54 protein-coding genes (1 of these 54 cut by a window edge) are annotated in these 56,853 nt (G+C 61.9%); 23 read left to right on the top strand and 31 right to left on the bottom strand.

Translation table 11 applies throughout. The features are described from left to right. Positions 1–99 precede the first annotated feature (99 nt). Positions 100–555: a Cd(II)/Pb(II)-responsive transcriptional regulator gene (gene cadR / locus KUV86_RS02640; RefSeq protein WP_222483485.1), complete on the top strand. Its 456-nt coding sequence runs from the start codon at positions 100–102 to the stop codon at positions 553–555. Between the two features lie 109 nt (positions 556–664). Here cadR and msrA read toward each other — a convergent pair whose 3' ends face one another. The 11 genes from msrA to KUV86_RS02695 form a co-directional block, all read right to left on the bottom strand. Next, positions 665–1,174: a peptide-methionine (S)-S-oxide reductase MsrA gene (gene msrA, locus KUV86_RS02645; RefSeq protein WP_206939938.1), complete on the bottom strand. Its 510-nt coding sequence runs from the start codon at positions 1,172–1,174 to the stop codon at positions 665–667. Between the two features lie 2 nt (positions 1,175–1,176). Beyond that, the gene (gene msrB / locus KUV86_RS02650; RefSeq protein WP_206939936.1) at positions 1,177–1,623 is read right to left on the bottom strand and encodes a peptide-methionine (R)-S-oxide reductase MsrB; all 447 of its coding nucleotides are present in this window, start codon (positions 1,621–1,623) and stop codon (positions 1,177–1,179) included. A 143-nt stretch (positions 1,624–1,766) separates the two neighbouring features. Continuing rightward, positions 1,767–2,924 (bottom strand): beta-aspartyl-peptidase, encoded by a 1,158-nt coding sequence (gene iadA / locus KUV86_RS02655; RefSeq protein WP_222483486.1) that lies wholly within the window; start codon positions 2,922–2,924, stop codon positions 1,767–1,769. A gap of 110 nt (positions 2,925–3,034) precedes the next feature. Continuing rightward, positions 3,035–3,817 carry a transporter substrate-binding domain-containing protein gene (locus tag KUV86_RS02660; protein WP_374107034.1) on the bottom strand — a complete coding sequence of 261 codons (783 nt, stop codon included), beginning with the start codon at positions 3,815–3,817 and terminating at the stop codon, positions 3,035–3,037. A gap of 376 nt (positions 3,818–4,193) precedes the next feature. Further along, entirely contained in the window at positions 4,194–4,961 is a 768-nt protein-coding gene (locus KUV86_RS02665) for a transporter substrate-binding domain-containing protein (protein ID WP_374107035.1), read from the bottom strand. A 196-nt stretch (positions 4,962–5,157) separates the two neighbouring features. Next, positions 5,158–5,889: an ABC transporter permease gene (locus KUV86_RS02670; RefSeq protein WP_206939931.1), complete on the bottom strand. Its 732-nt coding sequence runs from the start codon at positions 5,887–5,889 to the stop codon at positions 5,158–5,160. Continuing rightward, positions 5,889–6,593 (bottom strand): ABC transporter permease, encoded by a 705-nt coding sequence (locus tag KUV86_RS02675; RefSeq protein ID WP_206939930.1) that lies wholly within the window; start codon positions 6,591–6,593, stop codon positions 5,889–5,891. The genes KUV86_RS02670 and KUV86_RS02675 overlap by 1 nt, the downstream gene beginning before the upstream one ends. A gap of 18 nt (positions 6,594–6,611) precedes the next feature. Beyond that, positions 6,612–7,382, bottom strand: coding sequence for an ABC transporter ATP-binding protein (locus tag KUV86_RS02680; protein ID WP_206939928.1), 771 nt, complete (start codon positions 7,380–7,382; stop codon positions 6,612–6,614). A gap of 222 nt (positions 7,383–7,604) precedes the next feature. Then, positions 7,605–8,597 (bottom strand): succinylglutamate desuccinylase, encoded by a 993-nt coding sequence (locus KUV86_RS02685; RefSeq protein ID WP_222483487.1) that lies wholly within the window; start codon positions 8,595–8,597, stop codon positions 7,605–7,607. A 693-nt stretch (positions 8,598–9,290) separates the two neighbouring features. Further along, positions 9,291–10,310: an SMP-30/gluconolactonase/LRE family protein gene (locus tag KUV86_RS02690; protein WP_222483488.1), complete on the bottom strand. Its 1,020-nt coding sequence runs from the start codon at positions 10,308–10,310 to the stop codon at positions 9,291–9,293. A gap of 118 nt (positions 10,311–10,428) precedes the next feature. Beyond that, positions 10,429–10,998: a lipocalin family protein gene (locus KUV86_RS02695; RefSeq protein ID WP_222483489.1), complete on the bottom strand. Its 570-nt coding sequence runs from the start codon at positions 10,996–10,998 to the stop codon at positions 10,429–10,431. A gap of 201 nt (positions 10,999–11,199) precedes the next feature. On the opposite strand from KUV86_RS02695, the gene KUV86_RS02700 reads away from it, so the two are divergent. Continuing rightward, positions 11,200–12,120, top strand: a complete 921-nt coding sequence (locus KUV86_RS02700) for a class I SAM-dependent methyltransferase (RefSeq protein ID WP_222483490.1) — start codon at positions 11,200–11,202, stop codon at positions 12,118–12,120. 29 nt (positions 12,121–12,149) lie between these two features. Here the strand turns inward: KUV86_RS02700 and KUV86_RS02705 are convergent, their stop codons facing one another. Next, positions 12,150–13,226: a tartrate dehydrogenase gene (locus KUV86_RS02705; protein WP_222483491.1), complete on the bottom strand. Its 1,077-nt coding sequence runs from the start codon at positions 13,224–13,226 to the stop codon at positions 12,150–12,152. A 208-nt stretch (positions 13,227–13,434) separates the two neighbouring features. On the opposite strand from KUV86_RS02705, the gene KUV86_RS02710 reads away from it, so the two are divergent. Continuing rightward, on the top strand, positions 13,435–14,340 hold the full coding sequence (locus KUV86_RS02710) for a LysR family transcriptional regulator (protein WP_206939919.1): 906 nt from the start codon (positions 13,435–13,437) through the stop codon (positions 14,338–14,340). Positions 14,341–14,369: 29 nt separating this feature from the next. Here the strand turns inward: KUV86_RS02710 and KUV86_RS02715 are convergent, their stop codons facing one another. Beyond that, the gene (locus KUV86_RS02715; protein ID WP_206939917.1) at positions 14,370–15,566 is read right to left on the bottom strand and encodes a TauD/TfdA family dioxygenase; all 1,197 of its coding nucleotides are present in this window, start codon (positions 15,564–15,566) and stop codon (positions 14,370–14,372) included. A 165-nt stretch (positions 15,567–15,731) separates the two neighbouring features. On the opposite strand from KUV86_RS02715, the gene KUV86_RS02720 reads away from it, so the two are divergent. The 3 genes from KUV86_RS02720 to KUV86_RS02730 all read left to right on the top strand — a co-directional run bounded on the left by KUV86_RS02720 (position 15,732) and on the right by KUV86_RS02730 (position 19,349). Beyond that, complete coding sequence (locus KUV86_RS02720) at positions 15,732–16,631, top strand: LysR substrate-binding domain-containing protein (protein ID WP_206939912.1); 900 nt, start codon at positions 15,732–15,734, stop codon at positions 16,629–16,631. A gap of 176 nt (positions 16,632–16,807) precedes the next feature. After that, positions 16,808–18,145 (top strand): glycosyltransferase, encoded by a 1,338-nt coding sequence (locus KUV86_RS02725; RefSeq protein WP_222237170.1) that lies wholly within the window; start codon positions 16,808–16,810, stop codon positions 18,143–18,145. Positions 18,146–18,251: 106 nt separating this feature from the next. Then, positions 18,252–19,349, top strand: a complete 1,098-nt coding sequence (locus KUV86_RS02730) for a sensor domain-containing diguanylate cyclase (RefSeq protein ID WP_206939910.1) — start codon at positions 18,252–18,254, stop codon at positions 19,347–19,349. Between the two features lie 234 nt (positions 19,350–19,583). Here KUV86_RS02730 and KUV86_RS02735 read toward each other — a convergent pair whose 3' ends face one another. From KUV86_RS02735 to glcD, 11 genes are all read right to left on the bottom strand, one after another. Beyond that, positions 19,584–20,279, bottom strand: a complete 696-nt coding sequence (locus KUV86_RS02735; RefSeq protein ID WP_222483492.1) for a TVP38/TMEM64 family protein — start codon at positions 20,277–20,279, stop codon at positions 19,584–19,586. Then, positions 20,276–21,118 carry a zinc-dependent peptidase gene (locus KUV86_RS02740; protein WP_222161704.1) on the bottom strand — a complete coding sequence of 281 codons (843 nt, stop codon included), beginning with the start codon at positions 21,116–21,118 and terminating at the stop codon, positions 20,276–20,278. The genes KUV86_RS02735 and KUV86_RS02740 overlap by 4 nt, the downstream gene beginning before the upstream one ends. Further along, a complete protein-coding gene (locus KUV86_RS02745) occupies positions 21,118–22,692 on the bottom strand; it encodes a bifunctional GNAT family N-acetyltransferase/carbon-nitrogen hydrolase family protein (protein ID WP_206939905.1) in 1,575 nt (524 codons plus the stop codon). The genes KUV86_RS02740 and KUV86_RS02745 overlap by 1 nt, the downstream gene beginning before the upstream one ends. A 477-nt stretch (positions 22,693–23,169) precedes the next feature. Further along, positions 23,170–23,532, bottom strand: a complete 363-nt coding sequence (locus KUV86_RS02750) for a hypothetical protein (RefSeq protein ID WP_222483493.1) — start codon at positions 23,530–23,532, stop codon at positions 23,170–23,172. 482 nt (positions 23,533–24,014) lie between these two features. After that, positions 24,015–24,329, bottom strand: coding sequence for a hypothetical protein (locus KUV86_RS02755; protein WP_222483494.1), 315 nt, complete (start codon positions 24,327–24,329; stop codon positions 24,015–24,017). Between the two features lie 157 nt (positions 24,330–24,486). Continuing rightward, a complete protein-coding gene (locus tag KUV86_RS02760; protein WP_222161707.1) occupies positions 24,487–25,383 on the bottom strand; it encodes a DMT family transporter in 897 nt (298 codons plus the stop codon). A gap of 92 nt (positions 25,384–25,475) precedes the next feature. After that, on the bottom strand, positions 25,476–25,877 hold the full coding sequence (locus KUV86_RS02765; RefSeq protein ID WP_206939898.1) for a heme-binding protein: 402 nt from the start codon (positions 25,875–25,877) through the stop codon (positions 25,476–25,478). Positions 25,878–25,933: 56 nt separating this feature from the next. After that, complete coding sequence (locus KUV86_RS02770) at positions 25,934–26,071, bottom strand: hypothetical protein (protein WP_222483495.1); 138 nt, start codon at positions 26,069–26,071, stop codon at positions 25,934–25,936. Between the two features lie 20 nt (positions 26,072–26,091). Then, complete coding sequence (glcF, locus tag KUV86_RS02775) at positions 26,092–27,321, bottom strand: glycolate oxidase subunit GlcF (RefSeq protein WP_222483496.1); 1,230 nt, start codon at positions 27,319–27,321, stop codon at positions 26,092–26,094. Between the two features lie 98 nt (positions 27,322–27,419). Beyond that, positions 27,420–28,505: a glycolate oxidase subunit GlcE gene (glcE, locus tag KUV86_RS02780; RefSeq protein ID WP_222483497.1), complete on the bottom strand. Its 1,086-nt coding sequence runs from the start codon at positions 28,503–28,505 to the stop codon at positions 27,420–27,422. Between the two features lie 107 nt (positions 28,506–28,612). Further along, on the bottom strand, positions 28,613–30,112 hold the full coding sequence (gene glcD / locus KUV86_RS02785) for a glycolate oxidase subunit GlcD (RefSeq protein ID WP_222483498.1): 1,500 nt from the start codon (positions 30,110–30,112) through the stop codon (positions 28,613–28,615). A gap of 212 nt (positions 30,113–30,324) precedes the next feature. On the opposite strand from glcD, the gene glcC reads away from it, so the two are divergent. Next, entirely contained in the window at positions 30,325–31,098 is a 774-nt protein-coding gene (gene glcC, locus KUV86_RS02790; RefSeq protein WP_206939891.1) for a transcriptional regulator GlcC, read from the top strand. Between the two features lie 339 nt (positions 31,099–31,437). Here glcC and KUV86_RS02795 read toward each other — a convergent pair whose 3' ends face one another. Then, positions 31,438–32,097, bottom strand: a complete 660-nt coding sequence (locus KUV86_RS02795) for a GntR family transcriptional regulator (RefSeq protein ID WP_206939889.1) — start codon at positions 32,095–32,097, stop codon at positions 31,438–31,440. Positions 32,098–32,290: 193 nt separating this feature from the next. Here KUV86_RS02795 and KUV86_RS02800 point away from each other — a divergent pair, with 193 nt between their 5' ends. From KUV86_RS02800 to KUV86_RS02845, 10 genes are all read left to right on the top strand, one after another. Next, positions 32,291–32,767, top strand: coding sequence for a GlcG/HbpS family heme-binding protein (locus KUV86_RS02800; RefSeq protein WP_222161712.1), 477 nt, complete (start codon positions 32,291–32,293; stop codon positions 32,765–32,767). Between the two features lie 539 nt (positions 32,768–33,306). Next, complete coding sequence (locus KUV86_RS02805) at positions 33,307–34,281, top strand: TRAP transporter substrate-binding protein (RefSeq protein WP_206939885.1); 975 nt, start codon at positions 33,307–33,309, stop codon at positions 34,279–34,281. Between the two features lie 63 nt (positions 34,282–34,344). Continuing rightward, a complete protein-coding gene (locus tag KUV86_RS02810) occupies positions 34,345–34,926 on the top strand; it encodes a TRAP transporter small permease (protein WP_206939883.1) in 582 nt (193 codons plus the stop codon). Continuing rightward, positions 34,923–36,209 (top strand): TRAP transporter large permease, encoded by a 1,287-nt coding sequence (locus KUV86_RS02815; RefSeq protein ID WP_206939881.1) that lies wholly within the window; start codon positions 34,923–34,925, stop codon positions 36,207–36,209. Before KUV86_RS02810 ends, KUV86_RS02815 begins: the two co-directional genes overlap by 4 nt. A 28-nt stretch (positions 36,210–36,237) precedes the next feature. Next, positions 36,238–37,032, top strand: a complete 795-nt coding sequence (locus KUV86_RS02820; RefSeq protein WP_222483499.1) for an enoyl-CoA hydratase/isomerase family protein — start codon at positions 36,238–36,240, stop codon at positions 37,030–37,032. Positions 37,033–37,056: 24 nt separating this feature from the next. Further along, positions 37,057–38,244, top strand: a complete 1,188-nt coding sequence (locus KUV86_RS02825) for a CaiB/BaiF CoA transferase family protein (protein ID WP_206939877.1) — start codon at positions 37,057–37,059, stop codon at positions 38,242–38,244. A 175-nt stretch (positions 38,245–38,419) separates the two neighbouring features. After that, positions 38,420–39,643, top strand: a complete 1,224-nt coding sequence (locus KUV86_RS02830; protein ID WP_222483500.1) for a pyridoxal-phosphate-dependent aminotransferase family protein — start codon at positions 38,420–38,422, stop codon at positions 39,641–39,643. Between the two features lie 65 nt (positions 39,644–39,708). Beyond that, positions 39,709–42,723 carry an FAD-binding and (Fe-S)-binding domain-containing protein gene (locus tag KUV86_RS02835; RefSeq protein WP_222483501.1) on the top strand — a complete coding sequence of 1,005 codons (3,015 nt, stop codon included), beginning with the start codon at positions 39,709–39,711 and terminating at the stop codon, positions 42,721–42,723. An 87-nt stretch (positions 42,724–42,810) separates the two neighbouring features. After that, positions 42,811–43,839, top strand: coding sequence for a low-specificity L-threonine aldolase (gene ltaE / locus KUV86_RS02840; RefSeq protein ID WP_222483502.1), 1,029 nt, complete (start codon positions 42,811–42,813; stop codon positions 43,837–43,839). A gap of 88 nt (positions 43,840–43,927) precedes the next feature. Further along, a complete protein-coding gene (locus KUV86_RS02845; protein WP_206939869.1) occupies positions 43,928–44,452 on the top strand; it encodes a gamma carbonic anhydrase family protein in 525 nt (174 codons plus the stop codon). A 155-nt stretch (positions 44,453–44,607) separates the two neighbouring features. Here KUV86_RS02845 and KUV86_RS02850 read toward each other — a convergent pair whose 3' ends face one another. Both KUV86_RS02850 and KUV86_RS02855 read right to left on the bottom strand, forming a co-directional pair. Next, the gene (locus tag KUV86_RS02850; RefSeq protein WP_222237179.1) at positions 44,608–44,760 is read right to left on the bottom strand and encodes a hypothetical protein; all 153 of its coding nucleotides are present in this window, start codon (positions 44,758–44,760) and stop codon (positions 44,608–44,610) included. A 499-nt stretch (positions 44,761–45,259) separates the two neighbouring features. After that, positions 45,260–46,963, bottom strand: coding sequence for an L-lactate permease (locus KUV86_RS02855; RefSeq protein ID WP_206939865.1), 1,704 nt, complete (start codon positions 46,961–46,963; stop codon positions 45,260–45,262). Between the two features lie 356 nt (positions 46,964–47,319). Here KUV86_RS02855 and KUV86_RS02860 point away from each other — a divergent pair, with 356 nt between their 5' ends. From KUV86_RS02860 to KUV86_RS19890, 3 genes are all read left to right on the top strand, one after another. Then, a complete protein-coding gene (locus KUV86_RS02860) occupies positions 47,320–48,033 on the top strand; it encodes a glutathione S-transferase N-terminal domain-containing protein (RefSeq protein ID WP_206939863.1) in 714 nt (237 codons plus the stop codon). A gap of 634 nt (positions 48,034–48,667) precedes the next feature. Continuing rightward, positions 48,668–49,030 (top strand): hypothetical protein, encoded by a 363-nt coding sequence (locus tag KUV86_RS02865; RefSeq protein ID WP_222483503.1) that lies wholly within the window; start codon positions 48,668–48,670, stop codon positions 49,028–49,030. Further along, positions 49,027–49,155, top strand: coding sequence for a hypothetical protein (locus KUV86_RS19890; RefSeq protein ID WP_261397525.1), 129 nt, complete (start codon positions 49,027–49,029; stop codon positions 49,153–49,155). The genes KUV86_RS02865 and KUV86_RS19890 overlap by 4 nt, the downstream gene beginning before the upstream one ends. Before the next feature lie 265 nt (positions 49,156–49,420). Here the strand turns inward: KUV86_RS19890 and uraD are convergent, their stop codons facing one another. Continuing rightward, a complete protein-coding gene (gene uraD, locus KUV86_RS02870) occupies positions 49,421–49,939 on the bottom strand; it encodes a 2-oxo-4-hydroxy-4-carboxy-5-ureidoimidazoline decarboxylase (protein ID WP_222483504.1) in 519 nt (172 codons plus the stop codon). 291 nt (positions 49,940–50,230) lie between these two features. Between uraD and uraH the strand changes: the two genes are divergently transcribed. From uraH to KUV86_RS02885, 3 genes are all read left to right on the top strand, one after another. Further along, positions 50,231–50,584, top strand: coding sequence for a hydroxyisourate hydrolase (gene uraH / locus KUV86_RS02875; RefSeq protein WP_222237456.1), 354 nt, complete (start codon positions 50,231–50,233; stop codon positions 50,582–50,584). Between the two features lie 212 nt (positions 50,585–50,796). Continuing rightward, on the top strand, positions 50,797–52,035 hold the full coding sequence (locus KUV86_RS02880) for a urate hydroxylase PuuD (RefSeq protein WP_222483505.1): 1,239 nt from the start codon (positions 50,797–50,799) through the stop codon (positions 52,033–52,035). 103 nt (positions 52,036–52,138) lie between these two features. Beyond that, positions 52,139–52,873, top strand: coding sequence for a GntR family transcriptional regulator (locus tag KUV86_RS02885; RefSeq protein ID WP_222483506.1), 735 nt, complete (start codon positions 52,139–52,141; stop codon positions 52,871–52,873). Positions 52,874–53,066: 193 nt separating this feature from the next. Here KUV86_RS02885 and KUV86_RS02890 read toward each other — a convergent pair whose 3' ends face one another. From KUV86_RS02890 to KUV86_RS02900, 3 genes are all read right to left on the bottom strand, one after another. After that, on the bottom strand, positions 53,067–54,674 hold the full coding sequence (locus KUV86_RS02890; RefSeq protein WP_222483507.1) for an inorganic phosphate transporter: 1,608 nt from the start codon (positions 54,672–54,674) through the stop codon (positions 53,067–53,069). 253 nt (positions 54,675–54,927) lie between these two features. Next, positions 54,928–56,382: an NCS1 family nucleobase:cation symporter-1 gene (locus tag KUV86_RS02895; RefSeq protein ID WP_222237186.1), complete on the bottom strand. Its 1,455-nt coding sequence runs from the start codon at positions 56,380–56,382 to the stop codon at positions 54,928–54,930. A gap of 104 nt (positions 56,383–56,486) precedes the next feature. Then, positions 56,487–56,853: the end of an NCS1 family transporter gene (locus KUV86_RS02900; protein ID WP_222483508.1), read on the bottom strand. It continues 995 nt past the right edge of the window; 367 of the gene's 1,362 nt are visible here — the last part of the coding sequence; the start codon falls outside the window, past its right edge; its stop codon occupies positions 56,487–56,489.

The following is a 56,853-nucleotide window of genomic DNA, read 5'->3' on the forward strand; positions in this document are numbered from 1 at the left end:
ACGTCCAGCATGGGCGGCGAAGGCATGGCGCAAGCTTCGATGACATGCCAAGAGCGTCGGTGACATGCCAAGAACGTCGAGAGAATGGGGAGGCCGTAGATGAAGATAGGAGAACTGGCCCGTCGTAGTGGGGTGAAGGTAGAAACGCTGCGCTACTACGAGCGCGAAGGGTTGCTGCCCGAGCCCGAGCGCAGTGACGGCAACTATCGCGTGTATCGTGATGCCCACGCCGAGCGGCTGGATTTCATTCGCCACTGCCGCGCGCTGGACATGACCCTGGACGAAATCCGCGCGCTGCTGGTCTGCCAGGATCACCCCGAGCATCCCTGTGAAGATGCCGATGCGTTGATCGAGGCACACCTTGGCCATGTGGAGCAGAGAATTGCCCAGCTGTCCCGATTGAAGGCGGAGCTCGAGCGGCTCAGGCAGCGCTGCGCGGGGCATGGCACGGCGGGAGAGTGCGGCATTCTCAACGAACTGGCGCAGCCGGTAGGGGACGTGAGTGGTGGAGGGGACGCCGGGGTTCATGTGGGCGGTGCGCATCCCCGGCGTTGAACCCCGTGAGAAACGACGACACCGCCCAGAAGGGCGGTGTCGCAGTTCGCATACCAACGGCAGGATATCGCGTGCTTAGCGCGCGATTGCCGCCTGCCTGGTGGCAACCTCAGGCCTCTTCCGTGCGCTTGGGCAGGACCCAATCCGGGCGCGGGAAGTGGCAGGTATAGCCGTTGGGAAGACGTTCCAGGTAATCCTGGTGCTCCGGCTCGGCTTCCCAGAAGTCGCCTACAGGCTCCACTTCGGTCACCACCTTGCCCGGCCACAGCCCCGAGGCATCGACATCGGCAATGGTGTTCAGCGCCTCTGCCTTCTGGTCCTCGTCCACGTAGTAGATGGCTGACCGGTAGGACATGCCACGATCGTTACCCTGACGGTTGACCGTCGTCGGATCATGAATCTGGAAGAAGTACTCCAGCAGTCGACGATAGCTGATCACCGCCGGGTCAAACATGATCTCGATGCCCTCGGCATGGGTGCCATGGTGGCGATAGGTGGCGTTTTCCACGTCGCCACCGGTGTAGCCGACACGTGTACTTTCGACGCCTGGCAGCTTGCGGATCAGATCCTGCATGCCCCAGAAGCAACCTCCTGCCAGAACTGCGCGTTGTAGTGCCATGTTCAGATCTCCTCCACTTGATCCAGGTACTCGCCGTAGCCTTCGGCTTCCATGTCATCGCGGTGGATGAACCTGAGCGACGCCGAGTTGATGCAATAACGCATGCCACCCTTGTCTCTAGGGCCGTCTGGAAAGACATGACCCAGGTGGCTGTCGCCATGGCTGGAGCGCACCTCGGTACGGATCATGCCATGGGACGAGTCCACCAGTTCATTGACGTAGGCAGGCGCAATGGGCTTGGTGAAACTTGGCCATCCGCAGCCGGACTCATACTTGTCCGACGACGCGAACAGGGGTTCGCCGGAGACAATGTCCACGTAGATGCCCGGTTCATGATGATGCAGATACTCGCCGGTGCCAGGGCGCTCGGTACCGCTCTCCTGGGTGACCCGGTACTGTTCACGATTGAGACGGGCAATGGCCTCGGGTGACTTGTCGTAGGTTTTCATAGGCTCTCCTCGTGGATGGGGGAGACACGGGCTTGGCACATCGATTTGTCAGCCATCGCACGATTACTCAACGGTCGTTGCGCTGGCCGCCCAAGCTCGTGGGACAGCCTTCAGTCTGTGATCCGCCAATAATCCTTACACGACTAACGATCGGTGTCACGTCGATGCACGCATCGTCCCAGCGCCCAGACCTCGTCAATTGCCCAGGCGTCGTCAGCAAGAACCAGCAGGTCCGCATCCTGCCCCACCGTGAGGCGTCCCTTGCGGGCAAGGCCCAGGGCGTCCGCACTGTGGCTGCTGGCGAAGCCTAGTGCGTTCTCCAGCGCGATGCCGTGGTCGTTGACACATTCGCCCACGACCTCGAACAGGCTGTCGAGGCGTCCCGCCTTGAGGCCCATGAAGCGGCCATGGTCATCGAAGCGCGGCAGAGAAGCGTTGGCGTCTGACGAGAGCGTCACGCGCGAGGGCTCGACACGCGCCTTGAGCGCCCGCGCGACCGCTTCCGAGGCGGGGACTTCGCCCTCGGCGAGCAGCTCCGGGGTGGTGCTGGTCGTGAGGTCGATGCGGCCGCCGTCACGGGCGAAACGCAGCCCGTCTTCGAACAGGGTCGCGGTGCGGTTGATATGGGTGGGCATGAACTGAGCGATAGGCAGTGCCGTGGTGCGTGCCACCTCGCGCAGGATCTCGAGTCCCCCTGCGGCGTCGCCGGTGTGGATGAACACAATGCCGGACTTGCCCGCCAGCATGCCCGCAGTGCGGCTATCCGATGCCAGCCGGGCCAGCTCCTGAACGGACGGTTGGGAACCACGGTGGTCGCTGATGGCGACCTCTCCCACACCGATGTATTCAGGAATATACAGAATGTCCTGGGCGACGGAGCCGGTCAGGGTGACCGGGGGAAGCTGGTAGGACCCGGTATAGGCGTAGCAACTCAGTCCCCCGGCGGCGAGCTCGCGCACCTTGCCGAGCAGGTTGGCCGGGGTGCGGGTCAGGGCGTCGGTCCCCAGGGCGCCGATCAGGGTGGTGACGCCGGAGCTCACGGCGTCCTCGAGACGCAGCTCCGGGGTGCGGGTGCCAAAGCCGCCCTCGCCGCCGCCGCCGGTCATATGGACTAGCGGATCCACCAGGCCAGGAATCACTCGCCGCCCCTCCAGGTCCTGGACCGAGAGACCGGGCAAGTGAATGTCCGGGCTATCCTGCGGGTCGAGTATGGCGGCGATGCGTTGGTCGGCGATCAGCAGATGCTTGAGGCCAAGCGGAGCTGGGGCATACAGCCGCGCATTCTTGAGAAGGGTCAGCATGGCGGTTCCTGCGGGTCGGTCGAGGCTGGGATGTGGCTGGCGCAACGCCAGCCAGCGTTCGGCACTCCAGGCCGGGCGGCGTTCACCGCCCGGATCTGGTAGGGGCATGGCTACAGTTTAATGTCGTAGCTGAAGTACTCGCTCATGATCTCGTCGTAGGTCCCATTGGCCTTGAGCTCTGCCAGCGCTTGATTGAAGCGCTCGGCGAGGTCGCGATCACGCTTGCGGAAGGCAACGCCGACGCCTTGTCCGAAGTAGGTGTCGGGCTCCTTGATGAAGTCGCTGATGCGCACAAAATCGCTTGCCTCGGTATCGATCTCGATCATCGCCTCGGCGATGGGGTAGTCCATGAAGGTCAGGTCAAGACGGCCGGCACGCAGGTCGGCGACCACATCGTCGGCGCTGGCATAGCGGCGTACCTCGAGCACATCGCCGTACAGGTCGGTCACATAGCGATCCTGCAGGGTAGCGCGCTGGACGCCAGCCGTGAGCCCTTCAAGGCTTGCCTTGTCGGAGATGTCGATGTCCCGGCCACGTGGCGTGATCCAGGCGCTCGGCGTGGTGTAGTAGGGCTCGGAGAACAGTACCTGGCGGCTGCGTTCCTCGGTGATCGCCATGGACGACATGATGGCGTCGAACTTGCGCGCCATCAGCGCCGGAATCATGCCGTCCCAGGGTTGCTCCACCCAGGTGCACTGGATCTCAAGGTGCGCGCAGACGGCATTGCCCAGGTCCACTTCAAAGCCGGTCAGAGTGCCATCTGCGGTCTTGTACTCGAACGGCTCGTAGGGCACGTCGACGGCCAGGCGCAGGGGGTCGTCGGCCAGGACGGGAGGGGTGGCAAGCATCAGAGCTGCCAGGGTGGAGGCAAACAGCATGGGAGAGCGTGGCATGGGGAAATCCTCAAATAACGGAAAAGTGTTGTGTGGTCGAGACACAAGTTCACCGCCCACATTAATAAGGCGGAAAGACACCGGGGGGATGTCGTACGGGAGATAGCCAGGCGCCGATGACGCCAGCGATTATTCGTCGAACCACTCGCTCAGGGCGAAGCCATCCAGCCAGGGCGACTGGGGCAGGGACAGGGGGCGAGATAGGGGCATCGCGCCGTGGAGGAGCAAGGGCGAAGGCACGTCAGGTCAGCTCAGGTCCAGATCGGTGGTGGTTGACGCCGACCCCAGGGGGTCGACGTCATGCAGTGCCAGGGTGAGGTGACTCAGCAACGCACTGTGTATCCAGTAAAGTACGATTTATTCAGCAAAGTACGATTTATTCAGCAAAGTACTTGGCATGGATCTCGTCATAGGTGCCATTGCCCTTGAGGGTGGCCAGGGCGTCATTGAAGGCCTTGGCCAGGTCTTCGTCGCGCTGGCGGAAGGCAATGCCGAAGCCGTCACCGAAGTATTCCTTCGGTTCGGTGATCTGCTCGCCGACCACCTTGTAGTCACCGGCATCGCTGTCCAGCAGCGTGGACTTGCCCACCGGATAGTCGAGGAAGCCGATATCCACGCGACCAGAGTCCATGTCCAGGACCAGGTCGTCGGCGGTGGCGTAGCGGCTGACATCAGCGACATCGCCGTACAGGTCGGTGACGTAGTTGTCCTGCAGGGTGCCGCGCTGCACACCGATGGTCATGCCCTCGAGGGCCTCGGCATCGGGGTTGCCCATCTCCAGGTCGGCTGGGGCAAACCAGGCTGACGGCGGAGTGAAGTAGGGGTCAGAGAACAGCACCTGCTCGCGACGCTCGTCGTTGATCGTCATGGACGACATGATGGCGTCGTATTTGCGTGCCATCAGGCCAGGAATGATGCCGTCCCATCCCTGCACCACCCACTCGCACTGGATACCGACCTCGGCACACAGGGCATTGCCCAGGTCGATGTCAAAGCCGGTCAGCTCGCCGTCAGGGGTGCGGTACTCCATGGGCTCGTAGGGAACGTCGACGCCGATGCGAATATCACGAACCTCAGCCTGGGCGGTGGAGGCAAGAACCGCCGTGCCGATGAGACTCGCGGTGAAAAGGTTGCGCAGTGTCATGTGGAGTGACCCTTATTGTTGATGAGAGATGGTTGATAGGAGGGTAATGGCAGGCGTCTCGTGGACGCATGATGCCACCTTAGCGAATCACGCCCCCGTCAGGAAGGAAAAAAAGGGGGCAGTGAAACGGTAGTTCCCAACGCTCGTTTGACGATCCTCAAGGGACGCCGGAGGGGCTGGCCTCCGGCGTTGGTCTCTAGCCTGAAGCCGGCTTAAGGTGCGCCAGCAAGCGCTTCTCGAGATAGCGGAACAGGTAGAGGATCGCGAAGGTCAGGCACAGGTAGATGGCCGCGACGAACAGGAAGGCATCGAAGGGCGCATAGAAACGTGCGTAGACGAAGCGGGCGGCGCCGGTCAGGTCCATGATGGTCACCACGCTGGCAATGGCGCTGGCGTGGAGCATGAAGATGACCTCGTTGCCGTAGGCCGGAAGCGCCCGACGAAAGGCGCTGGGCAGCACGATACGACGCATCATCAGGGAGTAGCGCATGCCGTAGGCCCTGGCCGCTTCGATCTCTCCACGGGGAGTTGCCTTGATGGCGCCATGGAAGATCTCGGTGGTGTAGGCCGCGGTATTGAGGGAGAACGCCACCAGCGCCGGGAAGAACGGCTTCTCCAGCAGCACCCAGAGCCAGGTGTCCTGGATGCCCTCGACGAAGACGACGCCATAGTAGATAAGATACAGCTGCACCAGCAGCGGCGTGCCGCGGAAGACGTAGGTGTAGAAGAAGATGGGCATCTTGATCCACCGGCGCTTGGAACCGCGGCCAATGGACAGGGGGACCGCAGCAACCAGGCCAACGATCAGCGACAGGAAGACCAGTTGGACCGTTGTTGTCAGTCCTTCACCGTAGTAGGAGAGGGTGTCCAGGGTGAAGATGCTGTTGTCGGCCAGCATTGCCTCCAGTGAGGCGAGCACAGATTCCATCAGTCATGGCCTCCAAAACCGACGTCATAGCGCTTTTGCAGCTTGGCGAAGAACCACTCAGAGACGCTGGCGATCAGCAGGTAGATGATCGCGACGATAATCATGAACAGGAAGGGTTCCCGGGTGGCCTTGGACGCTTCGGCGGCCACCCGAACCATGTCCGACAGGCCGATCACCGAGACCAGTGCGGTGGTCTTGAGCAATACCATCCAGTTGTTGGAAAGGCCGGGCAGGGCGTGGCGCATCATCTGGGGAAAGCGGATGCGCCTGAACACCAGCGCATGGCTCATGCCGTAGGCGCGTCCGGCCTCGATCTGGCCGCTGTCGACGGCCAGAAAGGCGCCGCGGAAGGTTTCTCCCATATAGGCGCCGAAGATCAGACCGATGGTCAGGACGCCTGCCACGAACTCGTTGACGTTGATGAAGATATCGATGTCGAAGCGGTCATACAGCCAGTCGGTGACCATATTGATGCCAATCTGGCCGCCAAAGAACAGCAGCATCATCAGCACCAGGTCGGGGACACCGCGGATGATGGTGGTATAGAGGGTTCCCAGACGATGGGCGACCCAGTTGCGTGACATCTTTGCGCTGGCGGTAATCAGTCCCAGCACAATGGCCAGGATCAATGACAGTACTGCCAGCTCGATGGTGACCAGCGCTCCCTCGAGAAGGCGTGGCCCGTAACCGTGAAGGTCAATCATGGGTCTCTCCTGGCCGTCTCAGCGCTTGGGTGCAAGAAACTGCTTGAGTCGCTCGGAACGGGGATTGCCCAGCACCTCATCGGGAGGACCGGCTTCTTCTACCTGCCCCTGGTGCAGGTAGATCACCTGGCTGGACACGTCCCGGGCAAAGGCCATCTCGTGGGTGACCACGATCATGGTGCGGCCCTCTTCGGCCAGGTCGCGCATGACCTTGAGCACGTCGCCGACCAGCTCTGGGTCAAGCGCTGACGTCGGCTCGTCGAACAGCATCACCTCCGGGTCCATGGCCAGGGCGCGGGCGATGGCGCCGCGCTGCTGTTGGCCTCCGGAAAGCTGGGCGGGATAGTAGTCGGCGCGCTCCGCCAGGCCAACGCGCTCAAGCAGCGCCCTGGCATGCTGGATGGCTTCCTTCCTGGGCTTCTTCAGCACATGCACGGGCGCTTCGATGACGTTTTCCAGCAGGGTCATGTGGGCCCACAGGTTGAAGCTCTGGAACACCATCGACAGTTTGGCGCGCATCTGCACCACCTGGTTCCAGTCGGCGGGTTCCCGCCCGTGCTTGGTTTCCTTGAAACGGATCTGCTCGCCATGAACGATCAGTTCACCTTCATTGGGCTGCTCGAGCAGGTTCATGCAACGCAGGAAGGTACTCTTGCCGGAGCCGGAAGCCCCGATCAGGGTAATGACGTCACCCTTGCGGGCCTCCAGGGACAGCCCCTTGAGCACTTCGGTGTTGCCGAAGCGCTTCTTGATGTTGCGCACTTCCAGCGGAATCGGTGTATCAGCCATGGATCGGGCTCCAGAGAAAAACGGCCGTGCCTGGTAAGCCGGCCGAATGGCGCGGGCTGGCGCGAAAAAACGGGGGATTCTAACAGGCTTGGGTCGGCGCAGCAGACGAAGCGAAATACAGAAGCATTATACCTTCGTCTAATCTGGAGGGGCGGGTCATCATGATGTTATCTCCAAGTTGTTGTTATCTCGAGAATATCGGGGAGATCGCAGCGTACAGGGTCAGTCCATGTCGAGAGCAACAGGGGCGACCAGAAGCGCTGCACGGGCGCCGAGTTCCACCTTGGCGTTGGGAAATACCACGCTCAGTGGTGTTGCGCCGATGCGCGTTTCACCGGCCTTGGCGTCGCGGGCGACGACCTCGCCCGGCGCGAACTCGGTGAAGTTCGGGGTGTTGTCGGCAAAGCACAGCGTAAAGTCCTCGCTTTCGCGAAAGACCTCCATTTCCACCGCGAAGCCCTGTAGATCCGCGATCTGCCCCTCTCGCGGAGACAGCCCGCTCAGCAAGGCCAACAGCAAATCACCCATGGCAGCAAGGGGCGCAAGATCATTGTGACCGAAGGGCAGCGCCTTGCCGAGTTCCAGCGTAAACGCCTGGGCCTGGTGGTAGTGCTTGCTGTAGTGGGAAAAGGTCCAGCTATGCTGATGCTGCTTGAGCGCCGCCTGAATGCCAGCACCGGCCATCCATCGCCACTGCTGTGGTTCGGTAAGCGTGTCAGCGAAGGGGGCCACCACGAAGCGCGGATAATGGCTGTCGCGAATGGCGGTATGCAGGTCGTAGTGCAAGCGTGGCAGCTGGGGGTGGTCAGCAAAGAAGGTATCTACTGCCGCCATCAGTTCACGCGCACGGTCGGCCTCATCACCGGGTTGGTCCAGGCCTTGGCGGAACAGCCGATTGAGGTTGGTCTCGACGAAGCGCGTGTTGCGTCGAATGGCTTCCAGGTTGCCCAGGATCACCAGCATAGGAGCCCCCAGCTCGATGAAGCCGGCCTCAAGGCGTGCCAGGCAGTCTCCGAGCAGCTCGATGGGAGCCGTCTCGTTGCCGTGGATACCGGCTGACAGCACGCAGGCGCGTGCGTGGGGAGATACGTGGTCTGGGGTAAGGCGCAACACCCCTGGCGCTTCGATGCGGTAGTGTCCGCCGTGAATCCTGCCGTCTGACGGGAGCGAGGCGGAAGCAGCGTCGAGGCTTTTCGACAGCCAATCAGAAAGCATGTCGAGCTTCCTCTGTGGTGCTACACAACATACGGGTATGGCGAGGTAGAGCAAGCAACATGGGCAGCGTTCTTTGTTGTCGTATGCGGTGGTGGTGTGTGACGCCTACCGCTGGGCGTCGCCAACTCGGCACGCTGACGCGACGCCAGTCTGGCGAATCGGCGCCGAGGAGCGCACTGCCCTCACGGTGATCACGCCATCATGTGGATCCAGTGGCGCTGGCCCGGAGCACATTCTGACGCCTGCTCCTGTGCACGTTCCGATGCAAGTTCCGGTGCAGGTTCCGATGAGAGCTGAGCCAGCTTCGGCACGCTTCACGCTAGCTGCAAGGGCGGGCGTCGATCTGGTGTAAACCCGGGGTGCGAAGATGAAAGGTCGTGTAGCGTCGCCGGCGAGCACCGGTAAAGGGCGGCTGCAATGACGTCACGGCGCAGTGCTGGCGTCTCACGGCCTTGCCGCTTCATTCACCCCGGCTCGCCGATTCGCCCCGGCTCGCCAATTCGCTTGGGCGAGCCGGGGCTAGGCTCAGGAGGTCTAGGGTTTGTACGAAAAGTCGACGAGCGAAGGTTAGACAAGGCAAAAATCGGTGAGAAAGCGCAGTCTACAGGGTGTAAATGAGCATTTTGACTGGGCTGGCGTACCAGCCGATTTTTAACGCCGTATTACCGAGCGCAGGCACTTTTCAGGCAAGCCCTAGATTCCCCGTGCACCGGTGTACAGGGTGTAGATCGACTGACTGGCAGCCATCAGCAGGCGGTTGCGTTTCTCACCCACAAAGCAGACGTTGGCGCACACCTCTGGTAGCAGAATACGGCCGATGAGGGTGCCGTCACTGGCGAAGACGCTGACACCATCGATGCCCTCTCCTCCAGACGTACCAACCCATAGGTTGCCGTCCTCGTCGCAGCACATGCCGTCGTAGCCCTCGGTCTTGCTCTCGACCAGCCGCGTTGCTTCGCCTAGCGTCTTCTGGTCGGTGTCCAGGGTGAAGCGGGTAATGGTCGCAGGTTGGTCGGGATGGTGAGAGGGGGCCGTGTCAGTGACGTATAGGGACGTGCCGTCCGGGCCCAGAGCGATGCCGTTGGGCTTGAACAGCTCGGTAGTGAGCCGTCGAGGCTCGTCCAGGCCTTCTTCCCAATAGTAGATCGCAGTGTCCAGCTCCAGCTCACGCTTTTGCCCCTCGTAGTCGGAGTGAGCGCCGTAACCCGGGTCGGTAAAGATGATCGCGCCCCCCGGAAGCGTTACCAGATCATTCGGGGCATTCAGGGGTTTGCCTTCGTAGGTGCTCGCCAGCACGCTGAGGCTGCCGTCCCACTCATAGCGTACTACCCGTGCAGGGGAGTGTTCGCAGGCCACCAGCCGACCGCGATCATCGAACGCGTTGCCGTTGGAGTGCCCCACGTGGTCACGCAGCACACTGACCTGACCACTGGCCTCGTCCCAGCGCATCTGTCGCGCTCTTGGGATATCGCTGAACACGGCGTAGCGGCCGACGGCGTTCCAGGCAGGCCCTTCCAGCCACAGACCGCCTGTCCATTCGCGCTCCAGCGGAGCGTTGAACAGCTTGTACGATGCGAATCGGTCGTCTACCACCTGCCATGCATCGACCGGGTAACGTTGGGGGGCGGGGGCCTGAGCGAACAGCGACGGTGCAAAGCTGCTGGCGCCGATGGCTGCCGTGGCAGCAAGAAATTCTCGTCTTCCAAGTGACATTGGGGAAACCTCCATGCAGTGAAAAGGCAGCCACCATGGCCGCCCCTTCAGCGTATGAGGTAATCATGCATCTGTATGTTATACATTCTGACGAGGGCTGGTGGACCTGATCGGGGGCTCACCCCCCTTGTCGATACGCGGTGCAGGCCTCGCCCTGGTCGACGTTGATCAACTCGTCAACCGGGTAGTCGAGGCGTTCGGCGCGCTCGACCAGCGATTGGTAGGTCGCCTGGTCCAGTTGAGGACTCCGCGCCAGAACCCAGAGATAGTCGCGGTCTGGTCCGGTGACCAACGACCATTGTCCTGCGTCGTCCAGCGCCAGAATGTTGTAGCTTGAGTAGAAGGGGCCGAAGAAACTCACTTTCAGGCGGCCCACATTGTCTTCCTCAAGCAGGTAGGCCTTGCCTTCTGCCACATCCACGTTGCCCTCGGCGAGGTTGACGCCGCGGTTGATCACTCGCACGCCACCGTCGTCGCGCAGCGAGTAGTCTGCGGTCACGCAGTCCAGCCCCTCTTCAAAGCTGTGATCGAAGCGAGCGATCTCGTACCAGCGCCCCAGGTAGTCATCAAGGGCAAAGTCATTGATGGGTTGGGTACCCGAAGGCAGCCCGGTGCAGCCGGCCAGCGCCAGCATGCTGAGGGGAAACAGGGTGGTCAGAGAGCGAAGACGGCGTCCGTGCGAAGACATGGTGACTCCAGAGAAACGTTCATGATGTAAAGCTAGTGTATGTCTCTGGTATCAATTTTGTCCAAGGATGGGGTGGCTTCTGCCAATAGCCACTCCGGTGCTGATCCCCTCTTGAGCAGATGATCAGTGGGGAACGGAGAATCAGGGCATGGCCATGAAGGACAGTACGACAGGGCATCAGAAAACAATAGGGAGCTGGGGATGAAGGACACGAGGTCACGTAGTGAGGCGGTATTGGCAAGAGTCGATGAGCACTATGGTGGCAAACCCGCTGGCCGCCTTGATGCCCGTTTGACCGACCGGCTGAGAGATGCCTTTCAGGCGGCAGGCTGCGATGTGGAGCGACTGAGCCTGGACGAGATAGCGGGTGTCGACCAGCTTCATCTTGGCGGCCGCGCGGCGAGTCGACGGCTGAGTCGGTTGGCTCAACTGCCCCCTGGCAGCCGCGTGCTGGATATCGGCTGTGGCACCGGGGGTGCCAGTCGCCTGCTTGCCGCTGAAGGCGACTGCCAGGTGGTGGGGATTGACGTCACGGCGGAGTTTATCGATGTGGCCAGATGGCTCAGTCGTGCCACCGGGCTGTCGTCCAGGACCCGGTTCATCTGTGCCGATGCTGCCGAACTGCCGCTGCCCAGCGCAAGTGTTGACGCGGTCTGGTGTCAGCATGCGCTGCTTAACATGCCGACCACCGATGCGGTGATCGGCGAATGGTGTCGAGTCCTTGCCGGTCAGGGCAAGCTGCTATTGCATGAGGTGGTCAGCGGTGACAACCCCTCACCGCTGGTGCTGCCGGTGCCCTGGGCAAGTCGCCGAGAGCATAGCCAGCTCGAGTCACTGACTCAGCTTGAGCGGCGCCTGGAAAGCGCTGGCTTTGAATGCCTGACACTTGAGGACGTGACGGCCGATGCCCTGGCATGGCGGGGCAAGCATGCACGCCACGAACAACCGCCACAGGCTGAGACGACGCAGGGGACGCCCGCAAAGACGGAGGGCAGCCGTCACAAGCTGCCCGGCGCGGCGGCCATCTTCGGTGAGTCGTTTGTCGACATGGGGCGTAACCTGCTCGACAACCTTCAGCACGATCGGGTGAGGGTGGTACAGGGTGTGTGGCAGCGGGGCTGACCTGTTCGATCAGGCCTGCCCCGTCGGCCTCAGCCGTGAGCAATCCGCTCGCTGATGGCACCACCCAGTTGCTCGGTGGTACCAGTGCCACCAAGATCCGGCGTCAGGACCGCCTTGTTGCCGTCTTCCAGTACGGCTTCGATCGCCGCGAGGATGGCGTCGCCGGCGTCCTTGTGTCCCAGGTGTTCGAGCATCATGGCTCCGGACCAGATCTGGCCGATGGGATTGGCGATGCCCTTGCCAGCGATATCCGGTGCGCTGCCGTGAACTGGCTCGAACAGGCTGGGGAAGGTGCCCTCAGGGTTGATGTTGGCAGAGGGCGCGACGCCAATGGTGCCGGTGCAGGCAGGCCCCAGGTCAGACAGGATGTCGCCGAACAGATTCGAGGCGACCACCACATCGAACCAGTCCGGGTGCATCACGAAGTTGGCGGTCAGGATGTCGATATGAAACTTGTCGACCTCGACATCGCTGTAGTGCTTGGCCATCTCGACCACGCGACTGTCCCACCAGGGCATGGTGATGGCGATGCCGTTGGACTTGGTGGCGGACGTCAGTTTCTTGCGCGGCCGGCTTTGGGCCAGGTCAAAGGCGTACTTGAGGACTCGGTCGACGCCGTGGCGGGTCATCACGGTTTCCTGAATGACGACTTCCCGATCAGTGCCCTCGAACATGGTGCCGCCAACGCTCGAATACTCGCCCTCGGTGTTCTCGCGAACCACATAGAAGTCGATGTCCCCGGGCACGCGTCCCGCCAGAGGACTCTTGATCCCCGGAAGCAGGCGGCAGGGGCGCAGGTTGACGTACTGGTCAAACTCGCGTCGAAACTTGAGCAGCGATCCCCACAGCGAGATGTGATCGGGCACTTTGTCGGGCCAGCCGATGGCACCATAGAAGATGGCATCAAAGCCGATCAGCGTCTCACGCCAGTCGTCCGGCAGCATCTTGCCGTGCTCGAGGTAATAGTCACAGCAGGCGAAGTCAAAGGTCTGGGTGTCGAGCGCAATATCGAAACGCTTGGCGGCGGCCTCCAGAGCGCGCACGCCCTCTGGCATGACTTCGGTACCGATGCCGTCTCCGGCGATGATCGCAATGCGATGGGACATGGGGCGAGCTCCTGTCAGCGTTGATGTTGATCTGTTGTTAGTGGAGAGACTGCCAGCCGAGTGGTTGCGGGTTGAACGGCCGTCTGTCGTCAGGTCGGCGGTCCTGACGTTGGCCAGGTCGCCGTCGCTGAAGCCAGTGTAGCCCTTTACGTGAATGGGATAATGGGGCTTTATGGCAATTCATTGTTGAATCTTGGTGGAGAGTGGCGTGGCGTCACTGGATGATCTTGCGTTCTTTCGCCAGCTGGCGCTGGCAGGCAACTTGACGGCTACGGCGCGGGAGCTTGGGCTGTCGCTGTCGGCGGTGAGCAAACGGCTCAAGCAGATCGAGGCGCGGCTGGGGGTTGAGCTGGCCACGCGTACCACCCGCCGGTGGACCCTGACCGCCGAGGGAGAGCGGTATCTGGCCCGTGGCATGGCCCTGCTGGAAGAGCTGGCAGAGCTGGAAGAGAGCCTGGGGGAGGACCGCCGCGCACTGGCGGGGCCGATTCGCATCAATGCCACCTTTGGCTTCGGTCGCCGCCACGTGGCTCCACTGCTATCCGATTTCTGTGCCCAGCATCCCGGGATCGAGGCGTCGCTTGAACTGTCGAACTTTCCTGCGCCGCTGGTGGAGGGGGTCGATCTGGGGATCCGTATCGGCGAGCCACCGGACTCGCGCCTGGTCGCGCGTCGGCTGGTCATCAACCGTCGAGTGCCCTGTGCCTCACCTGACTACCTGACCAGGCACGGACGGCCCGTCGCCGTCTCCGACCTTCAACGCCATGCCTGTCTGGTGCTTCGCGAGAACGATAGTGACTTTGCTCAGTGGCGCTTTGAAGATGCCCAGGGCAAGGAGGCATCGGTGAAGGTCGGTGGCCGCCTTGCCAGCAATGACGGGGAAGTCATCAAGCGGCTGGCGCTAGACGGCCACGGGATCATGCTGCGCTCCTGGTGGGATGTCTGTGATGACCTGGCGGCGGGAAGACTGGTTCAGCTGCTGCCGGGGTGGCAGGGAGTCAGGGCCGACTTCTTCGCGGTCTATGCCCAGCGCCGTCACGTGCCGGCTCGACTGCGGGCGCTGGTCGACTTTCTCGCGAAGGGACTGGAAGACCGCATTGCTGTCCCGGCTTGAGCGACGGGCTGGCGCAATAGGGCGCTGGCTCAGCCCTGTCTGGCCAGCACGCGCAAGCGTGACTCCAGCATGTCGCGGTCCAGGTAGGTGCCCTGCAGGTGGCGCTCGCCGGTGCTGGGGTCGAACGCTTCGCGACCGTGGAGAACCCGGCGATTGTCAAAGGCGACCATTTGCCCTGGCTTGAGCTCAAGGGAGATTCGGTGCTCCGGGGCGTTCAGCAACGCCCAGAAATGGGCGTAGGCCTCGTACCAGGGGGCGATCAACGCCTCCGGCAGGTGGAGGGTGTCACGAATCCAGTTATTGAAGCGAATCTCGCGAATGCGCCCATCCGGCGCCACGTCTATGACCGGTTCGCGCACGCCAATATCCTGCTCGTCATCCTGAAAGCGAAAGTCGATGGGCGTTGTCGCCAGCAGGGTGAAGTGGGCGGGATGTTCGGCACGCAATGCCTCAGCGACCTGAACGCCGTCGGCAAAGATCGAGCCGCCTCCTTCGGCATCGTTCTTGAGGCAGTAAAGCAGCTGTATGTCCGGCGGCTGGCGCCAGTTGGGCAGGTCCGTATGCAGCGCCAGGCCGATGGCCGTATAGGCTGCGTTGTTGGGGTTGGGCTTTGAGACCACGTCGAAACGTGCACCGAAGTTGGTCGCTCTGAGCGGTCCGATACGCTGCGCCAGTCGGCTGACTTCGTCCAGGGCCAGCGGGCCGTCATCCAGCAGCACCAGGCCATCGCGCAGCAGTGCGGTGAGCCACCGTTGTTCGCCCTCACCGCCGGCGATGAGGTCTGAGTGGCGTACACGTTCGGCAGCGAAACCATGGGGCCACGCCACTGTGCTGGGCAGCGGCGACGGGCTTGAATACCCTGGCCGGCGCTGATGCAGCCAGCCGCTGGCGAACCGGCTGATATGCTCATCCTGCCAGGACAGCTGCAGCTGCCCTTGTACGACCCGTGCACCAGACAGCCGTGGCGTTTCCTCAAGGGGCATCACCAGCCGCTCCCGGGTCTGTGGGTGTCGGCATCGCTCGCAGGCACAATGATCACGAAGCCAGATCAGCGGGTAGCTGCCCTCGTCACCGTTTTCCCAGGTTAGCCTGACGTGGGATTCGCTGGTGCTGACGGTGGCAAGCCATGGCCGCTCGGGGTAGGGGGCGAGTTCATGCATGTCGATCAGCGCGTCAGCGTGTAGGGAGACGTCAGTCGCTTGAGGCGGCACGGCATCGCTTTGCATGGAAACTCTCCTGAAGCGGCATGTTGAAGGTGAGGGAGGGGAAACATGGTGGCGGCTCGAGCCCGTGTCGACAAACGACTAATATGGGGTCTTAGGCCAAGCTCTGCTTATGGCACCTTTTTGCTTGGTGCCAAGTAAACCAACCACTACGCGGATGGATACGAGATGAGCGCTCTTCCTCCTCTCCACTGGCTGCAGGCCTTCGAGGCCTCGGCGCGCACGCTGAGCTTCACCGCAGCAGGACAGGAACTGTCGGTGACTCAGGCGGCCATCAGTCAGCGCATCAGGTTGCTGGAGGACCGTCTGGGGCAAGCCCTGTTCGTACGACACCCTCGCAGCCTGTCGTTGACCCCGGCAGGCCAAGCCTGGCTGCCGAGCGTGCAGGAAGCCTTCGCGCGCCTGGAAGAGGGAACGCTTGAGGTGTTCGGTACCACCTCGGAAGGCCAGGTCACCCTGCGCACCACGCCCGCCCTGCAGCATTATTGGTTGGCGCCTCGGCTGGCGCGTTTTCACGCCACTCATCGCGATATCTCGGTCAGGGTGGTCAGTGCCATCTGGAGCGCCGACTTTGGCGCCCAGGGGGCGGATATGGAAATCCGCTACGGCCGAGGGGACTGGGGGAATGTGGAGAGCATCAGCCTGGGCAAGGAGTCGCTGATCCCCGTATGTTCACCATCGCTGGCCGAGCGTCTGGCCTCACCGGGGGATCTGGCTGGACAGACGCTGTTGCACGCTGCAGGATTCGCCTCAGGCTGGCCGGCGTGGCTGTCTCTGGTGGACCAGGCAGCACTGTCGCGCCAGTGCCATAGCCTGGTATGTGACAACCTCAGCATGGTCATCAGCCTTGCCGAGCAGGGCGTCGGAGTGGCATTGGTGCATCAGCGCCTGCTAAGTGGCAGGCACTCCCTGGTGGCCCCTTTCGCGACGGCATTGCCCGTGGATGAAGGGTTCTGGCTGTGTCGGCCAAAACGGCAGCAGGGTCAGGCCGCACACGGTCTGTGGACGTGGCTGCTGGCCGATCGGGAGGATGCCGAACGTTCTGTCATCACCCCTGCCTCCACCTGAGTCACCTGAGTGCTCGTATCCATGATGGCCAGGCGGGGCGAACCATACACGCGTAAACTTGTCCTCATAGGGTTTGTTGCCAGCGCCGTTGCCGTCGTCCACGCCACTCGAGTGACGACCGTTTCACGCAGGCGTTATACGCTTTTTTTACCTGCTTTCGGGAGCGAATAGCCACCGTGAATGTGCTGATGTTCACCAACACCTATGCACCCATTGTGGGCGGGGTGAGCGAATCCGTGCAGCGTCTCAAGTCCCAGCTCCAGGACGCCGGCCATGCTGTGCTGGTGGTGGCACCTCGGCTTGAGGGACAGCCGGACAACGAGCCGGATGTGGTCAGGGTGGCGGCGGTCCAGCAGTTCAATGGCAGTGACTTTTCCCTCCCCGTACCGATTCCCGGGCAATTGTTCGATGCCATCGAGTCCTTCGAGCCAGACATCGTGCATTCCCATCATCCTTTCCTGCTGGGGGATACCGCGGCTCGAGCAGCGGAAACGTACGGACTGCCTTTGGTGTTCACCCACCACACACTGTATGAACACTACACCCACTATGTGCCCGGGCATTCGCCCCGGATGCAGCGCTTCGCCATCGCCCTGGCGACCCAGTACACCTGGCTGTGTGACGAGGTCATCGCGCCGAGCGAGAGCATCAAGGCGCTGTTGGCGGAACGTGCCGGCAATCCGCAGACCACGGTGGTACCAAGCGGTGTCGATACCCGTCGGTTTGCCGGTGGCCAGCGTGACCGTTGGCGTAAGCACTTCGGTATCGGTGACGATGCGCTGGTGTTGGGACATCTTGGTCGCCTTGCCAAGGAGAAGAATCTGGCCTTCCTGGCCCGTGCTGTGTGCCTGGCTTTGACGGCCCGAACGGACGCCTGGTGGCTGGTGGTGGGTGACGGCAATGCGCGGCAGGTGGTCGAGAGCATCGCCCAGGAACAGGGGGTGTTGGATCGCGTCTGCTTTACCGGGTGCCTGCATGGTCAGGAGCTGATCGATGCCTACCATGGGATGGATGTGTTTGCCTTTGCTTCGTTTAGCGAGACGCAAGGCATGGTCGTCGCCGAGGCGATGGCGGCGGGCTTGCCGGTGGTGGCCCTGGACGCGCCAGGCGTGCGCGAGGTGGTGCGTGACGGTGCCAACGGCCGCCTGCTGCAGAGCGAGGACGAGAGTGCCTTTGCCGAGGCGCTGCTGGAGTGCGGTGAGCCCGAGTGCTGGCAGGACAGGCATCAGGCCGCGCTGACAACCGCAAAAGACTACGATGAGTCGCGCTGTGCCGAGCGTTGCCTGCGCGTCTATCGCCTGGCCATCGCCCATGGCGGCCCCTTTACACACGCAGACGACGGCGGCTGGGAGCGGGTGCGTAGCCGTCTTGGCGCTGAATGGCAGATGCTGTGCTACCGAGGACGAGTCCTGCGTCACGTGGTGCAAGACGAATGGCGGGAAGAGCGTCCTTCCTGGTGGCCTGGGCACCACCATGGTGAACCGAAGACACCGGCTCGCCGAGAAGAGTCGTAGGCGTACCCTGGCCTAAGACATGTCGAAGGCTTGCTGTCGTCAGTATGCCGTTGCGGTGCGTCGCTTGGCGGTTGTTCCCTCTCCCTGGCTGGTGCACGATAGTGTCATGACAATGCAGCAGGATGGCATGAATGCCTGGCGTGGAGGTGGCAGGGTGTCCAAGGCAAGCGAACCAGGGGAAATGACGTCTCTCGACGTCGACTTGACCATCGAATTGCCGGTGCGCTTCGTGCACGAGCTGTCTGCTGCCGAGTCGTTGCAGGACGTGCTGGACACGGTGGCCAGGTGGTCGCATACCGTGTTTGGCGCCAATCGGGCGTCCATCACCCTGGCCAAGTCCGAGACCGAACTGGCATTGATTGCCATGCAGGGTAACAACGCCATTCCCGTAGACGCTCCCATGCCCATCGAAGGGACGATGGTGGGGCGGGTCTATCGCACCCGTCAGGCGGAGTACGCCGCCAGCTTCGAAGGTAGCAGCGATCTGGATTGCCAGATGCTGCGTAGCAAGGGACTAAGGTGTTGTCTCGATGTGCCGATGATCAGTAGCGGTCGCTGCATGGGCACCATGAATATTGCCCATGAGACGCCTGACGCCTTCAGCGACCTCGATCGGCAGCGCCTGCAGGCCATGGCGCATTGGGTGGCGGCCAGCATTCGTATTCATCACCAGATGGAAGAAATGGCGCTGCTGTCCGGTACCGACCCCCTGACCGGGGTATGCAACAGACGGGCCTTCGCCACCCGCTTTGGTGCACTGACCAAGCGCTGGCAGTGCCATAGCGCGGCTCTGGGAATCGCGCTCATCGATCTCGATCACTTCAAGTCCATCAACGACACTTACGGCCATGACGTGGGCGACCAGGTTCTGGTCGCCGTGGCGAAAGCGCTCACGTCCAGCTTTCGCAAGTCTGACCTGATCGCGCGAATGGGAGGCGAGGAATTTTGCGTGGTCATGGCCGATGTGGACAAGCCGGCGCTGATGGTGGCGCTGGAGCGTTTCAACCAGGCGCTGGCCAGTCTCGATGTGTCGGCCGCAGGAGCGCCGATTGCGGTCACGGCCAGTATTGGCGCCCTGTTGATCGATCAGGGGCACGAGGACCTGAGCCAGCTGGTCAGCCATGCTGACAAGGCCATGTACCGTGCCAAGACCGGCGGGCGTAACCGCATCGAGTTTGTTCACCTTAAGGAAAGTGCCACCTAGGGCTTGTACGAAAAGTGCCTGCGCTTGGTGATACGGCGTTAAAAGTCGGGTCAAAATGCTCATTTACACTTCGTAAACTGCGCTTTCTCACCGATTTTTGCCTTGTCTAACCTTCGCTCGTCGACTTTTTCGGACAAAGCCTCGCCCGCACCTGGGGGGCGCTCACTTCACGCCCCGCACTTCACGCCCCGCACTTCAAGCCCTGCTCTCGAGTCACGCTGTTCTAGAAAGGGCTTACCGCGTTATCTCGCTCCGGGAGCGTTTGCGCCGGTCCGCCCAGCGCTTGAGCGCCACCAGCACGGCAACGCCTATTGCCAGTCCCATCACGGAGTAGATCACCTCGCTGCGGCTGTCTGCCGTTACCAGCTCACCCAGCTGGCTGCCCAGCAGGGTAACGCCGGCAAGCCCAGGGGCGATCCCGATGACGGAGCCGATCAGGTAATCCCTGAAACGCAGGTGAAAGGCACCGGCCAGCATATTGGTCAGGGTGAAGGGGGCCAATGGCAGCAGATTGACGATGGTCATGGTGCGTATGCCGCGGCCGGAAAGGTAGCGCGATACGCCGTGGAGTCGCTTGCCGCCATAGCGCAGCAGTGCGTCCCGACCGAGTTGCCGGCCGACCCACCAGGTCAGGCATGACGCGGCCAAGGTGCCAATCAGGGCATAACCAAACCCCCACCAGGGCCCGAACAGCAGGCCCGTGGCCGCTACCAGCAGGCTGAGCGGGAACATCACCAGCGACAGGCCGGCGTAGACGCTGGCCACCACCACCATCGCCCATGGGCTATCGCGCCATGCCGCGGCGCCCTGGGCCAGCGTCAACAAGGTGTCGACCGTCAGCAGGTCATGCATCGCCAGCCATTGCCATGTCAGACCGCAGGCGAGGAGAAGCGTCAGCGCCAGAGTAGGGAGAAGCCAGCGACGGGTCATGACGAGCGAGCCTGTGAGTCGGATGACGGAGCGTCAAGGGCAGCGGTGGGTAGGTGCCATTGATGCGGCTGCTGCTTGAAGTAGCGACAGAGCAGTTCGTACAGGCCGGGATAGGCCTGCGATAGGAGGTCGGGTGCGCTGAAGAAGGTCTCGCAGCAGACCGCGAAACACTCTCCAGGGTGAGTGGCCGCGTAGTCATCGATAGGCGTCGGCTCGCCGCTGGCAACACGTTCCTGAAGGTCGTTCCAGACCGCGGAGAATTCGCGATGCCACTGCGCCGAGGCAATGGTCACAGGAAGCGGGGGGAAGCCGTCGACGTCCTGAGAGTTGCCCATGTCGAGCTTATGGGCGAACTCGTGGATGACCACGTTGAAGCCCTCCAGACCACCGCTCTCCAGCAGGTCGGGCAGGGCAATGACCACAGGCCCCTGATAGAACGTCTCGCCGGCACGCTCGTCCTCGTAGACGTGCATCACGCCGGCCTCGTCCATCTCTTCGACCTGGCGACGAAAGGCGTCGGGCAACACCAGTACTTCGTGCACGTTGGCGAAGGCGTCCTGGTGCTCGTGCTCGCTCCAGCCGAGCGTCAGCAGGCAGGCCTGGGCCGCCAGGGCCAGGCGTTCCTCGCTATCCAGTGCCGCAGGATCCAGGTCCGGGTGCAGGCTCAGACGCTTGTCGTGAAGAAAGCGCCAGGCGCGCTGCCCCAGGCGCTGGGCCGACGCCTCGGGCACCCGGGCCAGCAAGGGCAGCCGCGCTCGCGCGGCTGCCCAGGTGTCGGCGGGAAAGGGATGACGAGCATCGAAACGCGCCGCTCGCCATCGCCTGAGGCGGGACAACATCAGCTGTCGTCCTGATCCCTGGCGCCGGACTTCCAGGACCAGTCGCGCAGGCGCAGGTCGAACAGGTCCTTGCGGCGGTCCTTGAGGTTGGTCACCGAGCCCTCGGCGCGCACCACGGTCAAACGCGACAGGTCGAGATCCGAGAACATGATCATTTCGGTGTTGGGGGTGGTCTCTGCCATGACCGCATCGTGGGGAAAGGCAAAGTCCGACGGTGAGAACACCGATGACTGGGCGTACTGGATATCCAGGTTCTCGATGGACGGCACGTTGCCCACGCTGCCACACAGGACGACATAGCACTCGTTCTCGATGGCGCGAGCCTGGGCACAATGGCGCACCCGCAGGTAGCCATTCTTGGTATCGGTCCAGAACGGCACGAATAGCATGTCCATGTCTTGATCCGCGAGCAGTCGGCCCAGCTCCGGGAATTCCACGTCGTAGCAGATCAGGATGCCGATGCGCCCGGCATCGGTCTGGAACACGCAGAGGTCGTCGCCGCCCTCAATGACCCAATCACGCCGCTCTTGAGGGGTGATGTGCAGCTTTGCCTGGCGCTCTACGCTGCCGTCACGATGGCACAGGTACGCCACATTGTAGAGGCGACCCTCGGGGCCTTCCTCGATCATCGACCCTGCGATGATGTTGATGTTGTAGGCGACCGCCATGCGCGACATTTCGGTCTTGAAGCGCTCGGTGAATCCGGCCAGGAAGCGAATGGCCGCCATCTGGTCCTGCTGTGCGGCGCGATCCTGCAGCCCCATCAGTGGGGCGTTGAACAATTCGGGAAAGACGGCAAAGTCGCTCTGGTAGTCCGACAGCGCATCGACAAAGTACTCGACCTGCTGCAGTACCGCCTCGACCGATGCAAATTCGCGCATCTGCCACTGCACCGCGCCAACCCGAACCTGGGTGGGACGACTTTCCAGCATGCGCTCGGCCGGCTCGAACAGGATGTTGTTCCACTCGAGCAGGGTCGCATATCCCTGGGACTTCTCGTCCTCGGGCAAGTACTTGCGCAGCAGTCGCTTGACCTGGAAATCGTTGGACAGCTGAAACGACAGGATGGGGTCGTGCAGCTCCTTGCGCGATACCTTGTCGATGTACTCACTGGGAGACATCTGCTCGGCAACCCGGTGATACTCCGGGATGCGGCCCCCGGCCAGGATGGCCTTGAGGTTGAGCTGGCGACAGACTTCCTTGCGCGCTTCGTACAGGCGTCGGCCCAGGCGATAGCCGCGGTAGGCGGGGTCGATCAGTACATCGATGCCGTACATGGCATCGCCATCCTTGTCGTTCTGGATGGTCTCGCGCTTACCGATGAGATCGTCGTAGCGATGAGGGTTGGAGAACTCTTCGTAGTCCACCAGGGCGGTCAATGCAACGCCCACCAAGCGGCCATCGTCCTCGATGACGATCTGGCCGTCAGGAAATTCTGCCACCAGCTTGTCGATGGTGTTCCTGGGCCAGGCTCCGCCAATATCGTGATAGACCTTGTCCATCAGCCCCTTGAGCTGGGGATAGTCGTCGCAGGTCAGGTTGCGGAGATTCAGCTGTAGATCATCGAGGGACATGCAACGTTCCTCCGGAAATGAGTCGCTAAGGCTAACATGCCGCTTGCGGCAGGTGGAAAAGCCGGGAATAGGTGGGGGTCAGCGTTGGTTGACAGGAAAACGCGGTAAAAAGGTGCTGTACAAGATCACTCACATAAGACCATCGGGATAACAGCAGCGGCACAAGAGCATCGCTGGAAAAGTATCTGTACAGCAGCCACGAGCCCTGTATCAACGACCCATGTAAGGTGTTCCGCTACACAGTGGCGGTAGTGTCAGGACTTCGAAAAACAGGTGGTCACGAGTATACCTTAGGCACGTCTGTGACGTGAGCCAGCGCCTGTCCCATCGTCAGGGTGGCAGGAGACACAACACACGCAAGACAACTAAGGCAACCGATAGCCCCAGGACATAAAAAGGCCCCGCCCAATGAGGGGCGGAGCCAGACGAGTCACTTTGCGGGCAGGTGCAGCGGCGCGCGCCGCAGTGCTAGAGGTCTCAGACCTCGTTTTCCGGCTTGTTGGCTGAGTCGACGCCGCTATCCTCGACCAGCTTGCCCTCGTCGAGAGCAGACGGATTATCGCTGTCAGAGGCCTTGTCAGAAGGCATGTGGCTGGAATCGACTCCACCATCCTTGACGATTTCGCCACTGGGGATGGCGCCATCGGCATGGTCGGCCATGGACGGGTCGTTGGCCGAATCGACTCCGCTGTTGTCCGGCGTGACCTCCTCCTGCTGCATATCACCCTGGGCGTGCGCATGGTCGTCGCCGTGGTGGTCTGCCAGTGCGGCGCCGGAGGCGAGTCCAAGCAGTCCAGCAAGGGCCAGGCGCTTGAGCAACGTGGTTGAGAAAGTGTTCATTGCAGTACCTCCAGATGTTCACTGGTCATGGTCTGTACAGGGTCAGTCGATGCCTGTGCGCTGGCTCATCAGTGAGAGCGCATACGTCTCAGTTCAGGGCAAAGAAGGTCGCTGTGGGTGGGGGCTAACAACCAAGAAACGTTAGCCGGACGAGGGCGTGGGAGGCGTGAACCCTTCCTTGGGCTCGGGTGGCATCCTTTTCACTGTCCGGCGCGAGCCGATCCTTGTGCTCAATGTGGGCATCCAAGCCCATCAGTTCCGTCCTGGAACTGTCGGCAGCCTTCCTGGCAGCCGTGCTGATCTGGCCTGGGCCCTTCCATGGGCCCGTCAATCTTCCGTGTCGCTGTCGGGCGTGAGCGAATCCGTCTGCTCGTCGTGGAGCCTCCTGCTCCTGCGGTTCCGTCCTGGAACCACTGGCGGCCTTCCTGGCCGCCGACCCGCGGCATATCCGTGCCGCTAGTGCCGTCCTTGGCAGGGCGCGTTTATTCGGTTTCGTTGGCAGAGTCGACGCCGCTGTCTTCGGCCAGGTCGCCGGTCGGCTGGGTCTGAGTCATGCCGTCGTCAGCACCTTCGGTGCTGTTGGCAGAGTCGACGCCACCGTCATCGACAATCGGCTCATCAGTGTTCATGGCATCGCTGCCATGCTGGCCGCTTGCATCGTGCTGCTCGGTGACTTTATTGGAAGAATCGACGCCACTTTCCTGTGCATCGCTTTCCTCATGATGGTTTGCCAGGGCCATGCTGGAAAACAACGCCATGGCGCTCATCAGTGCTGCTGCCTTGACGATATGTTTCATGGTGAACCTCTCGTCGCTGGTGGGTGCAGTGGACCGCCGGCGTCCTGTGCTCAGCGGTTGTACTAAAGCTATACAACCTGATCTGAAAATGCAAATAAGCCTGATAACTAAGTCTAAGTATTGTTCACTGTTATGGCGACAATGGCTGGCATGTCCCCTAGGCAACAGGGGGTTTTAGGCCGATGGGGCGACGCAAGGTCTGCGCCAGGAGAACCCCGGAAAGCACTAGCGCGCCACCGCTAAGGTGGTGCCACGAAAGAGTTTCACTAAGGAAGGACATGGCGATAAGGGCGCTGAACAGCGGCATCAGGTTGATGAATATGCTGGCTCTGCTGGCGCCAATTTGTCGAATGGCCAGCATCCACAGGTAGGTGGTGACGATGGACGCAGGGATGCCTGCGTACAGGATCAGTCCTATATTTTTTGAATCAATGGGGGTCATGGGTCCCATCAGATAAAAAGGCAACAGCGCGATCACCGCGAACAGCGCCTGGCCGTAGAGCATGACCCAGGGGGAGATGGGGAGCGGCCAACGCTTGAGCATGACGCCATACAGCGCGTAGCAGATGGCGGCCACCACCATCAGGGCATCGCCTGGGGCGACCTCCAGCGCTGCCAGGGTAGCGAGTCGGCCTTGGCTCAAGAGCCAGAGCACCCCGATCAATGCCAGCAGGCCACCGATGCATCCACCCCAGGTCGGCGCCTCTCGCAGCACCAGCGCACTGAGCAGAATGGTCAGCAGCGGCACCATGGCGGCTAGAATGCCCATGTTGGTGGCACTGGTGGTGGCCGCTGCCACGTAGGCAAGGCCCTGCCAGAGTGCCATGCCAAGCAGACCGAGCAGCGCGAGCCTTGGCCAATGCTGGATGACCTGCCGTCGCTCTGACCACAATCGTGGCCAGACAAAGGGAGTCATCACGAGTACGGCCAGCACCCAGCGTAGAAAGGCGATGCTGCTGGGAGAGATGGTGCCTACAGTCAGCTGGTTGATGGTCATGTTGCCGGACCAGATCAGCACGGCACCCAGCGGCGCGAGAAAGGGCAGAAGTGGCATGGGACCTTCCGTGTCAGCACTTCGGTGAGTCACAAGCACCACCGCCGCCAGAAGCGGCGGCGGTGGTGGATCCAGCTGTCGGGGACGGCGTGTTACGCGATGGCAGCGGCGCCAGCCTTGGCCACCTGGATGTCCTGATCGGGCTTGACCCCGGAGATGCCCACGGCGCCTGCCACCTGGCCATCGATCATGACGGGGACACCGCCTGACATCAGGCCCTGCATGGGCGCAGACAGGAAGGCATTGCGGCCACCGTTGATCATGTCCTCGAAAATCTGGGTGTCCTTGCGGCCGATGGCGGCGGAGCGTGCCTTGGCCATGGCAACGTCAGCGCTGAAGGGCGCTGCGCCATCGAGGCGGCGCAGGCCCAGCGGATAACCGCCGTCGTCGCTGACCACAATGGTGACGGCGAAGCCGTTGGCGTCGGCTTCCTGTTGCGCGGCATCAAGAATGGCATTGACCTGAGACTGGTCGAGGTAAGGCTTGGTCGGCATGGTGGCTCCTGTTGTTACAGTCAGTGCAAAATGTGGAAAATATTTTCGTTTTTAGTCTAGGCGCTCTGGGACTGTCTGACCAGAGCCTCATCGACGATCTCGACCCAGTGGCGCACCGGGGTGCGGTTGGTGGAGGCAAGATGGTTCTGGCAACTGAAGATGTCAGCGCGGTGACGATTCGCTTTTTGGACCATGACACTCCGGGACTGAACACCTAGCCCAGCGCCTCATCGACGATTTCGACCCAGTGGCGCACCGGGGTGCGGTTGGTGGAGGCAAGATGGGTCTGGCACCCAATGTTCGCCGTGACGACCACATCTGGCTTGCCTTCCTCCAGCGCGTCCATCTTGTTGTCGCGCAACTGGCGCGACAGTTCGGGCTGGGTAATCGAGTAGGTCCCGGCGGAGCCGCAGCAAAGGTGGCCATCTCGCACCGGTGTCAGGGTGAAGCCCATCCTGGTCAGTACCGTTTCCACCGCGCCGTTGAGCTTCTGGGCATGCTGCAGGGTGCAGGGGCAATGGAAGGCCAGGCGCTGGTCGGCGCGCACGTCGAGAGTGGTCAGGTCTTCCTGTCTCAGCACCTCGACCAGGTCCTTGGCGGCCTCGCTGACCCGACGTGCCTTCTCGGCATAGTCAGGGTCGTCGGCGAGCACTTCGACATATTCCTTGACGAAGGCGCCGCAGCCGCTGGCGGTCTGGATGATGGCCTCGCAACCGGCGTCAAGGTGAGGCAGCCAGGCGTCGATATTGCGTCTGGCTCGCTCGCGTCCGGCTTCCTGGGCGTTCAGGTGAAAGTCGATGGCGCCGCAGCAGCCTGCCTCCGGTGCCGGGGTCAGCGCGATGCCTAGCCGGTCCAGCACGCGGGAAGTAGCGGCATTGGTGTTGGGCGACAGGCCCGGCTGAACGCAGCCTTCCAGGATCAGCATCTGCCGCTCATGTCGCCGGGTGGGGCGGACGCCTGCATCGACCGGACGAGGCGGCATCTTGCTCTTGAGCGCGCCCGGGACCAGTGGCTTGAAGGTCTGGCCCAGCGACAGCAGCGCCTTGAAGCGAGCAGGCTCGACCAATGCCTTGCGCAGACCGAAGCGCAACGCCTTGTCGGCGGTGGAGCGCGGCACCCGGCGTTCGATCTCGGCGCGGCCGATATCCAGAAGCTTGTGGTACTCGACGCCTGACGGACAGGTCGTCTCGCAGTTGCGGCAGGTCAGGCAACGGTCCAGGTGAAGCCGCGTCTCTTCGGTGATGCGCTGGTCGTCAGCTGGGCTCTCGAGCATCTCCTTCATCAGGTAGATACGCCCGCGAGGGCCATCGCGCTCATCGCCGAGCAATTGGTAGGTGGGGCAGGTCGCGTTGCAGAAGCCGCAGTGTACGCAGCTTCTCAGTACCCTGTCCGCCTCACGCAGGTGAGGCTTCTCGAGATCTTGTTCGGTGAAATGCGTCTGCATGTTGTTATCCGCTAGTCGTGGTCAAGGCTTGCAGCGTCACTGCAGTCTTGCGATGAAACAGGTCGCCTGTGGCAATCGCTTGGCGCGCCAGGGGCGCTTTACCAGTCCGGATACAGCCGACGCGGATTGAAGATGGCGTCGGGATCGAGTTGGCGCTTTACCTGCTCGTGGTACTTGGCGACCACTGGGGAGAGCGGGGTAAAGGGCTCGGCAGCGCCCGGCGTGAAACAGCTGGCATGCCCTCCGGCGCGCTGGACAACGGCGCGTAGTTCATGGGCATCGACCGCGCCTTTCAGCCAGCGTTGGTTGCCGCCCCAGTCGAGCAGCAGGGTATCCGGGGCAACCCCGTCGAGCGTGAGCATGGCGCTGTTGGTCGGCAGACTGATTCGCCATAGCGGCGCGTCCGAGGCCGCAAAAAAGGGCAGTGACAGCTCCTTGAGTTCGCTCCAGAAGCCTGGCTCCAGCGTGTCGCCACCGATCATGCTGGCGGTCGCCTTCACCGAACTCTCACCGCCCTCCAGGCGTACGTGCAGGGCGCCAGCGTGCCAGGCGGCTGCACTCAGCGGCAGTGGCTTGCGGCCCCACTCTGCCAGGCGCTGCAGCGCATCTTGCTGGCTCATCTCTAGACGCAGGCTGGCGCTGGCGGTGGCCTTCGGCAGCACCTTGAGCGTCACTTCGGTAATCAGCCCCAACGTGCCCTGGGCGCCGACCATCAGGCGTGACAGGTCGTAGCCGGCCACGTTCTTCATGACTTCACCGCCGAAGCGCTGCTCACGCCCCTGGTGGTCGAGCACCCGCAGGCCCAGCACAAAATCGCGCACCGAGCCTGCCCAGGGACGGCGTGGGCCGGACAGCCCGGTGGCGATGGTGCCACCCACGGTGGCGTCGCTGCCGAAGTGAGGTGGCTCGAAGGGCAGCATCTGGCCCTGGTCGGCCAGTGCATCTTCCAGTTCAGCGATCGGGGTGCCGGCGCGCACCGAGACAATCAGTTCGACCGGATCGTAGCTGGTGATGCCACGGTGTTCGCGGGTGGATACCGGCGTACCTTCCACGGTGCGGCCATAGAAGGACTTGGTGCCGCCACCTTCGATACGGATGGGGTGAGCGCTGCTGGCCGCTGCAACGGCCTCGGACAGGGCGGGAAGGCCGTCGGCAGCAGAACAGAAAACATCGTTGTTGGACATGCGGGTACCTGCATTCCGGCAAAAGAAAAACAAACATCCGTGCAGTCGCGCTATACGGCGATGACCGGTTCACGAGAACCGAGGCAGCTCTGGATGCGGCAGCATGGCTAGAACCTGGGCAGCTCTGGATGCGGTAGCTCGTTGTTGTGCACGTGCATCGCTCCGAACTCGGCACAACGCGCCAGGGTCGGGATGTTCTTGCCAGGGTTGAGCAGACCGTCGGGGTCGAAGGCTGCCTTGACCGCATGGAAGGTAGAGATTTCCAGGCTGTCGAACTGGGCGCACATCTGGTTGATCTTCTCGCGGCCGACGCCGTGTTCACCGGTGATCGAACCGCCCGCTTCCACGCATAGCTCAAGAATCTTGCCGCCCAGCGCCTCAGCGGTGGCCAGCTCTCCTTCACGATTGGCGTCGAACAGAATCAGCGGATGCATATTGCCGTCGCCGGCATGAAACACGTTGGCCACCTTCAGGCCATATTGCTGCGACAGGTCACTGATGCCCTTGAGCACCCGCGGAAGCTCACGCCTGGGGATGGTCCCATCCATGCAGTAGTAGTCCGGCGACATGCGCCCGACGGCGGGAAACGCGTTCTTGCGACCTGCCCAGAACTTGGCTCGCTCGGTTTCGTCGCGGGCCAGCTGGACATCACTGGCACCCGCCTTGGCGAGAACACCGCGGACGGTCTCGATATCGTCGTCGACGTCGGCCTCGACGCCGTCGAGCTCGCACAGCAGGATCGCCTCGGCATCCACCGGGTAGCCGGCTCGGATGAAGTCCTCGGCGGCGCGTATGGCCAGGTTGTCCATCATCTCTAGGCCGCCAGGGATGATGCCGGCAGCGATGATATCGCCTACGGCGGCACCCGCCTTTTCGACGTCGTCGAAACTCGCCATCAGCACCTTGGCGGTTTCGGGTTTTGGCAGCAGCTTGACCGTGATCTCGGTGACCACGCCGAGCATGCCCTCGGAGCCCATCATCAGCGCCAGCAGGTCGAAGCCTGGGCTGTCGAGCGCCTCGGAACCGATCGTCATGCGCTCGCCTTCGATGGTCATCACCTCGAGCTTCAGCACATTGTGTACCGTGAGGCCGTACTTGAGGCAGTGCACACCGCCCGCGTTCTCGGCGACATTGCCGCCAATGGAGCAGGCAATCTGGGAGGAGGGGTCCGGCGCGTAGTAAAGCCCAAAGGGCGAGGCCGCTTCCGAGATGGCCAGGTTGCGCACCCCCGGTTGCACACGCGCGACGCGAGCGTCGGCATCGATGTCGAGGATACGGTTGAAGCGTGACATGACCAGCAGCACCCCTTGCTCCAGCGGCAGGGCGCCGCCGGACAGGCCTGTGCCGGCTCCCCGGGTCACCACCGGTACGCCGAGCGCGCGGCATTGCTTGAGCAGGGCCTCGACCTGGTCCAGGCGCTCGGGCAGGGCCACCAGCATGGGCAGGACGCGGTAGGCCGAAAGGCCGTCACATTCGAAGGGGCGCAGGTCTTCCTCACGGTGCAACAGGGTAAGATCAGGGGCAACGCGAGAAAGCTCCGCCAGGACTTCCTGCCTGTCGCGGCGCGGCATTGCGCCGTCCAGGCGTTCGTCGTAGAGGATGTTCATGATGCTTGTTCGCCTCAGCTAGCACGGTCGTGCGTACTTGATGGTTATTGTCTGCACTACAATCTGCGTGCTATCGGTCCTGCTGTCCACCAGTTGGTTTGCTGGTCTGACCAGTTGTTGTAGCGCTGGCGCTTCTCTTCCGTCCATGATCAGATCGGCAAACGACTGAACGGCGGACGACACATGGGACAGAGGTGAGGGGCTACGCGGATATGTGGGACCGGGACGAGCGACTCGCACCGAGCAACACCTCGGCGGCGATCGCCGCAAAACTTGAGACGCTGATTCTGGATGGTGTCTTTCGGCCAGGGCAGTTGTTGCCCTCTGAACGCCGCCTGTGCGAGCGGCTGGGGGTTGGACGCTCGTCGTTGCGCGAGGCGCTGGGCACGCTGCGCAGCAAGGGCGTGATCGTGACCCGGCAGGGAAGGGGGTCCGAGGTCGCCCCGCTGGTGGAAGCCCCCCATGCCAGCCCCTTGATGCACCTGTTTCGCGAGCACCCCAGAACCCTGTATGACCTGCTTGAAGTGCGCGCCTTGCTGGAAGGGGAGTCGGCCAGCCTGGCCGCCAGTCGCGGGACCGCCTCGGACAGGGTGTTGATCACCCGGCGCTACCGGGAGATGGCGGACTACGTGAGTGGGACCCAGGACATTGAAGTCGAGCGTCTGGCGCGTCTCGATCACGCCTTCCATCTGGCGATCTGTCAGGCGTCGCACAACCCAGTGCTGGCGCACACGCTGCAAAGCCTGACCGACCTGCTGCTGAGTTCAGTGTTTGCCTCGGTGAAGCACCTCTATCATCGGCCGGATGCACGAGACATGATCAATCGCCAGCACGCCCGTCTGCACCGGGCGGTGGTGGAAGGCAAGCCGCAGCTGGCGCGCAGGGTGGCGCTGGAGCATCTGTCTACCATCGGTGACATGCTGCGGGAGATCGAGGCAGAGGATCAGCGCCTGGAGCGCTCGGCCATGCGGCTGGAAGAGTGGTAAGGGAAACGCTGCATAAACTACTGCGCTCGACATCTCGGCTGCTGGCGGTGCTCAAGATCCTCATTTAACCGCATGCAAAGGAAACACTGCATAAATGCCTACGCCGCCGATTCGCTGCGTTACGCGCTGCTCGAACTCCTCACCTATACCCCATAGGCTCCGGGTTCTGCGCTGCGGGCGCCTGGCGCCTCATGCCGCTCGGCTGATTTATTCAGCGCTTCCTAAACTCCGGTCTTTGCGCTCCGGCAGCTACCGACCTGTCATCGCTCGAAACATTTATTCAGCGTTTCCTAAGTGCCGAGACGACGGCAGACACCTTTCCACGCCGTCGCGGAACCCCTATTCTTCGTCGATGATGCCGCTGACGGTTGCCACTTCCAGCTTGTGGCCCAGGTGGGCCCTGAGGATGTCGCCCAGGCGCTTGCCATCCCGTGCATCGATGGCTTCCAGCATGGCCTCGTGGTCGGCGACCGCCTTGGCCCAGTTGGCTTGTCCCATTTCGACGCTATAACGAATGCGTTTTACCCGCTGGCTCAAGTTGTTGTACATCTCGATAAGCACATCATTGTTCGATGCGGCCAGGATGCGCTCATGAATCTGCTGGTTGACCTCGAAGTAGGGGGCTAGCTCCCCGTTGCGGTAGTGATTCAACATGCGTTGATGCAGCGCGCGAATCTGCTCGACATCCTCATCACTGAGATGTTGGCAGGCCAGTTCGCCGGACAGTCCTTCAAGGGCACCCATGACGTCGTAGGTGTTCTTGACCCCCTGGCGAGTCAGCCTGACGACTCGCGAACCGCGATTGGGCAGGTTCTCGACCAACCCCTCCGACGTCAACACCTTGAGCGCTTCGCGCAGCGGGGTGCGTGATACGCCAAAACTCTCGCACAGCTCCTTTTCGGCAATCTTCTCGCCGGGAAGCAGACTGCCTTGCTCGATCAGGTCGCGTACCCGGTCGGCGACTTCCAGGTAGAGGCTGCGCGGCTGAATCTTTTCCATGTCTCGAGTCCCTGGATCAAAAGGTCGGTGAAGGGTGTCAGCAGGCGATAGCCGGTGGCGTGTGCTGGATGTCATGCAGGATACCGCAGTTGACGGCCACCGTTTTCGGTATTATGAATTCATTATTCAAAGAAAGCGAGTGCGACAGGTGCTGGCAGAGGTTCCATACAACACACGATGTGATGGAGGGGTGATGGCTGGGAACGTATTTCTTGCACAGGTTCAGATTCCGCGGCAGTTGGCGCGAGGCATTCTGGATGCAGCATTCGAACATGCCCGACAACAGCAAATGCCTCCGCTGACGGCGGTGGTGCTGGATGGCGGCGGCCAGCTGGTGGTCGGTGAGCGTGAAGATGGCTGTAGTCCGCTACGCTGGGCGGTGGCCAATGGCAAGGCCTATGCCGCCCTCGGGGTCGGCGTAGCCAGCGGTGTCACCGGAGAGCGTAACGCTCAACGGCCTGCCTTTCTGGCCTCCGTGGCGGACGCGGCACAGGGACGCTTCGTGCCCGTGGCCGGCGGCGTGCTGATACTCGATGAGGAGCAGCGCATTGTCGGTGCGGTGGGCGTCAGCGGTGCATCGTCCGCTGAGGATCAGGCGGCGGCGATAGCGGGGATTCGTGCGCAAGGCTGGCAGGCAGGCCTGCAACCAGGAGACGACTCGGCGTCCTGAGCGGGCTCGTCCCGGACGACCTGTCACAGTGGAATCACGGTGAAAGAGCCGCCTTCTGTGGAAGAAGTGCGCCCCTTTCCCGTGTTCCCGTCGATTCTTGGGTTCATCTTCCTTTTCTCTCTGTATCTGTCTTTTTCCTGTTCCCCACTCTGCTTTTTGCTTCCCGCCTTATCCGCTTGTCTTTTTATCCGCTTGTCTTTTTCTCCACTTGTCTGCCGGCCTCTTCGGCTTGTCTCTTCGGCATCTTCCGCTTGGCGGCCGGCGCCATGGCACCCTTGGTCTAGCCCTGTCAATCTTTAAGTAATTGATATTTATTTAATTTTTTTCGATAAAGCCGAGTTAGGCAAAGACAAAAGTATAATACCTAATTTTGAATTATGTATCCATTCTTCCAGTGGTCCATCGAGAGTTTGCCCCGACTACGCCGGTTGAAGCAGGCGTGACAGGAGCACGCCAGCTCCCGATGCGCCATCCTCCAGGGCGTTATCCCGCGCCCTCCGCCAGACCATGCAGGACAACAACAATTCGGAGTGAGGGTTATGAAACTGCTGAAGACCGTACTGGCCGCTTCCGTGCTGGCGCTAGGCGTCGGCACCGCTCAGGCCGACGAAGTGCAGATCAAGTTTGGCCATGTGGGTGGGCCAGGTTCGCTGTTCGAGAAGACCGCCAACGAATTTGCCCGCCTGGCCAACGAGCGGCTGGAAGGCGAGGCCGAGGTGGTCACCTACGGCTCCAGCCAGCTGGGTTCCGACGAGCAGATGCTCAACAAGTTGAAGCTCGGCACCATCGATCTGTCGCTGCCGTCCTCGATCATGAGCAGCGTGGCGCCGGAATTCTCGCTGTTCGAGATGCCCTACCTGATCGAGGATCGGGAGCACCTCGCCCGCGTCCGCGACGAGGTGCTGCGTGATGTGCTTTACCCCGTGGCCGAAGACAAGCGCTACCGCATCATCGGCATCTGGGAGAACGGCTTCCGTCAGATCACCAACAACGTCCGCCCGATCGTGGTCCCCGAGGATCTCGATGGCATCAAGCTGCGTACCCCTAACGGTGTGTGGCGGGTCGAGATGTTCAAGAGCTACGGCGCATCGCCGGCGCCCATGGCGCTGTCCGAGGCCTTCGTTGCGCTGCAGACCGGCGCCATGGATGGTCAGGAAAACCCGCTGGTACAGATCTATTCCCAGCGCTTCCAGGAGGTTCAGGACTACCTGTCGCTGTCCAATCACGTCTATTCCCCGGCCTATGTGCTGGCCGGTGCCAGCTGGACCCGCCTGCCCGAGCATGTCCGTGAAGTGCTGATCGAGACCGCCGAAGAGGTCGAGGCCTTCGCACTGGAGCAGGGCGCCGCGCTGGACGAAAGCCTGGTCAGCACCATGGAAGAAGAAGGGATGGAGGTGAACGAGGTCGACACCGACGCCTTCGTCGAGGGCTCTCGTGGTATCTACGAGAAGTTCGCCGCCGAGGTGGAAGGGGGTGAGGAACTGTTGTCGCGGGTGGAAGCACTGCGCGAATAACGCCTGTCCACTGCGGCCTTGCCACCCTAGGTGAGGCCGCATCCACCTTCGGAGGGATGCTCTGTGCTTACCACCATTTCCGCGGCCTACCAGAAGCTTCTGGAGGTCATCGTCTTTCTCAATGTGCTGGCGCTGACCCTGGTGGTGACCATCGGGTTCGCGTCACGTCTGTTGGGCTCTCCGTTCAGCTGGTACGACGAGGTCGCCTCCATCGGACTGGCCTGGCTGACCTACTACGGCGCCGCCCTGGCCGCCCTCAAGGGCGCCCACATCGCCTGTCCCAGTGTGATCAACATGGTATCGCCATCCATTCGCCTGCCTATCGCGCTGCTCGCCGAGGCGATCACCATTGGCTTCTTCGTGCTGCTCGGCGTCACCGGTTTTCAGGTGGTACAGATCCTCGAGGGGTCCACGCTGGTGAGCCTGCCCAGCATCTCGGTGCAGTTCACCCAGTCGGTGATCCCGATCGGTGCCGCCATGTTCATTCTCGCCCAGCTGCTCAGGCTTCCCGACGTTATCCGGGCGGCCAAGGGAGCTGGCTTCGTCGATCACGAGCTCGAAGAGGCCGGTGTGCTGGCCGATGACGTGCGCAGCGATGACCCGCCTGCCATGCCTGAAGGTCAGATGCCGAGGAGAACCCCATGATCATCGCGTCCATGTTCTTCGGCCTGATCGGGCTGATACTGATCAACGTGCCGGTGGCCATCGCCCTCGGTCTTGTCGGCGCCCTGGCCACCGTGGCCAGCTACGGCACCCTGGCCTTGCCCAACGTCGGCATGGTGATGTTCGACGGTGCCACCAAATTCCCGCTGATCGCGATTCCGCTGTTCATCCTGGCTGGCGCCATCATGAACGCCTCCAGCATCTCGCGCCGGTTGATCGATCTGGCGTCTGCCATGGTCGGCTTCATCAAGGGCGGTCTCGCCATGGTGACCATCGGCGCCTCGATCTTCTTTGCCGAGATCTCGGGCTCTGCCGTCGCCGGTGTCTCGGCGATCGGCTCGATCCTGATTCCGGCCATGCGCAAGAAGGGCTACTCCAAGGAGTTCGCCGCGGCCATCTCGTCCTCGGCGGCGAGTCTGGCGATCATCCTGCCGCCCTCGATCCCGATGATTCTCTACGCGGTCATGTCCGGCGAGTCGGTGGTCAAGATGTTTGTCGCCGGTATCTTCCCGGGCCTGCTCGGCGCCCTGGGTCTGGCGGCCATGTGCTACTACCTGGCGCGTCGTCACAACCTGCCGGCGGAGCAGAACTTCCAGGCATCGCGGCTGTGGAAGGCCTTCAAGGGTGCCATCTGGGCGCTGCTGATTCCGGTGATCATCCTCGGCGGCATCTTCGGCGGCATCGTCACCGCGACAGAAGGCGCCGCGCTGGCGGTGGTGGTGGCGATCTTCATCAGTGCGGTGATCTATCGCGAGTTCAGCCTCAAGATCTTCTACAAAGCCTGTCTCGACGCCGGTGTCCAGACGGCGGTGGTGATGCTGCTGGTGGCATCCTCGGCGGTGGTCGGTCTGTATCTCACCGAGACCCAGATTCCTCAGCAGCTGGCCAATTCCATCGCCGAGATGACCGACAACAAGTACGTGGTACTGGCGCTGCTGAACGTCATCTTCCTGGTGCTGGGGATCTTCCTGCACTCGGCGGCGGCGATCATCCTGGTGGTGCCCATCGTGCTGCCGCTGGTCACCGCGGTGGGCATTGATCCGCTGCACTTCGGCCTGATCGTGACGCTGAACCTGGCCATCGGCCAGCAGACGCCTCCGGTAGCCAGCGTGCTGATCGCTTCCTGCTCCATCGCCAAGGCCGACATCTGGGCCACCACCCGCACCAACCTGTGGTTCCTGGCGGTGCTGTTCGTGATCCTGCTGATCAACACCTACGTGCCCGCCGTGGCCCTGGCGCTGGTCAACCTGATCTACGGCGTGTGATCGCGACCACCTAAAGGAGAACAATGACATGAGCGACAACGATCAAGGCCAGGTGCACTACCACAGTAAAGACGGCGTCGCCTGGCTGACCTTCGATCGCACCGCCAGTCGCAACGCCATGACCTGGCAGATGTACGACCAGCTCGAGGCTCACTGCGAGACCATCGAGAACGACCCGGAGCTGGTCGCGGTGGTGATGCGCGGCGCCGGCGGCGAAGCCTTTGTCGCCGGCACCGACATCAAGCAGTTCGCCACCTTCGACAAGGGTGAGGATGCCATCGCCTACGAGCGTCGCATCGACCGAGTGGTCGGGCGGGTGGAGCACCTGCCGCTGCCGACGCTGGCGCTGCTGGAAGGCTTCTGTGTCGGCGGTGGCGCCGCCATCGCCCTGGCCTGTGATTTCCGCCTGGCCACGCCAACGCTCAAGTTCGGCATTCCCATCGCCAGGACCCTGGGCAACTGCCTGTCGATCACCAACGTCTCGCGGCTGGTCGAGCACGCCGGTATCGCCCGGGCCAAGCAGGTCCTGATGGCGGGTGAGCTGGTACGCGCCGAGGAGGCTCTGGCCCTGGGACTGGTAGGCGAGGTCGTCGACGCCGAGGCCATCGAGACGACGGTGGTCGAGCGCGCGCAGGCGTTCAAGGAGCGCGCTCCCTTGACCGTGCGGGCGGCCAAGGAGGTGATCCAGCGGGTGATCGAGGCGCGCCGCCCGGCCTTCGACGCCAGCGACGACTGGATCGCTACCTGCTACACCAGCCGCGACTTCAAGGCCGCGGTCGACAAGTTCGTCAACAAGACACCCTTCCGCTGGCAGGGTCACTAAGGCCCTGAGGCAAGGAGACTCACAATGCTGCCACTCGATGGGATCAAGGTACTCGACGTCTCGCAGATCATGGCCGGCCCCTACTGCACCATGGTGCTGGGTGACATGGGCGCCGAGGTGATCAAGGTCGAGAAGGCCAACGGCGGCGACGACAGCCGCCAGATGGGCCCCTACGTCGAGGACGAATCGACCTGTTTCGCCCAGATCAACCGCAACAAGAAGAGCATTTCGCTCAACCTGAAAGAAGAAAAGGGCCGCGAGGTGTTCTATCGCCTTGCCAAGGAAGCCGACGTGGTGGTCGAGAACTACCGACCCGGCGTCACCCAGTCCCTGAAGATCGACTACGACAGCCTCAAGGCGATCAACCCGGGACTGATCTACTGCTCGATCTCGGGCTATGGCCAGACCGGCCCGTCGCGTCACAAGGGCGGCTTCGACCTGGTGGCCCAGGGCATGAGCGGGCTGATGTCGATGACCGGGGAGCCAGGTCGACGTCCGCTCAAGACCGGGGTCGCCGTCTACGATATCGGCGCCGGGTTGACCGCCATCTACTCGATCCTGGCGGCCTATATCCACCGTCAGCGCAGTGGTGAAGGCCAGCACCTGGACATCGCCATTGCCGAGTGTGGCCTGCCCTGGTTCACCTGGGAGGCGGGCGCCTACTTCTCCGAGGGCCGAGTGCCGCAGGCAACCGGCTGGCGGCACCGGGTGTCGGCGCCTTATCAAGCCATGCGCGTTCGCGATGGTTACATGATGCTCGGCTGCGCCAACCAGCGGACCTGGGAGCGTTTCTGCGAAGACGTCATCGAGCGCCCCGAGCTGATGGTCGACGAGCGCTTCGCGACCAACCTCGATCGCGGCGCCAACGTCGAGACACTGGAAGCCATCCTCGAGGACATTCTCGGGCAACAGGATCGCGCCTACTGGCTCGAACGCTGTGACGCCGCCGGGGTGCCGGCCGGGCCGATCAACGACTTCGACCAGGCCATGCATGACGAACACTACCTGGCCCGCGAGATGGTGCTGGAAGTCGATCATCCCACCATGGGGCGCATGAAGACCCTGGGCTTTCCCAGCAAGTTCTCGGCGACCCCGTTGGCGATTCGCCAGCCGGCGCCGCTGTTTGCCCAGCACACCGATGAGGTGCTGGGGGAGATCGGGCTGGCAGCAGACGAGATCGACGCGCTGCGCCAGCAAGGCGCCGTGCGCTGACACCTCCCCCTCGTTCGGCAGCGAACATCTGATAGGTCGCTGAACCGGTGGGGCGATGTCGCCATAAAAATTGCATTCATTATTACGAATTATTCCAAGAGGGGCGCGCTTGCTCTTGGCGCCCGAACCGCTATCCAGGTGCTGCCCAGTGCGACGCCTGGCCAGGAGGCCTTACATGCTGAATCTCGACTATCATCCCAGCGGACGTCACTTCCTCCAGATTCCCGGTCCTTCGCCGGTACCGGATCGCATCCTGCGTGCCATGAGCCTGCCGACCATCGACCATCGTGGTCCCGAATTTGGTGCGCTGGGGCGCGAATTGCTGGGCAAGGTCGGCAAGATCTTCAAGACCGATGGCCCGGTAGTGATCTACCCGGCGTCAGGCACCGGGGCCTGGGAGGCGGCTCTGGCCAACACGCTGTCTCCAGGAGACCCGGTGCTGATGTTCGAGACCGGGCACTTTGCCTCGCTGTGGCAGCGCCTGGCGCGTCGCCTGGGGCTGGAGCCTGAGTTTATCGGTATGCCTGGCGCTGAGGGCTGGCGCCATGGTGTCGATGCCAACATGATCGAGGCACGCCTCAAAGAGGACACCGAGCACCGGCTCAAGGCGGTCTGTGTGGTACACAACGAGACCTCTACCGGTGTGACCAGTGATATCGCCGCGGTGCGCCGGGCGATCGATGCCGCCGGCCACCCGGCCCTGTTGCTGGTCGATACCATCTCAGGGCTTGCCAGCGCCGACTATCGCCACGATGAGTGGGGTGTCGACGTCACGATCTCCGGCTCCCAGAAGGGACTGATGCTGCCGCCGGGCATCAGCTTCAACGCCATCTCCGACAAGGCCCTGGCCGCCAGTCGCGAATCGCGGCTGCCCAAGAGCTTCTGGGCCTGGGACGAGATCCTCGAGGCCAATCAGGGCGGCTACTGGCCCTATACCCCCAATACCAATCTGCTCTATGGCCTCAACGAGGCCATCGACATGCTGCTGGACGAGGGGCTGGATAACGTTCTGGACCGTCATCAGCGCTGGGCGGCGGGGGTGCGCGCGGCGGTGAACGCCTGGGGACTCGAGATTCAGTGCCAGGACCCCGAGGTCTACTCGCCGGTGCTGACCGGCGTGGTGATGCCGGAGGGCGTCGACGCCGATGCCGTGCGCAAGCTGATCTACGAGCGCTTCGATCTGTCGCTCGGCACCGGGCTTGGCAAGGCCAAGGGACGCATGTTCCGTATCGGCCATCTGGGCGACTGCAATGACCTGACGCTGATGGCGACCCTGGCCGGCTGCGAGATGGGGCTGAAGCTCTCTGGGGTGAGCCTCGCCGGCAGCGGCGTCGAGGCCGCCATGGCGTACTTCTCCGAGAACCCGGCGCCACACGTGGCCCGCCTGGCTCGCGATTGAACCACCATCCGCCCGCCGGCGTGCGTTGACGCCGGCGGTCCAGCCAGGTTGCTGAGGAGAGGGTAATGAATTCGTTGACGTCTACTGTCACGCCCCGAAACGCTCGCATCCAGCCTCTGCCGAGCTTTGCCGAGCGCCTTGCGCGTGAGTTGAAGGGGGAGGTGCTGTTCGACGCCGCCAGTCGCGGTCGTTATTCCACCGACGCCTCGATCTACCAGATCACCCCGGTAGGCGTGGTCATCCCGCGTCATCAGGATGATCTCGCGCTGACCCTCGACATTGCGCGGGATGAGGGGATTCCGGTGCTGGCCCGTGGCGGGGGGACCAGTCAGTGTGGCCAGACCGTGGGCGAGGCCCTGGTGGTCGACGTCAGCCGTCACCTCAACGGTGTGGTGTCCTTCGACAAGGAGGCCCGCACCGTCGTGGTGGAGCCGGGAATGGTGCTTGATCATCTCAACGCCTGGCTCAAGCCCCATGGCCTGTGGTTTCCGGTCGATGTATCGACCAGCGCCCAGTGCACGCTGGGCGGCATGGCGGGCAACAACTCCTGCGGCTCGCGCTCGATTCATTACGGCAACATGGTGCACAACGTCCAGGCGATGGATGTGCTGCTGGCCGATGGCGAAGAAGCACACTTCGGGCGAGTTGACGAGCTTGTCGCCGGCTCTCGGGCGGCGATGCTGGCAGAGCGCGTCGAGATGATTGCGCGGCGTGAGCGTGAGCGTATTCGCGAGCATTTCCCCAAGGTGCTCAGGCGGGTGGCGGGCTACAACCTGGACCTGTTCGACTGCCAGAACCCGCTGCCGTACGAGGCTGATGGACACGCCAATCTGGCGCACCTGCTGGTGGGCTCCGAGGGCACCCTGGGGGTGACGCGACGGCTGACCCTGAAGCTGTCACCATTGCCCCAGCACAAGGTGCTGGGCGTGGTGAACTTCCCCACCTTCTATCAGGCCATGGACCTGACCCAGCACATCGTGACCCTGTCACCGACGGCGGTGGAGCTGGTGGACCACACCATGATCTCGCTGTCGCTGGAAAACCCGGCATTTCGCCCTGTCATTGAAAAAGCCCTGATCGGCAAGCCAGAAGCCGTGTTGCTGGTGGAGTTCGCCGGTGAGGACCGGGAGCAACTGCTGAAGGACCTGGCCCGGCTAAATGAGCTGATGGCCGACCTGGGACTGCCGGACTGTGTGGTCGACATGCCGGAGCCCAGCGCCCAGAAGGCACTGTGGGACGTGCGCAAGGCCGGGCTGAACATCATGATGAGCATGAAGGGCGACGGCAAGCCGGTGTCCTTTATCGAAGATTGTGCGGTGCCACTTGAGCACCTGGCGGAGTACACCGACAAGCTCACCGAGGTATTCCATCGCCATGGCACCGAGGGCACCTGGTATGCCCATGCCAGTGTCGGTGCGCTGCATGTCCGTCCCATTCTCGACATGCGTCGTGACGGGGCCGAGAAGATGCGGGCCATCGCCGAGGAGGCATCGGCCCTGGTCAAGGCCTACAAGGGCGCCTACTCCGGGGAACACGGCGACGGCATCTGTCGCGGCGAATGGGTGGCCTGGCAGTTTGGCGAGACACTCAACGACGCCTTTCGTGAGGTCAAGGGACTGTTCGATCCGTCGAACCTGCTTAACCCCGGCAAGATCGTCGATACCCCGAAGATGGACGACTCTCGTCTGTTCCGGTTTCCCCCGGACTACCAGCGCATCGAGGTGACGCCGGTACTCGACTGGTCTCCGTGGAACGTTGAACGGGACCCCATGAACGGCGAGCAGACGGCACCCGGCACTGGAAGCGACCGCACGGGAGGGCTCGCCAGTGCGGTAGAGATGTGCAACAACAACGGCCATTGCCGCAAGTTTGACGCTGGCACCATGTGTCCCAGCTATCGCATCACTCGAGATGAAAAACACCTGACCCGCGGGCGTGCCAATACCCTGCGCCTGGTGCTGTCCGGCCAGCTCGGTCGCGACGGCCTGGCCAGCGATGAGGTCAAGGAAGCGCTCGACCTGTGTGTCTCGTGCAAGGGCTGCAAGCGCGACTGTCCTACCGGTGTCGACATGGCCAGGATCAAGATAGAGGCACGTGCCGCCAGGGTGGCGCAGCACGGGATCGGCCTGCGCGAGCGGTTGATCGGTGACCTGCCCAGACGAGCCCCCATGCTGAAGCGCCTGGCTCCACTGGTGGGGGCCATCGAGAAGGTGTCGTGGGTTGCCAACCCGCTCAAGCGTGCTCTTGGCCTGGCGCAGGAGCGTGCCCTGCCCAGAGTGACGTCGGACTACCTGGGCGACATGGTCGGACACACGGCGAACATGGCGGCGGGTGAGGGTGCCCCGAGCGGCGAAGTGGTGCTGTTTGTGGATACCTTCAACAACTACATGGAAGCCGATAATGCGATGGCGGCTCATCGGGTGCTGCAAGCGGCGGGCTATCAGGTGACGCTGGCCAGGGGGCCTGATCGCCGACCGCTGTGCTGTGGTCGGACCTATCTCGCCAGTGGCCAGGTGGAGCGCGCCAAGCAGGAAGCCAGGCGAACCCTGGAGGCGCTGGCGCCTTACGTCGAACGAGGCGTCGCCATTGTCGGGCTCGAACCATCGTGTCTGCTCACGCTGCGAGACGAGTTCCTGGGATTTGGCTTTGGTGAGGCGGCCAAGCGCCTGGCAGCCTCCAGCTATCTATTCGAGGAGTTTCTGGTGCGGGAGCAGGATGCCGGGCGCCTGAATCTGGCACTGGGGCCGTTGGCCACGCCGCGTGCGCTGCTGCATGGACACTGTCATCAGAAGGCCTTTGGCGCGCTGACGCCGGTGCAGACGGTGCTGTCATGGATTCCCGGCCTTGAGGTCAACACCATCCAGTCATCGTGCTGTGGCATGGCCGGTAGCTTTGGCCACGAACGCGAGCATTTCGACGCCTCCATGCAGATGGCGGAGCTATCGCTGCTGCCCGCCGTGCGAGAGGACGAGGAGGCGTTGATCGTGGCTGACGGTACCAGCTGTCGCCACCAGATTCGCGATGGCGCCGCACGGGAGGCTCGCCACGTGGCCGTCGTCCTGGCCGAGGCACTGAGATGAAGCAGCGCGTGGCGGTGATGACAGTGCTCACAGCGCAGCCGGGCTGGCATACTCGAGCACACGAGCAGCCAATGCGGGGATAACGCCATGATCGATCTACGTAGTGATACCGTGACGCAGCCCACCGATGCCATGCGCGATGCCATGGCGATTGCGCCGGTGGGTGATGATGTGTGGGGGGATGACCCCAGCGTCACTGCCTTCGAGTCGGAGGTGGCCGATCGCGCCGGCTTTGCGGCTGCGGCGTTCTTCCCCTCTGGCACCCAGAGCAACCTCACCGCGATGTTGGTGCACTGCGGGCGAGGAGACGAAGTCATCGCCGGGCAGGCGTCGCACATTTACCGCGATGAGGGGGGCGGTGCCGCCGTCCTGGGAGGCATTCAGCCGCAGCCGCTGGCCCAGCAGCCTGATGGGCGTATCGCCCTGGATGACATTGCTGCGGCGATCAAGGGCGATGATATCCATCACGCGCGCACGCGCTTGATTGCCCTGGAAAATACCTTTCAAGGCCGAGTCTTGCCCCAGGACTATGTGGCGGCCGTCACCGGGCTTGCGGCGGACAGAGGTCTCGCATGTCACCTCGATGGTGCTCGGCTGTTCAATGCCAGCGTTGCCACCGGGAAGTCGTTGGCGGAGCTGTGTTCAGGTTTTGACTCGGTATCGCTGTGCTTCTCGAAGGGCCTTGGCGCTCCGGTAGGGTCACTGCTGCTGGGAGGTGAGCGCTTCATTGACTCGGCTCGGCGTTGGCGCAAGACGCTTGGCGGCGGCATGCGCCAGTCGGGCCTGCTCGCCGCCGCCTGTCGCCATGCCCTGCATCACCATGTGGAGCGACTGGCCGACGACCATCGCCACGCGCGCCAACTGGCGGAGTGGCTGGCGGCGATCCCCGGTATTGGCGTTTTCGGACAAGCGACCAACATGGTGTTCATGGATGTGCCGGCCCCCCATTGCGCGGCGCTGGAAGGGTATCTGGCCGAGCGAGACATCCTTGTCGCCGTCAGGCCCCGCACGCGTCTGGTCACGCACCTCGGGATCTCTGAGTCGGACGTGCGCCGTGTGGCGACAGAAATCTCCGGCTACTTTGCCTCCCTCGCTCAGGAGTCGACAACGGAGTAGGCAGAGTTTGGAAACAGCGTCCACTATATAGTCAGGGTGGACGCTCATCGCCACCCATCCACAAGGACAACGACGTCAGGAGCGGGCCATGGCCATCTATCGTCTGGGTAACCATTCCCCTCATATCCATCGCAGCGTGTTCGTCGCCGAAAGTGCCGAGGTCATCGGCCAGGTCAAGCTGCACGAAGACGCCAGCGTGTGGTATCAGGCCGTATTGAGGGGCGATACCGAATCACTCGAGATTCAACAGGGCAGCAATATTCAGGATGGAGCCGTGCTGCATGCGGATCCCGGCTATCCGCTGGTCGTGGGACCAGGCGTGACGGTGGGGCATCAGGCCATGTTGCATGGCTGCACCGTGGGAGAGGGGACGCTGATCGGCATCCAGGCGGTGGTGCTCAACGGCGCGGTGATCGGCAAGAATTGCCTGATCGGTGCGGGTGCCCTGGTCAAGGAAGGCGCCGAAATCCCTGACAACAGTCTGGTTGTAGGTGCACCGGCGAGAGTCATCCGTGAGCTCAATGACAAGGCGATTGCTGCACTGAAGGACAATGCCCAGGGCTATGTCGAGAAAGCCAGACTGCATCGCACGCGGCTGGCCAGGATCGGCTAGCGCTTGCAGCAAGCGCCTGGACGGCGCCTCCTCAGGCCAGGTTGGCCGAGGAGGCGCCCCTTGGAGACAAACTGTCTGGCCGTGTGCCTCCAGGGCAAGCGCCTGCGGCTTTCAGCACAGGCGAACGCGTGCTGGCCAGCTTCCCGCTGTTTCGCTCAGGAGCGTCGCCTGGCGGGCCGATGGGAGCGCCGGGCCCTTTGTGGTACGGGGATCTTGGTGCGGACCAGCGCGGCATCAGTAGGGCGTGCTGCCTGGGTGATAATGATGGCAGCAATCACGGTGATCAGGGCGAACAGAAAGTAGGACATGATAAGTCTCCTTGTCAGCGTGGTGGACTCGTGGACGGTTTCGCCCCATCGGCGAGGGTGTCCTGAGTCGTCCCTTGATGCGAGGCTGCGGCGCGGTCTCGCCTTTCTTTATTGATCGTCATTCCCGGATGGGTCGTCATTCCCGGCGACCTTGGTGAAAGCCTTCCTCTATTATCTGTGCGGTGCTATAGAACTGGCACGGCGCTAATTACCTGCCTTGATGTCACTCTAGGTGGCTCTGAGCCTGATCGCCATATCAGCACAGTAGTATTCAAATTGTGCTGAGAGAGGCGCCTGGCTTGGCGCTATGGAGGCATCGCCTCGGGCGATAGGTAGGCAGTGGCGAGCCGCCTTGCAGGCCTTCGAGGGTTCGCGGTAGCCCTTGAATGCCTGTGTAACGTCTGTTTTGACCCTTGAGATGAGTCGCCTGGCAGGGCAACCAAAAAGGGCGCCACCGGTGGTGACGCCCTCGTTGCGCGACGTGTCGAGCGTGACGGGATTACCCGGCAAGTCCCATCAATGGATCACTGATCCCGACCACTTGCATGGCCACGAGTCCGATCAGGCCTGCCGCGAGCACATAGTAGATCGTCGGCAGGATGGTCTTGCGAATCGTGATGCCTTCACGGCCCAGCAAGCCCACCGTTGCAGAGGCTGCGACCACGTTGTGGATGGCGATCATGTTACCGGCAGCGGCACCCACAGCCTGCAGCGCTACCATAAGCGCAGTGGAGACACCGAGCTGTTGGGCCACGTTGAACTGGAAGTCGGCCAGCATCAGATTGGAGACGGTGTTGGAGCCGGCAATAAAGGCGCCAAGGGCACCGACGGCCGGTGCGAACAGCGGATAGATGCCGCCCACACCATCAGCCACTGCGGTGGCCATGGCGACGGGCATGGATGCCAGGTCCGCGCCGTTGACGCCTGAGTTGATGAGAATACGCACCATCGGAATGGTGAATACCAGCACGAAACCTGCTCCCAGCAAGGTGCGGGTGGATTCCCCGAAGGCCGCCTTGAGCTGGCTGCCGTTCATGCGATGCAGCAGGGCGGTCAACAGGACCACCATCAACAGGATGCCCCCCGGCAGGTACAGCGGCTGCAGGCTGCCGGAGATGCCAGCTTCGCCCAGAATATCGCTGAAGCCCACGCTGATGGAGGTCAGGGCCTGCTTGAACGGATCTACCGTACGCGACAGTACCAGCAGCACCGCCAGCAGTACGTAAGGTAGCCAGCCCATGAAGGTGCTCATCGGCGCGCGGCCCACGACATCATCGGCCTTGATGCTGAGCTTGCCGATCCAGTGCTTGGGCCAGCTGTCCGCGTCGGGAAAGTCCCAGTTCTCCTTGGGCATCAGGAAGCCGCGGCGGGCGGCAGGCACGACGATGGCCAGACCCACCATGGCGCCGATCATCGAAGGAAACTCCGGTCCCAGGAAGACACCCGCCAGGGCGTAGGGCACGACGAAGGCAACGCCGGCGAAGATGGCAAAAGGCGCAATGGCCAGGCCTTCCTTCCACGAACGGTTGGCGCCGAAGAAGCGCACCATCACGCTGACCATGAACAGCGGCATCAGGATGCCCACCACGGCATGGACCAGCGCCACTTCACCGGCGATCAAACGGAAGTACTCCAGCCAGGTGGCACCGCCAGCCTCCAGCGAGGCAGTGATGCCTGCCTTGTCCAGGCCTCCGGCCACGCCCACCACGATCGGGGTGCCGACAGCACCGAAGGACACCGGTGTGGACTGGATCATCATGCCGACGACGACCGCGGCAAGTGCCGGGAAGCCCAGAGCGACCATCAGTGGGGCGGCGACCGCTGCTGGAGTGCCAAAACCCGAGGCACCTTCGATAAAGCAGCCAAACAGCCAGGCCACGATGATGGCCTGGACCCTGCGGTCAGGGCTGATGCCGGAAAAACCGTTGCGGATGGCGGCAATGCCACCCGAGTGCTTCAGCGTATTGAGCAACAAGATGGCGCCAAAGATGATCCACAGGATCGCTACGGTCAGGATCAACCCCTGCAGGGTGGAAGCCATGACCCGGGTAAAGGTCATGTCCCAGGCCAGCAGAGCGATCAATGCGGTGACCACAAAGACGATAGGCATGGCGATCTTGGCAGCCATGCGCAGTCCAATCAGCAGAATGCCTGCCAGGACGAGCGGTATGAAGGCGATCAACGCTAGGGAGGTATCGGTCATGGTGTTGGGGTCTCTTGTCGTGTCCTTGTTTGTAATTGCCGTTGTATGACGTGCCGGTCGCATCTCGACCTAAGGTTCGGACAAGGCGGCACGATAAGCTGACTCACGACGTTGATCTAGCTCTGGGATATTGGTCAGACCAAAATGAGAATGCTGAGTTGTTTTTGGATTTACCGAGTTAAGCATTTATTTACAGTAGTTTAGAGTCTTCAGCTCAGCCTGTTCCCGCTGTCGAACGGGCAAGATTGTTAGACTAATGGACAGCAAAATGTCGATATTCCTGCATCGCAAGCGTTGGCGACGGTGGTGGGGGATGGCACTATCAGCGGACACTTTGTTGAAATGGGGTATTTGGCATGGCACTGGTGATGTATGACTTGTGTGGCATCGATGAGGCGCTGCGCTTCTCTCCGTTTTGCTGGCGGGCCAAGCTTGCGGTAGCGCATAAGGGCCTTGAGCTGGAGACGCGCCCCTGGTGTTTCACCGAGAAGGAGGCGCTTGAGTTTTCCCATCACGACAAGGTGCCTGTGATGGTGGACGGCGATAACGTCATCACCGACAGCTTCGAGATCATGCAGTACCTTGATCGTGCCTACCCTGAGGCACCTTCCTTGTTGGGCGACTCGATGGGCCAGGCGCGAGCACGCTTTTTCAAGCACTACAGCGAACGGTCCCTGCAGCTGCCGATTCTGCGCACCATCGTGATGGATCTGATGAATGCGATTCACCCCAAGGATCGCGACTATTTTCGCAGTACCCGGGAAAAGCGCCTGGGCATGACGCTTGAGCAGTTCCACTCGCCGGCGAAGGGCTTGAGCCAGCTGGATTCCGCCCTGGAACCACTGCGGGGCCAGCTCTCTGGCAGCGATTTCGTGGATGGCGATGCCCCGGCTGGCGCCGACTACCTGCTCTTTGCGAATTTCATGTGGGCCCGCACTGTCTCGACCGCGGACCTGGTCTCCAATGCGGATCCGGTTTACGCCTGGCTGGAACGCATGCTGGACGTCAACGATGGCATGGGACGCAAGGCCGTGCGTATCACTGATATCGAGGGCGCATATCGGCCCTGAGCTCTGATGTGAAGAGCTCTGATGTGAAGAGCTCTGATGTAAAACGCGGCGGACGTAGACCTTGATACGTCTGCTGTTCGCCGCCTATCCCTTGGACCTCACGGTTTCGTTTGTACCGGTTCAGGCTCTTTTTCCCTGCCGTTTTTCCCTTCCACTGTGCAAGCCTGTCTTACTCTTCTGTTTTCTTGTGTCTTTTGTTCTGTCTCGGGTGTTTCTCTACCCCTGTAGCTTCACCGCTTTTCATCGCGATAGTAACGGAGCACGCGATGTCGTCTTTTCTTACAAAGTGTACGAATACGAGCCGCCAGCCCTCGGATAACGGATTGTCACCGGTGCGTCACTTTCCTCTTGCTATGGTCAGATGAGGCTGGCACTCGATGTGATGGTGAGTGCCGCTGCCATAGCTGACCGCCTCGGCCCCGAAGGGGGGCGGCTCCCGCGTATATGTCTTATATGATGTTGCGGCGCAGCATGGGGCGTTCTAGTCTTCATGTGGCGAGACTAAATTGTGCTCGTTTGAAGACGCGATATATCACAGGCAGCACTTGTCTGGCTGGGCGGACGCAAGCGTGAGTCATGAGTCGCCCTGACCGATGTTCTGGCGTGCTGGCTGACTTCCTAGGGAGACACCGAAATGAGCAACAACAAGGCCATGCCGTCCATCGACAAGATGATTCCCTCCATGGACACGCTATTCACCCCCTGGCGCGAAAGCAGCCTGCTGACACTGGAGTATTCACAGAAAATGCTCGATGTGCGCTTCAAGGCCATCGACTCGGCGGTCAAGGCCGGCATCGCTCAGGCGCGTACCTGGTGTGAGGTCAATGATGCAGAGAGTCTTCGCAACGCCAGTCAGGCACAGCAGGAAACGCTGTCAGCCATTGGTGAGACCTTGAGAGTGGAAGGCGAAGAGCTGTTTACGCTGAGCAAGGAATATCAGGAAAAGTGCCAGACGGTCGCCCGCCAGGCTCTGGATGTACCCAAGGACGAGTCTTGAATAGCCGTGACAAGGCATCGGATACCGCCAGCTGCGCAGCGCTGATCGCCCCATCGGATCCGATCAAGCCCGGAGTGCTGATCAACATGAGCGGCGTGAAGATGGCCTTGTCGGCGACGACGTAGTCGCCTCCCGAGACAGCGTGCTGCCGCTGGACAGCGCCACAGGACGACAGACGGCCAGTCGTGAGGACGACGGGCCGTTTTTCTGTCTGGCTCCCCTGGCTTCAGACAGAGCGAATCTGCCCAGCTATGTTACGGGCTATGTTGCGGGCTATGTTGCGGGCTATTTTTACGGGCCGAGCCATGTGCTGTACGCAGGCCTGAATCGCAGGTCTGAATCCATAGAGGGCCGTATCGCCAGGCGGTGCCGGTACGGCCGCTTTTACGCCTATTGAGCTCGTGCCTCCAGCCGAAAGCGCGCGATTCGGTTGATTTGAATGACGGCCTCGTGGCGCTCCTGCTCGGCGCTGTTGTCCAGTCGCTGCTCAAAGGCTGCCAGGATGGTATGACGATTGCCGCCCTTGACCGCCATGATGAAGGGAAAGCCAAAGCGTGCCTTGTAGGCATCATTGAGTCGGGTGAATCGGGCGAGTTCTTCCGGGGTGCACTGGTCCAGGCCTGCTCCCGCTTGTTCCCGGGTGGAATCGTCTGTCAGCTCGCCTGCGGCGGCAGCCTTGCCCGCCAGGTCGGGGTGGGCGCGAATGACTTGCAGCTGTTCCTCGGGTGATGCCTCGAGCAGCACCTCGCCCATGAGCTGGGCTAGCTGCACCGGGTCATCGTGCTCGGTGGCGAGCCCCCGAGCAAAGGCGCGTTCCGCCACCCAAGGTGAGTGCTCGAAGACGTCTCCGTAAGTATCGACAAAACGCTGTTGGTCCATCTGGCTGGGACGTTCGCTGAGGGTGGGCATTCGCTGGCTCCTGTGATCTGAGGATAGCGGGGAGGTTCGTCGGCTCGGCTACCGGTGGTGGGCGGCTGAAGACGAGGCGGCGATCTCGCTATGACTTCGCTTTTTCAAACTGTATACAAAAAATTGTTTGAAATGTACTCTACATTCGATCAATGATGTTTACCATGATATCGGTCTCTTCGTCTTGCCGGTTGACGTTCTGGCGTGCCCTTGCTTGATGGGTGCGGCCAACGTGACTGACCACCCGGTGACGGTTCACCTAAAGACTGACCACCATAAGTGAGGATCATGATGGGACGCCTGACGACGCACGTACTGGACACAGCGCTTGGCCGCCCTGGCCAAGGAATTCGTATCGAGCTCTTCCGCCTTGAAGGAGACCGTCGCGTACATTTGGGTGATGTGATCACCAACGACGACGGACGTTGTGATCATCCTATTCTAGAGGGCAGTGACCTCATCGAAGGGGAATACGAGCTGGTATTCCACGCAGGCGACTATCTGCGCGCTCAAGGCATCGAGGCTCGCGAGCCACGTTTCCTCGATCGGATTCCGTTGCGTTTCGGGGTGGCCGATGCCGCTGAGCACTACCATGTACCGTTGCTGCTCTCGCCCTATAGCTACTCCACCTATCGGGGCAGCTGAGAACGTACTGCATACATGCTCGCCGGGGCGAATGGCTGCGTTGCGCGCCGCTCGAACACCTCTCGTGAATAGAGGTTCTGGGGTCCGAACTGCGGGCACCGAGCGCCTTGTCCCGCTCGGTTGATGTATGCAGCGCTTCGTCCAGGGGCCGCGACGTGTCTGTACTCGGGTAGCCCTCTGCTTTCCAATAATAAACAGCCGGGATTAGGACTATGTCATCTTATCTGTTGGACGTGAGCAACTTCATGCTGCGCTGGCTTCACGTCATTGCCGCCGTTGCCTGGATCGGTGAGTCCATCTATTTCGTCATGCTCGACAACTCGTTGAAGACACCCAAGGCGGAGGAAGATCGCAGCAAGGGCGTGTTTGGCGAGATGTGGGCCGTCCACGGTGGCGGTTTCTACCACAACCAGAAGTATGCGACGGCCCCGGCGAAATTGCCGGATGATCTCCACTGGTCGTTCTGGAAGGCGTACACGACGTGGCTGTCAGGCTTTGCCCTGTTTGTCATCCTGTATATGGCGAATCCCGGCTTTTATCTGGTCAACCCCAACAGCCCATGGCAGTGGGCGGCCAACATGACGGGGTGGCAGGCCAATATCGTGGCACTGCTGTTCCTGCTGGGTGGCTGGGTGGTCTACAACGAGATGTGCAAGCGTGTCAGCCCCAATATGGAGCGGGATGGTCTCTTGAGTGTGGGGGTGGCCATCATGATGGTGGTCGTGGCCTACCTTAGCGTGCATATCTTTGCGGGGCGCGCGGCATTTCTGCTGACCGGTGCCGTCATGGCGACGGCCATGTCTGCCAACGTCTTCTTCTGGATCATCCCTGGCCAGCGCCGCATGGTCAAAGCGATGAAGGCCGGTGAGGCACCGAACCCGCTGGACGGAAAGCGCGGCAAGCAGCGCTCGGTCCACAACACTTACTTTACGTTGCCGGTGGTGCTGTTGATGATCAGCAACCACTATTCCTTTGCCTACAGCAACGACTGGGCCTGGGTGATCATGGCTCTGCTGATCTTTGGCGGGGCATTGATTCGTCAGTATTTTGTGTTGATGCATAGTGGTCAGCACAAGCCTGGCTATCCGATCCTTGGCGTGGCGCTGATCCTGCTGGCCTTTGCAGTGGGAAGTCCGTGGCTGGCAAGTGGTTCGGTGGCCTCCTCTTCCTCTGCTGACAGCTCAGTGGTGGCGTCAAGCGACGGAGGGGCGACGCCTCTGGCGCGAGTCCATGCGGTCATGGAGGAGCGCTGCGTCAGTTGTCACGCGGCCCAACCTTCTCATCCCGGGTTCTCCGCTCCTCCCTTGGGTATCGCACTGGACACTGAGACTCAGACCCAACAACACAAGGCACAGATTCAACAAGTGGTCGCCAGTGGCTACATGCCACTCGGGAATCTGACGCAAATGACCGACGACGAACGTACCTTGATCGCCAACTGGGGAGAGTGACACCGTGCGGTGGCAAGCGTGGAGAGCAAGCGGGTGGTGATGGTTCTTGTTGATGGCGTATGTCGTATACAATAACGACATACTGACTCTGAGGGCTATGCTGATGAATCAGCGCGTAAAAGCGTCGCCATCTGCCACGTCGTCGCCGCGCCAGGGCAAGAACGGTGATGGCGCCGAGCGACATGAAGCGATTCATCGGTCCATCAGTGATGCCATCATCGAGCACCGGCTGAAGCCGGGAGCCCGCCTGCGCGAAGATGCCCTGTCGGACGTGTTCGGTGTCAGCCGAACCGGCATCCGCAAGATCCTCCAACGTCTTGCGCTGGAGGAGCTGGTGACCCTGACGCCACGTCGCGGCGCCAGCGTGACGCGTCCTACCGCTGACGAGGCCAAGGACGTGTTCGAGGCGCGCCAGATGGTGGAGTGCGGGCTGATGCCCGACATTGCCAGAAGGATCACCAGCGCTGATATCGACACGCTGCGTGAGATGGCGCGACGTGAACGCGATGCACTGCGCACTGGGCAGCAAAGCGTGGCCATCAGGCTGTCGGCGGATTTTCATACCTATCTGGCCAGGCTGTCCGGCAATCGGACACTGGCCGACTTCGTTGAGCGTCTGTGTTCTCGCAGCTCCCTGATTCTGGCGGTGTACGGTAACACCGGCCACCTGGGCTGTGAGTCCCATGACCACCAGGACCTCATCAATTTCCTGGCCGAGGGCAAGGCTGAGCGCGCCGCAGCATTTATGGGACGGCACCTGAAGGCCATCGAAGCGTCCCTGTCCATCGTCGAGGAAGAGAACGAAGCGCCCAATCTGTTCGAGATCTTCTCCCGCTGACACCGCCAAGCGACGCCCCAACATAGCGCCACAACGCCCCAAAAAAGCCCCGAATCATCAGCAGATGGTTCGGGGCTTTTCGTTGGTAGTGCGGGATCGAACTCTGCAGAGTGCCAACGCAACGTCTAGCGCTGGGCCTGCAACCTATTGTGTCCTGCAGCCTATCGTGGCCCGCTGGGAAAGGCCGGCAGGGCTAGCCGAACAGGGTACGCAGCGTCACGAAGGCGATGGCGCTGATCAGGCCGGCCGCCGGTAGCGTGATGACCCAGGCCAGGCCGATGGGTTTCATCAGCTGCCAGTTGGTCTGATGATTGACCAGGCCGATGCCCAGCACCGCGCCGATCAGGATGTGTGTACTGGACACCGGCAGGCCCATGATGGAAGCCAGCATCACGACGCCTGCCGCTGCCAGCTCTGCCGCAAACCCGGATGCCGGATGCATGGCGGTCAGATTGTGTCCGACGGTCTGGATCACCTCCTTGCCGATAAACCAGAGACCGACGATAAGGGCGACCCCGAAGGTGATCATGGCGATCGGAGGGATGGTCGCTTCGGCGCCAATGGCGCCAGTACGCAGTACGTCAAGGATGGCGGCGAAGGGGCCGATGGCATTGGCGATATCGTTGGAGCCATGGCTGAAGGCAAACCCCGCCGCGGTAAAGACCTGCATCCAGCTGAACATCAGGAAGGTCGAGCGGGACAGCGAGGTGCCTTTGAGCGTCTTGGCAAAGATAAACGTGGCCATCCATACCACGGCACCGATCATGCCCATGATCAGGTAGTTGTTAAGCGTCGTCAGTCCCAGGTCGAGATGCTTGAAGCCCTTGAACAGCAGCATGGCCGAGATGATCATGGCTCCGCCGGCGGCGACCAGAGGCACCCAGTTCTGCAGGGCACGATGGGCATCGATATCCTCGCGCTGGCGCTCGATCCGCTTGAGTTCCTTGAAGTAGTCTGACTCGAATTCGGCACGCTCATCATCCTGGTAGTCCTGGTCATGGTAGACCTGAACGTCCCGGGTCATGGCATGGGTATAGGAAATCTTCTGGATCTCTGACAGGCGCTCGAAGGCCTCCTTATGGCGACGATCATTCTCGTACTTCTCGCGCTTGATCGCCTTCAGACGCTGCTCCGCCTCATCGTTGTAGTTGAGGATGTGTTTCTTGATCATGCTGAACAGCGCATATGACATCAGTCCCCCCAGCACCGGTGACAGCACCCAAGAGATAGCGATCTGCCAGATCTTGCCCCACTGCACCAGGCCAAGGCTGTCGACCCCTGGGGTCATGGTTCCGAGCACGATGGACGAGCCCACAATGGCACCGATGATCGAATGGGTGGTGGAGACCGGATAGCCTTTCTTGCTGGCAAACAGTAGCCACAGGGCGGCGGCTACCAGTGCCGACATCATGATGAAGACGAAGTCCATCGGCGCGACCGTCATGCCCGACAGATCGACGATGCCCTTGCGGATCGTATCGGTGACCTCTCCGCCTGCGATGACCGCACCGCTGACCTCGAACACCGCCGCCACCAGCAAGGCCTGCTTGATCGACAAGGTTCCTGCGCCGACGCTGGTGCCGAAGGAATTGGCCACATCATTGCCGCCGATATTGAAGGCCATGAATACCCCGAACAGGGTGGCCAGGGTGAATACCAGCGGAAAGTGGCCCTGGGTGTAGCCAAAGCCCCAGAACAGAAAGTAGCCGACGGTAGCGAAGAGAAGTACCGCAAAGGCCAGGCTCAGCCCTGATGGGCGAAGCCCCGTAGGAACCGATAGCGAGGGGGAAGGGGTGGTCATTGTGCATCCTCTGAGGTGGGCATGCCTTGCACGTGGGACGGCAGGGCGCAGAGATGACAATGGGCAGAGGCGATGACAGTGAGATGTCATCTTGGCGGCGTTGTGTGCTTTGTCGTGCAGGTTGGGGAAGGGCTTGGTCGCGCGGGTAGAGATAGTAGGCAGGAGCTTACGTCTTTTGGGAGGATGAAGTACGTGCACAGCACGCCCTCCCCGGGCCAGGCCGGGAAGGGCATGGTGTCATCGTCTTGGTCGCCTAGTGAGCCGGTTGCGGGACCCGGTACTGGTGCATCAAGGCAAAATACAGCACGCCCCCGAGGGCCGCGCCCATCATCCAGCCAAAACCTGCAAGTCCTTGCAGGGCAGGAACGATCACCGTCGCCAGAGAAAACACCGCGGCTAAGGCGAAGGCGGCCACGGCCCGCAGGTTCCAACCGTTGGTGTAGGTATAGGCATCGCCCTGCTTGGCGGAAAACAGTGCCTGCACATCGAGCTTGCCGCCTTTGATCAGATAGAAGTCGACAACGATGATGCCGTAGAAGGGCGCGACGATGGCGCCTAGCGCGTTGACGAAGCCCGGCACGCCAATTTGGCTGATGACCGAGACCCACAGTGCGCCGACAAAAAAGGCGACGCAGGCAGTGATCAGGCCGCCGACCTTGAAGCTGATATGCCGCGGGAATAGGTTCGCCAGGTCATAGGCAGGGGGGATGAAATTGGCCACCAGGTTGATGCCGACGGTAGCGGCGAAAAACGTGACGGCGGCCAGCAGTGTCAGGGGCAAGGCATCGACACGATCGACGATATCGGTGGGGTTGGTCAGCGCCTCGCCGAACAGTACCAGGGTGCCGGCGGTGATGATCAGCGCGATGAAGGAAAAGAAGGCCACGTTCAAGGGCAGGCCCAGCAGGTTGCCCAGCTTCATCTGGCGCTCGCTTTGTACGAAGCGGGTGAAATCCCCGAAGTTGATCACGACGGCGGCAAAGTAGGCGACCATGGTCCCGACCACGGCAGCAAAGGCAGATAGGCCTCCGCTATCCTCGCCGCTGGCCGAGAAGATGCTCCCGACGGCAGGCAGCAGCTCGCTGCCGGCTTGCCACCAGACAATCAGCATCAGCACGACCATGACCACGTAGACCAGCGGGCCTGCCCAGTTCAGGAAGTGCTTGATGCGCTCGATGCCGGACCAGAAGATGGCGATCTGGAACAGCCACACCAGCACAAACGACAGCCAGGCGACGGGTGACAGGCCAAGCACGCCTTCCCCTCCATCCGTGCCGATAAGGGCGGTAATCATCAGCGTGACGGCGGTGGAGGCAAAGTAGGTCTGCACGCCATACCAGAAAATACCGACGATGGCGCGCAGCAGAGCCGGCAGGTTGGAGCCTCTAACCCCGAGGCTGGCGCGGACCATGACCGGGAAGGGGATGCCGTAGCGAACGCTTGGGGCACCGGTCAGGTTGACCAGAAACATCACGATCAAGCCGGCCAGCATGATCGCTGCCATCACCGCCCAGCCGCTGAGGTTGTAAGACAGAAACAGCGAGGCTGCCAGGGTGTAGCCAAACAGGCTTTGAATATCGTTGGACCAGACATTGAAGATTTCGAAGGCTCCCCAGCTGCGCCGTGAGTGGGGGAGCGGGGCCAGGTCGTGGTTGTAGAGGCTCGGGTCGACCCTCGTGGTATCGAGGGTCAGGTCGGAATCGGCCATGGGGATCACTCTTGTTGTTGGATAGCGTCAGGCAGATGTCATGATGCGTTGCTGTCAGCCGGAAAAGGCAAGGCGAGGTCAGTCACCTCGCCGTTGCAGTACGCTTACTGGTTGAAGCGCTGGCAACCTTGCCAGTAGCGCATCAACAGCAGATAGGTGAGGCCCGCGGGAATCAGACTGGCGTACCAGGAAATGGTGGAGAAGCTGAAGGCCGCCACGACGCCTACGGCGGTGGCAATGAAGGCCGCCAGATTGACGCCACGGTAGGGGCCATTCGGATCGTAGAGCTTGTCCAGGTCCAGGGTGCGCCGGCGAATCAGGTAGTAGTCCACCACCAGTACGGCAAAGATGGGGCCGAGAAAGGCGGAATAGGTCTGTACGAACACCTGCAGGCCAGCAGCTGACTCATCCTTGACCAACTCCCAGGGGAAGGTGGCGAACGCCAATAGACCAACGACGACCGAGGCCTTG

This window comes from Halomonas sp. DP8Y7-3, from assembly GCF_019801675.1.
Classification (GTDB): domain Bacteria; phylum Pseudomonadota; class Gammaproteobacteria; order Pseudomonadales; family Halomonadaceae; genus Halomonas; species Halomonas litopenaei_A.

Coding starts and splice junctions, on each gene's coding strand:
- KUV86_RS02675 (WP_206939930.1), bottom strand. CDS start 6,593: ATGATTGACCTTCACGGTTACGGGCCACGCCTTCTCGAGGGAGCGCTG.
- KUV86_RS02665 (WP_374107035.1), bottom strand. CDS start 4,961: ATGACACTGCGCAACCTTTTCACCGCGAGTCTCATCGGCACGGCGGTT.
- KUV86_RS02760 (WP_222161707.1), bottom strand. CDS start 25,383: ATGCCACTTCTGCCCTTTCTCGCGCCGCTGGGTGCCGTGCTGATCTGG.
- KUV86_RS02795 (WP_206939889.1), bottom strand. CDS start 32,097: ATGGAAAAGATTCAGCCGCGCAGCCTCTACCTGGAAGTCGCCGACCGG.
- KUV86_RS02890 (WP_222483507.1), bottom strand. CDS start 54,674: ATGACCACCCCTTCCCCCTCGCTATCGGTTCCTACGGGGCTTCGCCCA.
- KUV86_RS02680 (WP_206939928.1), bottom strand. CDS start 7,382: ATGGCTGATACACCGATTCCGCTGGAAGTGCGCAACATCAAGAAGCGC.
- KUV86_RS02830 (WP_222483500.1), top strand. CDS start 38,420: ATGCTGAATCTCGACTATCATCCCAGCGGACGTCACTTCCTCCAGATT.
- uraD (WP_222483504.1), bottom strand. CDS start 49,939: ATGCCCACCCTCAGCGAACGTCCCAGCCAGATGGACCAACAGCGTTTT.
- KUV86_RS02850 (WP_222237179.1), bottom strand. CDS start 44,760: ATGTCCTACTTTCTGTTCGCCCTGATCACCGTGATTGCTGCCATCATT.
- KUV86_RS02860 (WP_206939863.1), top strand. CDS start 47,320: ATGGCACTGGTGATGTATGACTTGTGTGGCATCGATGAGGCGCTGCGC.
- msrB (WP_206939936.1), bottom strand. CDS start 1,623: ATGAAAACCTACGACAAGTCACCCGAGGCCATTGCCCGTCTCAATCGT.
- KUV86_RS02690 (WP_222483488.1), bottom strand. CDS start 10,310: ATGTCACTTGGAAGACGAGAATTTCTTGCTGCCACGGCAGCCATCGGC.
- KUV86_RS02720 (WP_206939912.1), top strand. CDS start 15,732: ATGAGCGCTCTTCCTCCTCTCCACTGGCTGCAGGCCTTCGAGGCCTCG.
- KUV86_RS02660 (WP_374107034.1), bottom strand. CDS start 3,817: ATGCCACGCTCTCCCATGCTGTTTGCCTCCACCCTGGCAGCTCTGATG.
- KUV86_RS02735 (WP_222483492.1), bottom strand. CDS start 20,279: ATGACCCGTCGCTGGCTTCTCCCTACTCTGGCGCTGACGCTTCTCCTC.
- msrA (WP_206939938.1), bottom strand. CDS start 1,174: ATGGCACTACAACGCGCAGTTCTGGCAGGAGGTTGCTTCTGGGGCATG.
- KUV86_RS02845 (WP_206939869.1), top strand. CDS start 43,928: ATGGCCATCTATCGTCTGGGTAACCATTCCCCTCATATCCATCGCAGC.
- KUV86_RS02815 (WP_206939881.1), top strand. CDS start 34,923: ATGATCATCGCGTCCATGTTCTTCGGCCTGATCGGGCTGATACTGATC.
- iadA (WP_222483486.1), bottom strand. CDS start 2,924: ATGCTGACCCTTCTCAAGAATGCGCGGCTGTATGCCCCAGCTCCGCTT.
- KUV86_RS02695 (WP_222483489.1), bottom strand. CDS start 10,998: ATGTCTTCGCACGGACGCCGTCTTCGCTCTCTGACCACCCTGTTTCCC.
- KUV86_RS02755 (WP_222483494.1), bottom strand. CDS start 24,329: ATGAAACATATCGTCAAGGCAGCAGCACTGATGAGCGCCATGGCGTTG.
- KUV86_RS02750 (WP_222483493.1), bottom strand. CDS start 23,532: ATGAACACTTTCTCAACCACGTTGCTCAAGCGCCTGGCCCTTGCTGGA.
- KUV86_RS02825 (WP_206939877.1), top strand. CDS start 37,057: ATGCTGCCACTCGATGGGATCAAGGTACTCGACGTCTCGCAGATCATG.
- KUV86_RS02820 (WP_222483499.1), top strand. CDS start 36,238: ATGAGCGACAACGATCAAGGCCAGGTGCACTACCACAGTAAAGACGGC.
- KUV86_RS02865 (WP_222483503.1), top strand. CDS start 48,668: ATGAGCAACAACAAGGCCATGCCGTCCATCGACAAGATGATTCCCTCC.
- glcF (WP_222483496.1), bottom strand. CDS start 27,321: ATGCAGACGCATTTCACCGAACAAGATCTCGAGAAGCCTCACCTGCGT.
- KUV86_RS02700 (WP_222483490.1), top strand. CDS start 11,200: ATGAAGGACACGAGGTCACGTAGTGAGGCGGTATTGGCAAGAGTCGAT.
- uraH (WP_222237456.1), top strand. CDS start 50,231: ATGGGACGCCTGACGACGCACGTACTGGACACAGCGCTTGGCCGCCCT.
- KUV86_RS02835 (WP_222483501.1), top strand. CDS start 39,709: ATGAATTCGTTGACGTCTACTGTCACGCCCCGAAACGCTCGCATCCAG.
- KUV86_RS02670 (WP_206939931.1), bottom strand. CDS start 5,889: ATGGAATCTGTGCTCGCCTCACTGGAGGCAATGCTGGCCGACAACAGC.
- KUV86_RS02770 (WP_222483495.1), bottom strand. CDS start 26,071: ATGGTCCAAAAAGCGAATCGTCACCGCGCTGACATCTTCAGTTGCCAG.
- glcE (WP_222483497.1), bottom strand. CDS start 28,505: ATGTCCAACAACGATGTTTTCTGTTCTGCTGCCGACGGCCTTCCCGCC.
- KUV86_RS02880 (WP_222483505.1), top strand. CDS start 50,797: ATGTCATCTTATCTGTTGGACGTGAGCAACTTCATGCTGCGCTGGCTT.
- glcD (WP_222483498.1), bottom strand. CDS start 30,112: ATGAACATCCTCTACGACGAACGCCTGGACGGCGCAATGCCGCGCCGC.
- KUV86_RS02745 (WP_206939905.1), bottom strand. CDS start 22,692: ATGTCCCTCGATGATCTACAGCTGAATCTCCGCAACCTGACCTGCGAC.
- glcC (WP_206939891.1), top strand. CDS start 30,325: ATGTGGGACCGGGACGAGCGACTCGCACCGAGCAACACCTCGGCGGCG.
- KUV86_RS02895 (WP_222237186.1), bottom strand. CDS start 56,382: ATGGCCGATTCCGACCTGACCCTCGATACCACGAGGGTCGACCCGAGC.
- KUV86_RS02855 (WP_206939865.1), bottom strand. CDS start 46,963: ATGACCGATACCTCCCTAGCGTTGATCGCCTTCATACCGCTCGTCCTG.
- KUV86_RS02715 (WP_206939917.1), bottom strand. CDS start 15,566: ATGCAAAGCGATGCCGTGCCGCCTCAAGCGACTGACGTCTCCCTACAC.
- KUV86_RS02800 (WP_222161712.1), top strand. CDS start 32,291: ATGGCTGGGAACGTATTTCTTGCACAGGTTCAGATTCCGCGGCAGTTG.
- ltaE (WP_222483502.1), top strand. CDS start 42,811: ATGATCGATCTACGTAGTGATACCGTGACGCAGCCCACCGATGCCATG.
- KUV86_RS02805 (WP_206939885.1), top strand. CDS start 33,307: ATGAAACTGCTGAAGACCGTACTGGCCGCTTCCGTGCTGGCGCTAGGC.
- KUV86_RS02705 (WP_222483491.1), bottom strand. CDS start 13,226: ATGTCCCATCGCATTGCGATCATCGCCGGAGACGGCATCGGTACCGAA.
- KUV86_RS02740 (WP_222161704.1), bottom strand. CDS start 21,118: ATGTTGTCCCGCCTCAGGCGATGGCGAGCGGCGCGTTTCGATGCTCGT.
- KUV86_RS02730 (WP_206939910.1), top strand. CDS start 18,252: ATGACAATGCAGCAGGATGGCATGAATGCCTGGCGTGGAGGTGGCAGG.
- KUV86_RS02885 (WP_222483506.1), top strand. CDS start 52,139: ATGAATCAGCGCGTAAAAGCGTCGCCATCTGCCACGTCGTCGCCGCGC.
- KUV86_RS02765 (WP_206939898.1), bottom strand. CDS start 25,877: ATGCCGACCAAGCCTTACCTCGACCAGTCTCAGGTCAATGCCATTCTT.
- cadR (WP_222483485.1), top strand. CDS start 100: ATGAAGATAGGAGAACTGGCCCGTCGTAGTGGGGTGAAGGTAGAAACG.
- KUV86_RS02685 (WP_222483487.1), bottom strand. CDS start 8,597: ATGCTTTCTGATTGGCTGTCGAAAAGCCTCGACGCTGCTTCCGCCTCG.